Source organism: uncultured Gilliamella sp. (genome assembly GCA_945271295.1).
Taxonomy (GTDB): Bacteria; Pseudomonadota; Gammaproteobacteria; order Enterobacterales; family Orbaceae; genus Gilliamella.
On sequence record CALYPG010000001.1, the window covers coordinates 57672 to 115342 of the forward strand.

At 35.3% G+C, this 57671-nt stretch carries 51 protein-coding genes, 1 other RNA gene and 3 pseudogenes (2 of these 55 cut by a window edge); 29 read left to right on the plus strand and 26 right to left on the minus strand.

The window, feature by feature from the left end; all coding sequences use genetic code 11:
• The 4 genes from purD to Q0K76_RS00315 all read left to right on the plus strand — a co-directional run.
• Positions 1–484 carry the 3' end of a phosphoribosylamine--glycine ligase gene (gene purD / locus Q0K76_RS00300; RefSeq protein WP_294609488.1) on the plus strand. Its footprint begins 806 nt before the window's first position, so only the last 484 of its 1290 coding nucleotides appear in the window; its start codon lies off the left edge, out of view; the stop codon is at positions 482–484.
• Positions 485–760: 276 nt separating this feature from the next.
• Positions 761–3145 carry a ribonuclease R gene (gene rnr / locus Q0K76_RS00305; RefSeq protein ID WP_294609491.1) on the plus strand — a complete coding sequence of 795 codons (2385 nt, stop codon included), beginning with the start codon at positions 761–763 and terminating at the stop codon, positions 3143–3145.
• Entirely contained in the window at positions 3146–3895 is a 750-nt protein-coding gene (gene rlmB / locus Q0K76_RS00310) for a 23S rRNA (guanosine(2251)-2'-O)-methyltransferase RlmB (protein ID WP_294609494.1), read from the plus strand. It abuts the gene before it with no gap.
• A gap of 13 nt (positions 3896–3908) precedes the next feature.
• Positions 3909–4538 (plus strand): hypothetical protein, encoded by a 630-nt coding sequence (locus Q0K76_RS00315; RefSeq protein ID WP_294609497.1) that lies wholly within the window; start codon positions 3909–3911, stop codon positions 4536–4538.
• 70 nt (positions 4539–4608) lie between these two features.
• Here Q0K76_RS00315 and Q0K76_RS12950 read toward each other — a convergent pair.
• Positions 4609–5123 (minus strand): annotated as a pseudogene (locus tag Q0K76_RS12950) (catalase); the annotation flags it as partial.
• Positions 5124–5696: 573 nt separating this feature from the next.
• Here Q0K76_RS12950 and Q0K76_RS00330 point away from each other — a divergent pair.
• From Q0K76_RS00330 to Q0K76_RS00340, 3 genes and pseudogenes are all read left to right on the plus strand, one after another.
• Positions 5697–7034, plus strand: coding sequence for a hypothetical protein (locus Q0K76_RS00330; protein WP_294609505.1), 1338 nt, complete (start codon positions 5697–5699; stop codon positions 7032–7034).
• A gap of 250 nt (positions 7035–7284) precedes the next feature.
• Positions 7285–7559: pseudogene (locus Q0K76_RS12955) on the plus strand (DUF1778 domain-containing protein).
• A 70-nt stretch (positions 7560–7629) separates the two neighbouring features.
• On the plus strand, positions 7630–8028 hold the full coding sequence (locus Q0K76_RS00340; protein WP_294609511.1) for a GNAT family N-acetyltransferase: 399 nt from the start codon (positions 7630–7632) through the stop codon (positions 8026–8028).
• 121 nt (positions 8029–8149) lie between these two features.
• Here Q0K76_RS00340 and Q0K76_RS00345 read toward each other — a convergent pair.
• The 14 genes and pseudogenes from Q0K76_RS00345 to Q0K76_RS00410 form a co-directional block, all read right to left on the minus strand.
• A pseudogene (locus Q0K76_RS00345) lies at positions 8150–8293 on the minus strand (catalase); the annotation flags it as partial.
• Between the two features lie 238 nt (positions 8294–8531).
• Positions 8532–9077, minus strand: coding sequence for a 5-formyltetrahydrofolate cyclo-ligase (locus tag Q0K76_RS00350; RefSeq protein WP_294609514.1), 546 nt, complete (start codon positions 9075–9077; stop codon positions 8532–8534).
• Between the two features lie 26 nt (positions 9078–9103).
• Positions 9104–9285: non-coding RNA, 6S RNA (gene ssrS / locus Q0K76_RS00355), on the minus strand.
• A gap of 65 nt (positions 9286–9350) precedes the next feature.
• Entirely contained in the window at positions 9351–9635 is a 285-nt protein-coding gene (gene zapA / locus Q0K76_RS00360; protein ID WP_294609518.1) for a cell division protein ZapA, read from the minus strand.
• 7 nt (positions 9636–9642) lie between these two features.
• Entirely contained in the window at positions 9643–11499 is a 1857-nt protein-coding gene (gene dxs / locus Q0K76_RS00365; RefSeq protein WP_294609521.1) for a 1-deoxy-D-xylulose-5-phosphate synthase, read from the minus strand.
• 27 nt (positions 11500–11526) lie between these two features.
• A complete protein-coding gene (gene ispA, locus Q0K76_RS00370) occupies positions 11527–12399 on the minus strand; it encodes a (2E,6E)-farnesyl diphosphate synthase (protein WP_363322350.1) in 873 nt (290 codons plus the stop codon).
• Positions 12389–12634: an exodeoxyribonuclease VII small subunit gene (gene xseB / locus Q0K76_RS00375; protein ID WP_294609527.1), complete on the minus strand. Its 246-nt coding sequence runs from the start codon at positions 12632–12634 to the stop codon at positions 12389–12391. The genes ispA and xseB overlap by 11 nt, the downstream gene beginning before the upstream one ends.
• A gap of 153 nt (positions 12635–12787) precedes the next feature.
• Positions 12788–14131, minus strand: coding sequence for a DNA recombination protein RmuC (rmuC, locus tag Q0K76_RS00380; protein ID WP_294609530.1), 1344 nt, complete (start codon positions 14129–14131; stop codon positions 12788–12790).
• A 2-nt stretch (positions 14132–14133) separates the two neighbouring features.
• A complete protein-coding gene (gene epmA, locus Q0K76_RS00385; protein WP_294609533.1) occupies positions 14134–15108 on the minus strand; it encodes an elongation factor P--(R)-beta-lysine ligase in 975 nt (324 codons plus the stop codon).
• 64 nt (positions 15109–15172) lie between these two features.
• A complete protein-coding gene (mdoH, locus tag Q0K76_RS00390; RefSeq protein WP_294609535.1) occupies positions 15173–17530 on the minus strand; it encodes a glucans biosynthesis glucosyltransferase MdoH in 2358 nt (785 codons plus the stop codon).
• A gap of 21 nt (positions 17531–17551) precedes the next feature.
• Positions 17552–19096, minus strand: coding sequence for a glucan biosynthesis protein G (locus Q0K76_RS00395; protein WP_363322355.1), 1545 nt, complete (start codon positions 19094–19096; stop codon positions 17552–17554).
• 36 nt (positions 19097–19132) lie between these two features.
• Complete coding sequence (locus tag Q0K76_RS00400; RefSeq protein WP_294609540.1) at positions 19133–19798, minus strand: hypothetical protein; 666 nt, start codon at positions 19796–19798, stop codon at positions 19133–19135.
• Positions 19799–19964: 166 nt separating this feature from the next.
• The gene (locus tag Q0K76_RS00405) at positions 19965–20207 is read right to left on the minus strand and encodes a YecH family metal-binding protein (protein ID WP_294609543.1); all 243 of its coding nucleotides are present in this window, start codon (positions 20205–20207) and stop codon (positions 19965–19967) included.
• 184 nt (positions 20208–20391) lie between these two features.
• On the minus strand, positions 20392–22338 hold the full coding sequence (locus Q0K76_RS00410) for an exoribonuclease II (protein WP_294609546.1): 1947 nt from the start codon (positions 22336–22338) through the stop codon (positions 20392–20394).
• A gap of 138 nt (positions 22339–22476) precedes the next feature.
• Between Q0K76_RS00410 and Q0K76_RS00415 the strand changes: the two genes are divergently transcribed.
• Entirely contained in the window at positions 22477–23232 is a 756-nt protein-coding gene (locus tag Q0K76_RS00415) for an alpha/beta fold hydrolase (protein WP_294609549.1), read from the plus strand.
• 86 nt (positions 23233–23318) lie between these two features.
• Here Q0K76_RS00415 and Q0K76_RS00420 read toward each other — a convergent pair whose 3' ends face one another.
• Genes Q0K76_RS00420 through Q0K76_RS00435 form a run of 4 tightly spaced genes read right to left on the minus strand, consistent with a single transcriptional unit; the run spans position 23319 to position 25089 of the window.
• Complete coding sequence (locus Q0K76_RS00420) at positions 23319–23642, minus strand: prepilin-type N-terminal cleavage/methylation domain-containing protein (protein WP_294609552.1); 324 nt, start codon at positions 23640–23642, stop codon at positions 23319–23321.
• A complete protein-coding gene (locus tag Q0K76_RS00425) occupies positions 23635–24072 on the minus strand; it encodes a DUF2509 family protein (protein WP_294609555.1) in 438 nt (145 codons plus the stop codon). The genes Q0K76_RS00420 and Q0K76_RS00425 overlap by 8 nt, the downstream gene beginning before the upstream one ends.
• Positions 24056–24619, minus strand: a complete 564-nt coding sequence (locus Q0K76_RS00430) for a prepilin peptidase-dependent protein (protein ID WP_294609557.1) — start codon at positions 24617–24619, stop codon at positions 24056–24058. The genes Q0K76_RS00425 and Q0K76_RS00430 overlap by 17 nt, the downstream gene beginning before the upstream one ends.
• Positions 24613–25089, minus strand: coding sequence for a hypothetical protein (locus Q0K76_RS00435; protein WP_294609560.1), 477 nt, complete (start codon positions 25087–25089; stop codon positions 24613–24615). The genes Q0K76_RS00430 and Q0K76_RS00435 overlap by 7 nt, the downstream gene beginning before the upstream one ends.
• A 223-nt stretch (positions 25090–25312) precedes the next feature.
• Here Q0K76_RS00435 and dapD point away from each other — a divergent pair, with 223 nt between their 5' ends.
• The 3 genes from dapD to gmk all read left to right on the plus strand — a co-directional run bounded on the left by dapD (position 25313) and on the right by gmk (position 27750).
• Complete coding sequence (gene dapD, locus Q0K76_RS00440; RefSeq protein WP_294609563.1) at positions 25313–26137, plus strand: 2,3,4,5-tetrahydropyridine-2,6-dicarboxylate N-succinyltransferase; 825 nt, start codon at positions 25313–25315, stop codon at positions 26135–26137.
• Between the two features lie 106 nt (positions 26138–26243).
• Positions 26244–26735, plus strand: a complete 492-nt coding sequence (locus tag Q0K76_RS00445; protein ID WP_294609566.1) for a YajQ family cyclic di-GMP-binding protein — start codon at positions 26244–26246, stop codon at positions 26733–26735.
• 388 nt (positions 26736–27123) lie between these two features.
• Positions 27124–27750: a guanylate kinase gene (gene gmk, locus Q0K76_RS00450; RefSeq protein WP_294609569.1), complete on the plus strand. Its 627-nt coding sequence runs from the start codon at positions 27124–27126 to the stop codon at positions 27748–27750.
• 93 nt (positions 27751–27843) lie between these two features.
• On the opposite strand, the gene gloA is transcribed toward gmk, so the two are convergent.
• The gene (gloA, locus tag Q0K76_RS00455) at positions 27844–28251 is read right to left on the minus strand and encodes a lactoylglutathione lyase (RefSeq protein WP_294609572.1); all 408 of its coding nucleotides are present in this window, start codon (positions 28249–28251) and stop codon (positions 27844–27846) included.
• Between the two features lie 242 nt (positions 28252–28493).
• Positions 28494–28991 (minus strand): glycine zipper 2TM domain-containing protein, encoded by a 498-nt coding sequence (locus tag Q0K76_RS00460; RefSeq protein WP_294609575.1) that lies wholly within the window; start codon positions 28989–28991, stop codon positions 28494–28496.
• 173 nt (positions 28992–29164) lie between these two features.
• Here Q0K76_RS00460 and Q0K76_RS00465 point away from each other — a divergent pair, with 173 nt between their 5' ends.
• From Q0K76_RS00465 to pgm, 3 genes are all read left to right on the plus strand, one after another.
• Positions 29165–29362 (plus strand): hypothetical protein, encoded by a 198-nt coding sequence (locus Q0K76_RS00465; RefSeq protein ID WP_294609578.1) that lies wholly within the window; start codon positions 29165–29167, stop codon positions 29360–29362.
• A 21-nt stretch (positions 29363–29383) separates the two neighbouring features.
• Positions 29384–29908, plus strand: coding sequence for a hypothetical protein (locus tag Q0K76_RS00470; protein WP_294609581.1), 525 nt, complete (start codon positions 29384–29386; stop codon positions 29906–29908).
• Between the two features lie 64 nt (positions 29909–29972).
• Entirely contained in the window at positions 29973–31610 is a 1638-nt protein-coding gene (gene pgm, locus Q0K76_RS00475) for a phosphoglucomutase (alpha-D-glucose-1,6-bisphosphate-dependent) (RefSeq protein ID WP_294609584.1), read from the plus strand.
• Positions 31611–31761: 151 nt separating this feature from the next.
• Here pgm and proP read toward each other — a convergent pair whose 3' ends face one another.
• Positions 31762–33267: a glycine betaine/L-proline transporter ProP gene (gene proP / locus Q0K76_RS00480; protein ID WP_294609588.1), complete on the minus strand. Its 1506-nt coding sequence runs from the start codon at positions 33265–33267 to the stop codon at positions 31762–31764.
• A 532-nt stretch (positions 33268–33799) separates the two neighbouring features.
• Between proP and Q0K76_RS00485 the strand changes: the two genes are divergently transcribed.
• Complete coding sequence (locus tag Q0K76_RS00485; protein ID WP_294609590.1) at positions 33800–34651, plus strand: neutral zinc metallopeptidase; 852 nt, start codon at positions 33800–33802, stop codon at positions 34649–34651.
• Between the two features lie 9 nt (positions 34652–34660).
• Positions 34661–35443 carry a 5'/3'-nucleotidase SurE gene (surE, locus tag Q0K76_RS00490; protein WP_294609593.1) on the plus strand — a complete coding sequence of 261 codons (783 nt, stop codon included), beginning with the start codon at positions 34661–34663 and terminating at the stop codon, positions 35441–35443.
• Positions 35444–35505: 62 nt separating this feature from the next.
• Here the strand turns inward: surE and Q0K76_RS00495 are convergent, their stop codons facing one another.
• Positions 35506–36705, minus strand: a complete 1200-nt coding sequence (locus Q0K76_RS00495; RefSeq protein WP_294609596.1) for an MFS transporter — start codon at positions 36703–36705, stop codon at positions 35506–35508.
• Between the two features lie 198 nt (positions 36706–36903).
• On the opposite strand from Q0K76_RS00495, the gene Q0K76_RS00500 reads away from it, so the two are divergent.
• Positions 36904–39216, plus strand: coding sequence for a zinc/cadmium/mercury/lead-transporting ATPase (locus Q0K76_RS00500; RefSeq protein ID WP_294609599.1), 2313 nt, complete (start codon positions 36904–36906; stop codon positions 39214–39216).
• A 51-nt stretch (positions 39217–39267) separates the two neighbouring features.
• Here Q0K76_RS00500 and birA read toward each other — a convergent pair whose 3' ends face one another.
• From birA to murB, 3 genes are read right to left on the minus strand one after another with little or no spacing between them, the layout of a single operon-like run.
• Positions 39268–40221, minus strand: coding sequence for a bifunctional biotin--[acetyl-CoA-carboxylase] ligase/biotin operon repressor BirA (gene birA / locus Q0K76_RS00505; RefSeq protein ID WP_294609602.1), 954 nt, complete (start codon positions 40219–40221; stop codon positions 39268–39270).
• A complete protein-coding gene (locus tag Q0K76_RS00510; protein WP_294609605.1) occupies positions 40187–41338 on the minus strand; it encodes an MFS transporter in 1152 nt (383 codons plus the stop codon). Before Q0K76_RS00510 ends, birA begins: the two co-directional genes overlap by 35 nt.
• 11 nt (positions 41339–41349) lie before the next feature.
• A complete protein-coding gene (gene murB, locus Q0K76_RS00515) occupies positions 41350–42360 on the minus strand; it encodes a UDP-N-acetylmuramate dehydrogenase (protein WP_294609607.1) in 1011 nt (336 codons plus the stop codon).
• Between the two features lie 256 nt (positions 42361–42616).
• Here murB and Q0K76_RS00520 point away from each other — a divergent pair, with 256 nt between their 5' ends.
• The 12 genes from Q0K76_RS00520 to Q0K76_RS00575 form a co-directional block, all read left to right on the plus strand.
• Complete coding sequence (locus Q0K76_RS00520) at positions 42617–43120, plus strand: hypothetical protein (RefSeq protein ID WP_294609610.1); 504 nt, start codon at positions 42617–42619, stop codon at positions 43118–43120.
• A 394-nt stretch (positions 43121–43514) separates the two neighbouring features.
• Positions 43515–44744 carry a phosphopentomutase gene (locus Q0K76_RS00525; protein ID WP_294609613.1) on the plus strand — a complete coding sequence of 410 codons (1230 nt, stop codon included), beginning with the start codon at positions 43515–43517 and terminating at the stop codon, positions 44742–44744.
• A gap of 55 nt (positions 44745–44799) precedes the next feature.
• Entirely contained in the window at positions 44800–45513 is a 714-nt protein-coding gene (gene deoD, locus Q0K76_RS00530; protein ID WP_294609616.1) for a purine-nucleoside phosphorylase, read from the plus strand.
• A gap of 235 nt (positions 45514–45748) precedes the next feature.
• Entirely contained in the window at positions 45749–46975 is a 1227-nt protein-coding gene (locus Q0K76_RS00535; RefSeq protein WP_294609619.1) for a nucleoside permease, read from the plus strand.
• A gap of 315 nt (positions 46976–47290) precedes the next feature.
• Entirely contained in the window at positions 47291–48454 is a 1164-nt protein-coding gene (add, locus tag Q0K76_RS00540; protein ID WP_294609622.1) for an adenosine deaminase, read from the plus strand.
• Positions 48455–48490: 36 nt separating this feature from the next.
• Positions 48491–50449 (plus strand): bifunctional 2',3'-cyclic-nucleotide 2'-phosphodiesterase/3'-nucleotidase, encoded by a 1959-nt coding sequence (locus Q0K76_RS00545; RefSeq protein ID WP_294609624.1) that lies wholly within the window; start codon positions 48491–48493, stop codon positions 50447–50449.
• A gap of 29 nt (positions 50450–50478) precedes the next feature.
• Positions 50479–50874 (plus strand): cytidine deaminase, encoded by a 396-nt coding sequence (locus Q0K76_RS00550; RefSeq protein ID WP_294609627.1) that lies wholly within the window; start codon positions 50479–50481, stop codon positions 50872–50874.
• 106 nt (positions 50875–50980) lie between these two features.
• Positions 50981–52282 (plus strand): pyrimidine-nucleoside phosphorylase, encoded by a 1302-nt coding sequence (locus Q0K76_RS00555; protein WP_294609630.1) that lies wholly within the window; start codon positions 50981–50983, stop codon positions 52280–52282.
• Between the two features lie 24 nt (positions 52283–52306).
• The gene (ushA, locus tag Q0K76_RS00560; protein ID WP_294609633.1) at positions 52307–53992 is read left to right on the plus strand and encodes a bifunctional UDP-sugar hydrolase/5'-nucleotidase UshA; all 1686 of its coding nucleotides are present in this window, start codon (positions 52307–52309) and stop codon (positions 53990–53992) included.
• Between the two features lie 168 nt (positions 53993–54160).
• Entirely contained in the window at positions 54161–55708 is a 1548-nt protein-coding gene (locus Q0K76_RS00565) for a YjjI family glycine radical enzyme (RefSeq protein WP_363322351.1), read from the plus strand.
• A complete protein-coding gene (locus Q0K76_RS00570; RefSeq protein WP_294609638.1) occupies positions 55683–56549 on the plus strand; it encodes a YjjW family glycine radical enzyme activase in 867 nt (288 codons plus the stop codon). Before Q0K76_RS00565 ends, Q0K76_RS00570 begins: the two co-directional genes overlap by 26 nt.
• Before the next feature lie 182 nt (positions 56550–56731).
• On the plus strand, positions 56732–57671 hold the start of the coding sequence (locus Q0K76_RS00575) for a TonB-dependent siderophore receptor (RefSeq protein WP_294609640.1). The gene runs 1253 nt beyond the window's last position; 940 of the gene's 2193 nt are visible here — the first part of the coding sequence; it begins with the start codon at positions 56732–56734; its stop codon lies off the right edge, out of view.

Below are 57671 nucleotides of genomic sequence, written 5' to 3' on the forward strand. Positions count from 1 at the left end.
TTTATATGCAGGATTAATGATTGACAAAGAGGGCAATCCCAAAGTTATTGAATTTAATTGTCGTTTTGGTGATCCGGAAACTCAACCAATCATTATGCGATTACAGTCTGATCTTGCCAAACTTTGTATGGCAGCGATTGATGGCAAATTAGATACCATTAAATCACAATGGGATCCAAGACCTGCATTAGGTGTTGTCATGGCGGCTGGTGGTTATCCAGGTCATTATAAAACTCAAGATGTTATTATTGGATTACCAGACAAATCGGACGTAGATTGCAAAATCTTTCATGCCGGAACCCGGTTAGAAAAAGATCGAGTATATACCAATGGCGGTAGAGTACTTTGTGTGACAGCATTGGGTAATACTGTTTATGAAGCCCAACAGCGAGTCTATGAACAAATTAAACCAATTTATTGGCATGATTGTTTTTACCGTCATGATATTGGCTATCGTGCGATTGAAAGGGAAAAACAAAATTAACTACTTAATTGAACATAACTAATTTAATAACATATAGTGTTATTTGGCGCTATGATTTTTTCAATGCCCAAATAGACTATAAAAATAATAAATCACTTCATGAAGTAATGTAGATTTCTTTTAGTTGTTGTAAAGAAGTTTCAGGAGTGGTATACGTTTCAGTATGATTTTTGCCTATTTAAATAAATTGTCGACAGTTGATCAATTGAATGTTCATTTTAAGTTAGCCTACTCTATGTTATGCTTAATCTAATATTTGTACAAAGGACATTCCTCATGATTAAAGATCCCTTTTATGACCGTGAAGCAGAAAAATACGAGTCACCAATTGCTAGCCGAGAACTTATTTTAGATTATCTCACTAAAGAAGCAAAACCCGCCAATTTAGAAAAAATCGCTCAAGCGATGTCAATCAACAGTGACGAACAAAAAGAGGCATTACATCGTCGCTTACGTGCAATGGAGCGAGATGGTCAAGTGGTATTTACTCGGCGTAAGTGTTATGCCTTACCTGAAAAATTTGATATGGTGAAAGGCAGTGTCATTGCCCACCGTGACGGTTTTGGCTTTTTACGAGTTGAAGGTAAGCCAGAGGATTACTATTTATCGCCTGAACAGATGAAAAAGGTATTACAAGGTGATGTTATTTTAGCGCAGCCGATAGGCAGCCAATATCGCGGTAAAACAGAAGCGCGAGTGGTGCGCATTTTAGAACCGCGTAGCAATCAGATTGTAGGACGATATTTTATTGAACAAGGTGTTGGCTTTGTTGTACCGGATGATAGTCGCTTAAATTTTGACATTTTAGTGGCAGGTAAACCAAAACGCACTGTGCGCATGGGCTCGGTGGTGGTCATTGAATTACAACAACGGCCAGAGCACCGTCAAAAAGCAGTAGGCATAATTAAAGAAGTACTTGGCGAAATAATGGGAACCAATTTAGCCATTGATATCGCGTTGCGTAATCATGAGATCCCTTATGAATTTCCTAAACTTGTAGAAAAAGAAGCCAGTAAATTCACCGAACAAGTACCAGAAAGTGCCAAAAAAGGGCGTAAGGATCTACGAGATATACCACTAGTTACTATTGATGGCGAAGACGCGCGTGATTTTGATGACGCTGTGTTTTGCCAAAAAAATCGTGGTGGCGGTTACCGCCTCTGGGTCGCTATTGCTGATGTAAGTTATTATGTCAGACCGGGTAAAGCGATAGATAAAGAAGCTTGTGCACGAGGGACATCAGTTTATTTCCCATCTCGAGTTATTCCAATGTTGCCAGAAGTATTATCTAACGGCCTTTGTTCTTTAAATCCACAAGTTGATCGCTTATGTTTAGTTTGTGAGATGACCGTGTCTAATAAAGGTCGTTTGACTGGTTATCAATTTTATGAAGCGGTAATGAACTCGCATGCGCGTTTAACTTACACTAAAGTGGCCAAAATCTTACAAGGGGACGAGGAATTACGTCAACATTACCATGATTTAGTCCCACATCTTGAAAACCTATATGGATTATATAAAGTACTCGATAAAGCGCGTGTGGTGCGTGGTGCTATTGCTTTTGAATCGCAAGAGCCGAAATTTATATTTAATGCTGATAAACGTATCGAAAGTATAGAAATGGCTGAGCGTAATGATGCGCATAAAATTATTGAAGAATGCATGATTTTAGCCAATGTTGCTGCAGCTAAGTTAGTCATCAATGCCGAGATACCTTCTCTATTCCGCGTCCATGATAGGCCGGATGAAGAACGTATGAACAATTTACGTAATATACTAAGTGAATTAGGGTTAACACTTAATGGTAGGGCTAAACCTCAACCTAAAGATGTCGCGCAATTAATGCAAACTGTAGAAACTCGCCCAGATTGCGATATGCTACAAACCGTTATTTTACGATCAATGAGGCAAGCGATATATGATCCTGAAAATCGCGGGCATTTTGGTTTGGCGTTAGATGAATATGCGCATTTCACCTCCCCAATTCGTCGTTATCCGGATTTATTATTACATCGAGCGATTAAATGGGTGTTGGCTAATGAAAAACATAAGACCAGTAAAACCGGTGGCCACCGTTATAATACCAGCGAGATGCTGTATTTTGGTGAACATTGTTCAATGACTGAACGTCGTGCTGACGAGGCGGTTCGGGATGTTGTTGATTGGCTCAAATGTGATTATATGCAAGATCATGTTGGCGAAGTTTTTAACGGCACCATCTCTAGTGTGGTTAATTTTGGCTTTTTTGTGCGCCTTGATGACCTGTTTATAGATGGACTGGTACATGTGTCATCGTTGGAAAATGACTATTATAGTTTTGATGCTTCACGCAACCGTTTACTAGGTGAAAATACGCATTTTAGTTACCGTTTAGGTGATAAAGTGAAAGTGAAAGTAGATAATGTCAATCCAGAAGAGCGCAAAATTGATTTCTCATTAATTGATAGTAATAACAAACCACAACGTCAAGGTAAAACGGAAAAAGATAAAAACAAACAAAATGTCAATAAGAATAATGTTGATGCTGTTATGAAACGTAAAAGTAATTCAACCACTAAACTAAAAAATATAAAAGCAGGCAGTAAAACTAACAGCAAAAGCAAAAATAAAAAACGCGTAAAAACCAAATTAAGTAAAAAAAAGTCAAAGAGTAAAAAATAGATGAGCGAAACAGTTTATGGGATCCACGCGGTTGAGGCATTACTTGCGCGTGCACCAGAAAGAATTATTGAAGTATTTATCGCTAAAGGCCGGGAAGACAAACGTCTTGTAGCGGTTGTACAGGAACTTGAACAACTCGGTTTACCCGTTAAAGTGACCAATCGCCAATGGTTAGATGAAAAAACGCGCAATGGTGTGCATCAAGGTATTTTAGCATTAGTAAAAGAGAATCGCGGCTATCAAGAAAACGATATTCCATTGCTTATGCAACAAAGCAAACAGCCAGTTATTTTAATTTTAGATGGTGTGACTGATCCGCATAACTTAGGAGCTTGTATTCGTACCGCCGATGCCGCTGGGGTTGATTTTATCATTGTCCCTAAAGATCGTTCGGCACCACTCAATTCGACTGCCCAAAAGGTGGCCTGTGGCGCGACTGAAAGTGTGCCAGTAGTTCGAGTGACCAATTTGGCACGCGCTATGCGCATGTTACAAGATGAGTTTCAAGTTTGGATTGTGGGTACTGCCGGTGAAGCGGATAAAACACTTTATCAAACCGATTTTTATAAAACACAATCAATACCGCTGGCCTTAGTTATGGGGGCGGAAGGTGAAGGTATGCGCCGCTTAACTAAGGAACATTGTGATGAATTAGTGAGTATCCCTATGGCGGGCATGGTGTCATCCCTTAATGTATCAGTAGCAACGGGAATTTGCTTATTTGAAATAGTACGGCAAAAAAACAGATAATAAGGAAGATGAAATGCTAGGATTGCTGAAAAAAATTTTACCTAAAAAATCAGATGATGAACAATTATCTGAACGCGATCTGAATGGACGTAATCATGTGGGGTATCCGACTATGCAATTATCGCGGGAAATTGATAATTTGGTAAAAGTTCAATACAAATCAATCCAACCCATTGTAAAAATGTATAAAGAAACACTATTGTTTAAATGGGGACCAAGTGTTATCAATAATGCACTTTCTGATGAACAGCTAGCCAAGTTATCAGGGCGAAATGTACAAATGGTTTATTTGTTACTTTTTCGCGATATGTTACGGCATACTTCTGATGTAATTACGCCTAAATATGTAATCGAAAAAAATTGGCCTGACATTTTTGCCCAAGAGGTTTTAGATAGTTGTAACATGCTTGGTGATGCAGATGATAATGATATAGCTAAAAAGCAACAACTTTTCGCTAATACCGAGTTATTCACAATTGATACACCAATAGATGATAAACATCCACAAAATACCGAAATTCCAATATGGACTGTACCAATAGCCGAGCTAGTTATGCTCCCACCCTATATGATTTATAAATGTCATCGTCCATTAATGACAGTGATTTTGAAAAAATTAGGCAAGAATAAAAAAAAGCAATAATAGGTTTGCTGCATGCTGATTATTTAATTAACATGCCGACTATAATTAATCGGCAGAATTATTTTAGTCATTAGCTTTTGATTAACTCAATATCGATGCCAAATCCTTGAGCTATGCCTTGTCCATAATCAGGATGAACGTTATAAAAGTGTTTTAGCTGCCTAATTTGAATATCATGATCAACATTTTTCATTGAACCAATAATATTATCAATCAATAATTGTTTTTGTTCTGCATTCATTAGATTGAACAGGGCACGCGGCTGTGAATAATAATCCTCATCCACACGATGATCATGGCGATCGATGGTGCCTGTCGGAACCGTTAGCGGCGGTTCGGCAAATTGAGGTTGTTGTTTGGGGCATTGTCCACGCTATTAGGTTCATAGTTAGGGGCATTATCAGGACTATAAAAACGCATCGCCCCATCGCGTTGATAATTATGTACCAGACATTTTGGGGCATTAATCGGTAATTGTTGGTAATTTGTGCCAATACGGTAACGATGGTAACGATGGGCATCGGCATAAGCAAAAATACGACCCTGTAACATTTTATCAGGTGAAAGTCCGGTGCCGGGCACCAATCACCAAATTCTAAGACCTGTTTCAAGCAGGTTTTTTTATGCCTAAAGCCTTTGCAGATAAGCCTTGCAATGATTTTTCTTTGTCAACTGACATCAACCAAAATCAACCCAAATCAAGTTAAAAAGTGGATACATTTGGTTCGATAATGGCGTGTATCCATAAATTGGCTTTAAAGCCTTTATTGGCAAGGATTAAGAGAAATTACTTATTTATATTTATTCACTTTACTTGAATAGTCTTTTATTCTTTATAAATTTTTAAATTAAAACAGTAGTCAAATTTTTTAAGTTTGTTATACTTTTAACGGTTAGAAATAGATTTAGTTTAGTATGTAAGCAGACAAGCATAAAAATGTGTTATAAAACAATAAAATAATTGACAGAGCAAGGGAAAATGCAGTATAATTTTAGACACCAGACACCAGACACCAGCACTGGCAAACCTACGTTTTAAAATTTCCTAATTACTACTTATCAAGATTAAGTTGGGCTTCAAAACATTTATCTAAATTATCTTTAATCTTAGTACCCTTATTATCTTACTCGGTAAATACCCAAGCGTTGTCGTCTACTATGGCAGGGCAAATTCATGGTAGTGCGCCTTATTTAACCTTTGATAATGGAGTAACTAAAGTCACGACTACAGAAGGTCTATTGGGCATTACGCTATCCGATGATACTCGTATTACTCCGGCAACCAATACCTCAACGGCAGGCAATCCAATACGGCTCCCTGAGGACAATCAGAGTTTCGCCGATATTGGTATGCTGGTACCTACTACCACTAACTCCATAAACTTAAAGGACTTGATTGGTGCACCATATAATTATTGGGGTGATGATGATGGAGATGGTCAGGGTGCCAATGGTATTACTGTTTCGGGTAGATTAAGCGTGAGTATTACCAATAAGATAAATCAGGCAGTTAGTCGTAGTGCCACCTTAGATTTATGTAATGCACCTTATAAAATGGTACTAACCAGTACAGCTGGTAGTTTAACCACCCAGTATGGGTTGCCCAATAGTAGTAGTTTCAGTGGTAGTACTGCCACCTATTATATCAGTCCTAAAGCCGTACCTAAAATCTGTTCAGTTAGGCCGAGTCTGAACGATGGCGTTGGTGACAACGCCGGCCCTGCCGATATCTGGAGCCCAACTAAAGGCTTCCTGGTGCAATCAACTGAGTCATCAAGTTACAGTCGTAACTTCCCGACTACCGGGGCTAATAATCTGCATTTTGATTTACTGGCAGGGGGTATTGATGCTGCAACATTAACTTGGCCAGCCGTCACTCAGGGAGGTATTACTGCCACTATGACGTTCAATCCACCTGAAGATAATTCTTTTAACCCTGATGGCGCTTCTTCGGTGCGCGTCACCCTCACTGGTCCGGCGGCAACATCAGCCCAAATTAATTCAGCATCACCGGGTAGTGTTGCTACTCCCACCTTACCACAAACCTTCGAGTTAGTGGGTTATGATAGTAATAATAAAGCGGTAATAAAATATGGCTTTGTCTTAAAGCAGTGGTTCGTCAACCGCGGAAGTAAATATGATACCTATTATAACCACTCATCTTGGTGTTCAAATATAGGCGGCGGATATCGTATGCCACAGGTCAAAGATTTAACTAACGCCAAGTGTGGTGTGGATAGCTCCTTTCCATGTGTTAATGGTATAGATGGCGCGACGCCGTTATCAACGGTTAATACTTACCAGCGTAATATCGGAGCTGGTTTGTTCACCGAATGGGGCAACATGGGCCGTTATACCGCTGCTGGCTTCGCCAACTCTAGCTACTGGACAAGCGACCGCAACGATTTGGACCAGTTCGCTGTCTACTCGTACAACGGCCACGTTAGCAGCAACTACCCCGGCCACAGCTACGACGGGGTTTGCACCTATCCTTAGTTCTTAGTCCTTAAGTCGTGGGCGTTTAATAAGGGGTAATAAAAGTTAAGCAACAAGAGTGTAAATACCCTCAAACTTAGTACACAACTAACGTAGAAAACCGTGCTGCTTGTTTTAGTGTTTTATACACACTGGCGTTTATGCTATTTAATTATTTCTTTGATTTTTAATACTATTTCACTTGTATATCAATTTAATATACAATATATACTACAGTACTTTCATACTTAATTAAAAAACAGTAATTAAAATGAGAACTGAAACCAAAAAATCGTCTATTAATATTAGAGCTAAGGCATCCCAAAAAGAATTGATTGATATTGCAGCGCATTTACTATCTAAATCACGCACTGATTTTATTTTAGAAACAGTTTGCTCAAAGGCTGAAGATGTTTTGCTTGATCAGCGTCTTTTTTAATCGACGATGAACAGATAAATGCCTTCAATCATGCAATAGAAGCCTCTTTTGATAGTAATGAAAAAATTCAAGCTTTATTGTCGCGAAAGTCACCATGGGAAAAATAGAAGCGCCGCACTTATTGAATGAACATCATGATTTTGCGTCATTTGATTGTGAAGAGTTGTCTTTGAATGAATGGTTGAAGAAAAAATCCTTAAAAAAAATCAAAAAAGTGGAGCTTGCCGTACATTTGTGATTTGTGACAATAACAAAGTAATCGGCTTTTATTGTTTATCAACTGGTAGTATCCAACATCGACAACTAACATTGGGTAGATTTAAGCGCAATATGCCCAATCCTATTCCGGTTATTATCTTAGGCCGTTTAGCTATTGATAAAAATTACAAAGCAAAAGGATTAGGTGCGGCATTATTAAAAGATGTTATATTACGCTCGAAAGAAGTCTCTAAACAAGTTGGTTCTAGAGCACTATTGGTACATAGCTTAACAGATGAAGCCAATGCGTTTTATATTAAATTTGGATTTGTTGATTCTGGGATTCAGGAAAGAACAATGCTAATCTCTTTATGGTAATAAAATTGAGCTTAATTGTACATTTTTAAAGTGGCTCAATTTATGGGTACAAATATGGGTATATTTTTCATCTAAATATTTAAAATCCAGTAACCACAAGGTTTCCACTCACATCTTCGATTCCGCGTCCGGGCACCACGTTACTAGGTTCAAATGCTGATTGTTCTACTTCAGCAAAATAGTTTTGCACATTGCGGTTTAACTCCATCACACCCACTTCTATTAGTGGGTATTGTTTTTTTGACCAAACCTTAGTGACATCAAATACCCGAATAATTAGTCCCTAAGACAAAGATATAGGACTGTAGAGCGTGGAAAAAAGAAACGACGGTAATAACAAATATAATGTATGAAATTATATGTTAATTTACAAGAATAATATCAATAATATTCGATTTTCACATTTAAAAATTAATATTATCGAAAAAACTTGGTTATTTGTTATTTATTCGCATAAATACGCGCATTAATAACAAAATCCATTTTTTTATTTGATATCAAATTTAAGCATAAATAATTTCTGGCAAACAAATATCCCAAGGATTATTTGCTATCTTTTCCACTTGTTGACAAGCAAAGGCCAGTCCAATTGGTAAGATTTGCTGAACTTGATAATTTGCTAACATACGATCGTAAAATCCGCCTCCCATTCCCATTCTATAACCTCTTGCATCAAAGGCAACTAATGGTGTAAAGATAATATCTAAATGATGAACGGGAATAACATTTAGTACATTTAAAGCTGGTTCTGGTATACCGAATTGATTGTTAACTAATGGCGTTTGAGGGGTGTAATTTAGAAACAGTAGATGGTTTGGTACAAAAGGATGAATGACGGGTAAGTAGACTGATTTATGTTGTTGCCAGAGAAATTCAATAATAGGTTTGGTATTCACTTCGCCATCAAATGATAAAAAAATCGCTATGTTATTAGCTGATTGAACGGCTGGATGATTTGCAATTTGTTGATAGATAATTTGCTGTGCAATTTGACGTTCAGCTAAAGATAGTTCTCGTCTTTTTTGGCGAATGATGTTTCGAATATTCATCTCTCATCACTGTTAGCAGTAAGATAAAACACTCCAAGATGTCGTTGGGGTCGTAACCCTTGAACCCAAGGTTCAAGGTGAACATCGTGTTTCAATTTTTAGGTTTCCTTATCAATAAGGCATACACACCAATTGAAAATCACACCGTTCTGAAGTTTAGAATATCGGCTCAGGGGACTAACCCGCATCGCGAACATCTCAGAGGTTGTTATAATAATACAAAATTTAGAAAATGATACAATACCGTTTTTCGTAATTTTACAAATTAAAGTGTTAGTTGCTGGTATTTAAAGCAGAATCAAGTAACTGTTGAAGCATTTTTAATCGATTGCTGAACTCTTCACTTTTTTCTTTTTCTTTGGCAAGTTCATAGGAAATATTTAGTGCAGCAGTCATGATGAGTTGTTCACTACTTATTTGAGGTAATTTTTGGCGTAAGTTAGTTAAGCGGGCATCTAAATCTTTTGCGACATTATTTAATGCGTCTACTTCATCAACAGGACAATTGAACTTTAAAGTTCGTCCAAAAATTTGAATAGTGACAGCTTGAGTTTCCATATATAACCTATTGATTTATAAATTCGTTAATTTTATTAATAATATGTTCACAGTTCAATCCCATCTCTTCTCTCATTTCCTTTTGAGACCCTTGTGAAATAAACTTGTCAGGTAATCCTATATTTAAAATATCACATTTTATTTTTTTCGATAATAAAAATTCACATACCGCGCTACCTGCGCCACCTTGGATACTATTTTCTTCAATAGTGACAAGTATAGTATGTGTTTGGCTAATCTGCAAAAGCAGTTTTGTATCTAACGGTTTAACAAATCGCATATCAATTACTGTAGCATTAAGTTGTTCAGCAGCTTGTAAAACTTCTGAAAGCAATGCGCCAAAATTTAGTAAAGCAATCGTGTTACCTTCTCGACAAATTTTAGCTTGCCCTATTGGAATAGTAGTTAACGGCATTAATGTTACACCCATTCCATCACCACGAGGATAACGCACCGCAGCAGGGCCATTATGTAAATAACCAGTATAGAGCATTTGTCGACATTCGTTTTCATCACTTGGTGTCATAATGATAAAGTTAGGTATACAGCGTAAAAAGCTAAGATCAAAAGCACCTTGATGCGTTTCACCATCAGCACCAACAATCCCAGCCCTGTCGATAGCTAATAATATGGGTAAATTTTGAATAGCTATATCATGGATCACTTGGTCGTACGCCCGTTGTAAAAATGTCGAATAAATAGCGACAATCGGTTTTAAGCCACTAATAGCAAAACCCGTTGCCAGTGTCACTGCATGTTGCTCAGCAATAGCAACATCAAAAAAGCGATCTGGAAAACGGCTGGCAAACTTGGTCATGCCAGAACCTTCACCCATGGCTGGTGTAATAGCAACTAAACGCTTATCCTGTTCAGCCATTTCACAAAGCCAATCCCCAAAAACTTGGGAATAAGTCGGTACCACTTTCTTTACCGAAGGAATTATACCATCAACTGGATTAAATTTAGGTACACCATGCCATAATGTAGGATTTTTTTCAGCAGGGGCATACCCTTTCCCTTTTTGAGTAATGACATGTAATAATTGCGGGCCTTTTAATTGACGAATTTTTTGTAAAGTGATAACCAGATTTTCAATATCATGACCATCAATAGGCCCTATATAGTTAAATCCGAGTTCTTCAAATAAAATTGCTGGTGTAACTAAACCTTTTAAATGCTCTTCAGTCTTTTTTAATAACTCTTTTAAAGGAGGAATATTCGATAGTACTCGTTTGCTACTTTCGCGTAACGAAGCATAGGTTCTACTCGATAAAATCTGGGTTAAATGTTGATTCAGTGCCCCAGTATTTTCAGAAATGGACATATCATTATCATTCACAATGACTAACATATCGGGTTTTATATGTCCAGCATGGTTCATGGCCTCAAATGCCATACCTGCGGTTAAAGCGCCATCGCCAATTACCGCGGCGACTTTATGCCCAGAGCGTTTTTGTTGTTCGCTAATTGCGATCCCCAAGGCAGCACTGATAGAGGTAGAGGAATGACCAGTAGTTAATACATCATATTCACTTTCACTTCGGTGTGGAAAGGGGTGTAATCCCCCTTTTTGCCGAATGGTAAGCATTTGATCACGACGACCTGTTAATATTTTATGTGGGTAAGCCTGATGACCAACATCCCAAATAATTTTATCTAATGGGGTTTGATAGACATAATGTAGTGCAGTAGTTAATTCAACCACACCAAGTCCTGATGCCAAATGACCGCTTGATTGACTTACACATGTCAATAAAAATTGCCTAAGTTCACGACAAATGGTCGACAACTGCGATAGAGGATAACGCCTTAAATCCTCTGGTGAGTTTATTTGTTTTAACAAAGGGTAATTATCTAAATTCATTATGTAAATTTGTCTGTTAGTTATTTGTTAACTATTTCGATTTATGATGTAACTTGCAAGATCGCGTAATGACCTACTATTATAGGGTATTTGTTCAAGACTAGCGATAGCTTGTTGATAAAGTTGTTGCGTCATTTTGATGGCATTATCTAGTCCAATTAATGCCGGATAAGTACTTTTTTCATGCATAATATCAGACCCTTGCGGTTTGCCCATTATTGCTTGTTCCCCAGTGATATCTAAAATATCATCCTGAATTTGGAAAGCCAGTCCAATTGCCTGAGCATAGTTATCTAGCGCATGATAATAAGGTTTGGCAATATCACCACTAGTTATTGCGCCTAAGCGTATGGCTGATTTGATTAAAGCTCCTGTTTTATGACAATGAATTTGCTGTAATTGTTCAAGGCTAATTGTTTGGTGTTCGGCTTGTAAATCAAGTGATTGTCCTAAGCACATTCCTGCAAGCCCACTAGCTTTAGCTAGTTCGATAATCAAATTAATTTTAGATTGATTATCAATTAATTGGCTTTCTGATAATAATGTAAAAGCTAAACTTTGTAATGCATCTCCGGCTAAAATAGCTTCAGCTTCGCCAAATTGAATATGACAAGTTGGTTTCCCGCGTCGTAAATCATCATTATCCATAGCAGGTAAATCATCATGAATTAGCGAATAAGTATGAATTGCTTCAATCGCAGCTGCTGGTTCATCAAGTTTGGATAATGGACAATTAAATATTTGGCCGGTTAAATAGACCAAAATAGGTCGAATGCGCTTACCTCCTGCAAGTAAGCTATAACTTACCGCTTGCTGTAGTTTGCATTCAGGATATTGCGAAATAAATGTCGCTAAAAAAGTGTCAATCCGCTGTTGTAACGGTTTTAAGCTATTCATCATTATCAATTAAAAATTCAGATAATTCGGCATCGCTATTTTCGGATAATAAAATTTGAATACGCTGTTCTGCCTGTTGTAATTGTTTTTGACCTGAACGAGCTAATTTGACCCCTTTTTCAAATTCATTTAATGCTTCATCAAGCGGTAAGTCTCCCCCCTCTAATTGAGCAACAATAGTTTCGAGTTGCTTAAGTGTCTCTTCAAAACTTGGTTCTTTATCTTGTTTTTTGGCCATATGGTATTCCTCTTGGTACTGGATAAGTATACACGCATTTTGTTTAACGGTGAATCAACATGTTTTATATTGAAACATACTCCAGACCTGAAACATCTTTACAAAAAGCGTTAAATTGCTATTAAATTATAATTGAAGTTAAATTAGCTAATTTTAGCTATTATCCTCTAATTCATCTAGAGATAACAATGCCATATCAGGATTAATTGGTTTTTTTACCTCTATACCCAGTTCACGAAAGCGTTCAATTTGCCCAATTACATTACCTCGACCTTTTGATAGCTTATTAAGAGAACTTTGATAAGTTTGTTGCGCTTTGTCCAAACAATTACCTAAATTTTCCATATCTTCCACAAAACCACGTACTTTATCATATAATTTACTCGCCTTGTCAGCAATCAATTCAGCATTACGATTTTGGTATTCATAGCGCCATAAATTATGGATGGTACGTAACGCAACTAGCAGCGTAGTTGGGCTGACTAACATAATATTATTTTTAAGTGCATCATTAATCAAAGCCGGATCTTGATCAATAGCACATAAAAAAGCGGGCTCTATAGGAATAAACATTAAGATGTAATCTAAAGAATTGACGCCGATCAGTTTATGATAATCTTTTTGACTAAGCTGTTTTAAATGATTTCGCACAGCAGATAAATGTTCAGCCATCGCTTTAGCTTTGACGGTTTCGTCATTGCTATTAAAATGCCGCTCATAAGCAACTAATGTAACCTTTGAGTCTATTACTACATCTCCACCTTGTGGTAAATGAACAATGACATCAGGTTGCAAGCGTTGATTATTTTCATTAGTTAAACTAACTTGAGTTTCATATTCGTAACCGACTCGTAATCCCGAATTATCTAGAATTTGGCTGAGGATAAACTCGCCCCAATTCCCTTGTGTTTTGTTATTACCTTTAAGGGCATTGGTAAGATTAGTAGCCTCTTTGGTCATTTGCTCATTAAGTTGTTGCAAATTACGGATTTCGTGAGTAAGGGTATGACGCTCTTTTGCCTCTTGTCCAAAGCTATCTTGAACTTGCTTTTTAAAACCTTCCAACTGAATTTTAAGTGGTGAGAGTAAATAATCAAGGCTCTGTTTATTTTGTTGCTCAATTTTTTTACCACTTTGTTCAAAAATTCGGTTAGCTAGGTTTTCAAACTGCGTTGTTAATCTTTGTTCACTTTGTTCAAGTATGGTTTGCCGTTCATGCGTGGCAGATAATGTTTCTTCCAAACGGGTTTTGAGTTCACTGATTTTAATATTCTGGGTGATATTTTGATGCCTATATTCATTCAATTCATTTTCTAATTGTTGCACCTTATTAGCTAATATAAGATTTTCTTGTTTTTTTTGGTCAAGTTGCACATCACATAATTGTTTCATGTTATTAATAGTTAACTGGGATTTGACTAGCAAAATGACTAAAATTAGAGATACTAAACCAATAGCAATTACAATCCATTGAGTTGAATCTAACCAACCAAACATGACTACGCCCTATCAAAAGTGAATGAAATTACATCTTCTAAAGACATTGCCTCAAGTGCTAACATGATTAACCGGTCTAAGCCAACTGCAACACCAGCACAATCAGGTAATCCGGCTTCCATCGCAGCTAATAACTCAATATCAATATGTTGCGTAGGTAGGTTTTGAGCGGCACGCGCTTGATTATTTTGTTCAAAACGTAATTTTTGTTCTTGAGGATTAGTTAACTCTTTGAAACCATTAGCTAATTCAACGCCCTTGTAATAAAACTCAAAACGGCTGGCAACACGGTGATCTTCAGAACTAATGGCGGCTAATGCTGCTTGTGAAGCGGGAAAGTTAAAAACAGCGATGGGTTTATCTTGCCCAATATGCGGTTCTACGCCAAAAGTAAATAAACACTGTAATAGGGTATCTTTATCATAATCTTGGGCATTTAATCCAATATTGAGTTGATTGATAGCATTGACTAAAGTTGCTTGATCTGCTTCAAGTGGATCAATATTAAGATGACGCTGAAATGCTTTTTGATAGGAAATTCGTTCAGCGGGTTCACAATCTAAAATATTTTGTAAAAGATCATCAACTTCGTTAATCATTTGCATCATATCAAATTGAATTCGGTACCATTCAAGCATGGTAAATTCAGGGTTGTGGTAACGACTAACTTCTTCGTGATTACGGAAACACTTACAAATTTGATAAATAGGACCGCTACCCGCTGCTAGTAAGCGTTTCATATGGTATTCAGGGCTAGTTACTAGTGACATTCTTTGCCCTTGTTGCTCATCGATTTGACCTGGTTTAAAAAAAGCGGTATGAAATGAGCTTAAATGTAAGTCAGTAACAGCATATTGACTTAAGGTCGGCGTTTCGACTTCTAATATACAGCGGTCAGCAAAAAATTGTCTTACTTGAGATACAATTTTTGCGCGCTTAAGTAAATTATTGATAGGTGCAGAAGGTTGCCAAGTCATAAAAATATCCATGGATTTTGATTATTAACGAAGAAGAGAAATAGGGCTTTTACCCTATTTCTAATTATTGATGTTCATTTTGCCATAATGTGAACAAATTGTCGTATTTTTCTTGTTCCTGCCAAATATGGTGATGTAATGCAGAAAGAACAATTGGATCTTCTAAAATGGCTAATTGTTGTTCTTTGCTGATTTTAGTTAAATCAACTTGTTGATATTGCTTAATAAGATTAGCGCGCTGTTGCTGATTTTTATCATTGGGTAAATGCCTTGAAGTAGATAAGGCACATGCTAGCGCATTATAAACCGGATCAACTAATGCCATAATAAAACCATGTTCAATAATATCAGCTTCAGTGCTGACTAATAATTCACCTGTTAAGGTAACAGCTTTAGCTGGATGAGTCTCATCAGGCGTTAAAAATAAACCTGCTTGTTGCGCTTTCATACCAATACTTGAAAGGCCGGATACTCTTATAACTAATGGAGAAATGGTTAACGGTACGAGTATCGCAATATACCAAAAGGTGAACTGCGGATTTAACCAAATAATGACCCATAACCACACAATACCTAATAAAGATAATGGCCAACAAAAATAGAAAGATTCGCCCCAAGTTAATACGTCATCATTTCTTGATGGCGATTTCCATTGGATTTTGCTTCCAAACCAAGCTTTTAAGACAAACTTACTATGAAAAATCATTCGGATCGGTGCTAAAATCATGGACCAGATTATTTCGATCAAAATTGATAACGTTAATTTAAAAATACCACCAACGTACTTAGCTCTGGTTTTGGCAATAATAATGCCGTAGCTAAACAATTTTGGCGCAAATAACAATACCATTGTGGTAGATAGCAATTGGATGGCCAAATTTTCATCCCATCTAGGCCAAGTGGGATAAAATTGATTGGGCTGGAAAAAATATTGTTGATCAGATAGATTAAAAACTAATAACAAAAGGGTAGAAAAAATCAAAAAAACTAGCCATAGTAATGATGAAATATAGGCCATGCCGCTGGTAGCAAACATAACACGGTGAGTGAAGGTAATGCCACTTTTGAATATGAGTTTAAGATTAATTAAATTACCCATACACCAGCGGTTATCACGCTTAAGATCCTCAATCATGTTACCTGGCAACTCTTCATAACTACCATTCATATTATAAGCAATCCAAACACCATAACCAGCGCGTCGCATTAAGGAGGCCTCAACTAGGTCATGGGACAAAATATGCAATGGCCCTTTACGTTGTTGTAGTGGCGATAAAATACAATGTTCAATAAAAGGTTTTAAGCGAATCATTGCATTATGCCCCCAATATTGAGCCTCATTTAATTGCCAAAAATGGGTGCCGGCACAAAAAATATCACTGTATATTTGGTTAGCAAATTGTTGAATACGACCATAAAGCGTTTTCATTCTCACGGATTTTGGTGGCGATTGTAAAATTCCTGCTTTAGGCGTCATTTCCATCATAGCAATCATATTTACAATACAATCACCTGTCATGATACTATCGGCATCTAGAATCATCATATATTCATATTGATGACCCCAGCGACGACAAAAATCATCAATATTACCACTTTTACGTTTTACACGACGCTTACGGTGTCGGTAAAAAATATTACAACCATTGTCCGTTTTATGTGCGTTAAAATCTGCCCAAGCTTTAAGTTCATTAATATAAAGATCAGGATCGTTGGTGTCGCTCAAAATATAAAAATCACAATAGGTACCATGTCCTGTAGCGATTAAAGATTGATAAGTTGCTTGTATGCCAGCAAAAACCCGAGCGACATCTTCGTTACAAATTGGCATCACTAGGGCTGTTCTATGGTTGGGATTAATATGGTCAGCAGGATTTTTAGGAATGGGAATGGTAAAACGATCTTTGCCCATAATTGCTAAGACTAAGCCCATGATGCTAGTCCAAAAACCGATTGAAATCCAGAAAAATAAAATAGCAAACAATCCAATGATAATCCATTGAATAATATAAGGAATAATACTATAAATGGCTAATTCAGGATTTAACTGCCAATTACTCATAAAATTGATTTTTTGCCAACTTTGATAAGGTAACAGAGAGGATAAATAAAATGTTGCAAAGTATGTTTGTATTACAATGAAAGTCAACATAATCAAACGACGAATGATGGCAATCAAATTAATATTAACTTTTGATTTTGCTCTGTAACGTTTATTCCATAGTTGTGGTTGAATCGCCACGCGATCAATTTTCGGGTAGCTAGGTAGTTGCTGCCGTTCATTATTAAATGCGGATGTATCACCAATTTGATTTAAGCGATATTTTAAGAACTCAATCTTATCAGATGTGTCTTCATTATTATTTGCTTTCTGACGCCAGTTATTAGCATCAGAAAGGTTTGCAAAATAATCTTTTTTCATATTGTTAACGTATTATTATGCTTATTGTGCAGGGTATTGCCCGCTCCATGTTTCAGATAAAACTTCATTAGTTTTTTCTGAGGCTAATTGGATGCGGATATCGGTGGCTTTTTTATTATCTTCAACATTGAAGCGAACAATAACTCGCCAGCCTTTTATAGCCGAATTGTATTGGGCATCGCAGCTAACAATAGAGCCATTATTTATGCTTGAGATCACTTTTACCGGTATTTGTTCAGAAAGTTGAGGACCAGCAAAATCAATTACATAAGCATTAGAACCATCAAGTTTACGTATTAAGTTGGCTTGTTTTATATCACCTAAAGATAAACGCGTACTTATAGCCCTAGCCACATTATCAGGATAACGTTGTTGCTCATTTAAGGTATAATGTAAACGATAATTAATATCAATCGAGTCCTTAGCTTTATATTGTTTTTTGGGTACCCAAAAAGCAACAATGTTATCATTAGTTTCATCCGCTGTAGGGATTTCAACTAATTCGACATGACCTTTTTGCCAATTACCTAAAATTTCGGTCCAAACACTTGGTCGTTGTTCATAGTGATCGTCCAGATCTTGATAATCATCAAAGCCTTTATCCCGTTGAATCAAGCCAAATGATTTAGGATTTTCAAGGCTATATGACGAAAATGATAAACGTTTAGGATTATTCAATGGCCGCCAGATCCATTCATTATTATTAGCCAAGATGGATAAACCATTTGAATCATGCATTGCTGGACGATAGTTTAATATTGGTGAAGGTTGGTTTGGACCAAATAAGAACATGCTGGTCAATGGCGCAATCCCTAGTTTTTTGACAGAATTACGGAAAAACACTTTAGCTTGGACAGTAATAGTTGTATCAACACTAGGTACTAAGGTCAGTTTGTAAGCTCCTGAGACACTTGGTGAATCAAGTAAAGCATAAATAACTAAGTGTTTTTGATTAGGCTCAGGCTTTTCGATCCAAAACTCTTTGAAACGTGGAAATTCTTCACCCGACATTTCACCGGTATCAATTGCTAATCCTCGTGCAGAAAGGCCATATCTTTGATCTTTACCAACAGCACGAAAGTAGCTGCCACCCAAAGCAGTAAAAATTTCGTCATCGGTTTTTGTTGGCGTATTAATAGGGTAATGCACTTTAAATCCAGCAAATCCGAGTTTTTTGGTGTCTAATTTATCTAAATTGATTTTGCTTAAATCAAAATAACTAGGATCATATTTAATTTCATGGACTTGATTGTCAACTATTTCATTGATTTTAACAGGGGTATCAAAGTACATACCTTCATGATAAAATTCAAGTTTAAAACGACTTTTTTGATCCCCCCAATAGGCTTTCGGGTGGTTGAATAATATCTTTTGATAATCAGCAAACTGTAAAGATGCTAATTCATTAGGAATGTTTTTAGAAGGTTGCACATAAGCTTGTTTAGATAAGTGTTCAGCTTGTGAAACCACGTCATTAAATGAAAAAGCCCATGAAGAGAAGCTAATGCATGCAATAGAGCATGCACTAAGCAATTTACAAGTAATATTTTTACTTAAGTGGCTCATAGGTAATATTTTATACATAAAAAACTCGCATTAGTATTATCTGAATATGTTTAAATAGTTGATAATATTATTTTTGGGTTCAATTAAACATTTTTCAACATAGTCTGCTTTTATCTCTTGGATAATGCTTGGATTTTCATCAATCAAAAAGTGTGAATAGTTATCCTTAGCAATCTTTGCATACAAGGTTGACATATTTTGTTCAGACATTCTAAATAAGGGTTGGTAATATTTGGAAATTTTAGTTGAATCTTTGGTGTAAATTGCCGCAATAAAATCAGCAGAAAGTCGGCAATAGTTGTTGAGGTTAGTTTCGCTAGCCTGCAATTTGCTTAATTCAATATTGCGTTCTATTTGATTTTCTTCAATGACTTTTTTTATTTGCACATTATATTTTAATTTATAATATTCTTGAAGATAGAAACTTAAAACACATGAGGTTTGGTTTTCGTTACCTTTACAAGCTAATATACCTTGCTTAGTAATATAGTTATCAAAATTATCACTACCAATAAATTGAAGCAGTTGATTTTTAGCCTCAATAACAAAAGGATTATTATGTTCAGTCTGTTGTTTTAAAATCATTAATTGATTTTTTGCTACAGTTTGTTCGTCTTTTGTTGCCGACGAAATAGATCTGTTAGCACAACCTGCGACAAGAATAGAAACAATGGCGCATGTTAAGATATTGCTAATTTTCATATATAAAATTCCATGAACATATTCTTGAGTTGTAATTTCTTGAAAAACAACGCTATTACTTAACATTGTTGCAACGCAAAATTATATACTCATATTCTTTTAAAAACACTAGGCGTTTAAATTAAATTTGTAAAAAGCGAGTTAATATACAGTAATATCTCAGAGATCAGTGATGACATATTGTGTTATTGTCAACTGTAAATTCCGTTGTATTAGCAATCGATGGTTTAAATTTCCCTTTTGCTTTTAAGAAGGCTATAAGTTGTTTGGCATTCATATCAGTCTGAGAACAAGTATGAAATTTAGCATCTTTACCAAATTTTTGTTCAATAGCTTTAAGTAATGAGGATTCGGTATAGTTATTCCCATTCATCATATGTAGTACTTCATGACCATGAATTGATACCATAACTCCTCCTTAAATAATACTTCATTGTTGCTGATAATAACTTTAAATTGTGAAGAAAGATAGCAGATATTAGTAAGAAAAAAAAGATATTAAACGTTAAAATATTGTTAATTAACAAGACTTACCGCTGATTCATATCAACGGTAAGTCAGGCTATCAAAAATCATGATCTATTAGATAGGTTTTACTCTTTTATGTTGGTTAGTAATTTGGCAATAATTGATTGATTTTCAGGTTTAACTTGTTGAATTAAAATTGGAATTGTATCAGCAAGTTTGTAGCAAATATCATCTTTAATTGTTATAACACCTTCATCCGGGATTGAACTAATCTCTTCTCTAACCTCATGTATCATGGAGAGGGGCATAAAAGCAAACGCGCCAATATCCGTTAAGCGTATGCGCGCTCCCCCTCGATTGATGTCAATAATTTCTGCAGTATAACTTTCCCCAATTTTATCAGCCAGATATTGCGCATAGAGATTATTGGCTATGTCACGTTCAGCATAACGCAATATCTTACGCCTTTCATTCATCATTTTAAGCTGCTCTTGATCTGGCGCTATTAACTGTTGTGAGCGAATGTAGGCCTTAATTAAGCGATGATTAACCATGTCACCATATTTACGAATTGGGGAAGTCCATGTTGCATAGGCCTCAAACCCAAGACCAAAATGTGGCTTTGGAACAGTCGAAAAATCAGCTGGACTTTGAAATTTACGTAAACGCGCAGCTAAAAAAGCATTATTATCAATTTGGCGTCGTAGTCTCATATACCCATCAAAAGATAACAATGCATCTTTATCAAAACCCGTTATGCCATTATCATTTAAGATTTTTAAAATTTGTTCAATATATTTAGGATCAAATCCGGAATGAATATTAAAAATACCAAAACCAATGTTATTTTTTAAGTGCCAAGTTAAGGCTTGATTGGCGATGACCATTACTTCTTCAACTATTCGATGAGCAATGCGGCGTGATTGTTTAATAATCGATTTTACTTGGCGATTTTCATCAAGAACAAAACGATAATCAGTGTTATCTTTAAACACTAAAGCATGTGTTAGCCGCCAGTTTGTTCTTATTTTTTCTAAATTTGATAAAAGACCAAGTTGTTCTGGTAAGGTAGCGTTGTCGGATAATAATTCACTACTATTTTCTAAAAAGTCAGACACATTGTGGTAAGAAAGCTTCGCTTTGGATTCAATCCATGCTGGAATAAAAGCGATGTCATCAAAAATAATATCACCGGTTGGCTCAAGTTTAATTTTACATACCATGGCTGGACGTTTTTGAAAAGCTTGTAACGAACACAACTTATTGGCTAACGCTTCAGGTAACATGGGAATATTAAAATCCGGTAAATAAGTGGTAAAATTGCGGACTTTAGCTATGTTATCAAGTTGACTATCTGGTAACACATAAGCAGTTGGATCGGCAATGGCTACCATTAGTTGATAGTGACCTTGCTCATCTTGGGATAATGCGATGGCATCATCCATATCATCGGTATCTTCACTATCTATGGTAAAGAAATTAACATGCGTTAAATCTTCCCGATTTTCCATTTCACTCTCATCTATCTCCAATGTTTCAGCCGGTGGTGCCTGTTGTTCTAAATCATATCGGGCTAGTGTTTTTAGCCATAATTGATAAGGTGAAGTACTATCTGTAATAAAATAACTAATTTCGGCAAAAAAACTATTTTTATCTTCTTCCAAAGGATGGGAAACAAGGGTTGCAACAACCCAATCACCTTCTTTCAATTTTTCAGACACTTGCTTATTAGCTTTACAGCGTATGCAAAAATTAGCAGGCATATTTTCAGGATAGATTACCATGGCACGCTCCAGGAAACCTATTTTACCGATGAATTTTTGTAGAGCACTTTCAATTAAAAGCTCAGGTTCGAATGACTCTTTGTCATTATTATTGATAATGGTGCCTGAGACTTTATCACCATTACAAACCGTTTTCATTTTGGCAATTGGAATAAAGTAGCTAGTTTTATTATCAACATCCAAAAAACCAAACCCTTTTTCGTGAGCGCGAATCACGCCTTCAACCCGAGGAGTTTGTTCATGAAGTTCTTGTTTTAATTGTGCCAGTAGGGGATTATTTTGAAACATGAAACCTAATATCATTTTATAAAATTTGTTGTGGATTTTACCACAGTTATCCACCATGTGGTTATTGAATTAAAGGCAGATAAGTTTACAAAATATGCATATAATGTATTGTAATTTTGAAACTAATGGTGTGATTTGATGAAGTTGAACTATAAATTACAAGGTAATGGGCCTGCTATCATTTTTATGCATGGTGTTTTTGGCAGTTTAGATAATTTGAACATGTTAGCCAAAAATCTGTTATCAAATTATCAAATTGTTCAAGTTGATATGCGTAATCATGGATTTTCTCCCTGGTCTGATGTAATGAATTATCAGGTAATGGCTGAAGATATAGCGCAACTTTGCCACAATTTAGGTTTACAGGATGTAATTTTGATAGGTCATTCAATGGGTGGGAAGGTTGCGTTACAATTAACACAAATAATTCCCGATATTATCCAGCAAATTGTCGCCATTGATATCGCACCTATTCAATATCCAATTGCGACTAATGCCTTGGTATTAAACGCTTTAACACAAGTTGTTTCACAAAGTATAACTGATAAAAAACAGATCATAAGTATCATGAAAAATAATGAGTTAACTGATGCAACGATTCAGTTTTTACTCAAATCTTTTAAAAATGGCCAGTGGTTATTTAATGTTGATGTTATTGTTAAACAATATCAGCATCTGTGTGATTGGCAGATGATTTCGCCCTGGTTAAAACCTACCTTATTTATAAAAGGTGGCAATTCTAATTATATAACGGCAAAAGACTATGATGAGATTTATTTGCAATTTCCTAATGCCAAAATAGAAACAGTTATCGGCGCAGGGCATAATGTTCATGCAGAAAAAACAGCACAAGTTTTACAAATTCTACAACATTGGTTATGTCATCAAAGTTGATTTTTTAGTTGCCAACATCATTAAATTGCTATGACTGAATAATATTGGTTGATGCACAATGGTGCTTGGAACAATGTTTTTAACAATTAGTCACAAAATAATCGTTGTTGTTGAATTTTCTTCTGCTGTTGTAGGGTAATACTAACAAATACCATTTTACAGTGGCTGTTGATTGATAGGCTGTTGATATTATATGACCACTCTGCTGGTAGGCGGTGCTCGGTAATTTGTGGATAGCTTTCAAGTAGTTGGAATGCTATTTGATTTGCCTGTCGGGTACTTAACCAGTAGCGGTGTTTATGCAATAGCCGTTGTTGATAGTTAATAAAACCGAGCAGAATTATTGAAAAAAGCAGTATTGCTATCATTACTTCAATCATACTAAATCCATTAATACTTGGTTTATTCACAATCACTACTCTTTTTTTCCGGACAATAATCAAGCCAATGGCCTTTTTCAACCACTAATTGATTATTTTCATAATGGGCTAAAGTGAACAGAAAAACATGATTTGCTTCGCCACGCACTAAAACATAATTATCAATGGTTAAAGCTGATTTTTTTATGCATGCCTTTAGTTGATAAGTTGATTGTGTTAAGCATTGCCAACTAGTAGTTGGTGTCGCCCATTTTTGGTAAATCCCCCAAGTTAATGAGGAACTAGCATGATTAAATCTCTTATAATAATCAATTTCCATAATTACCGTTTTTTGCCATGAATTAATTAATAAATTAAATCCTGTTAATAATATTAATCCCACCGTCATTAAGACGAAGACCATGACGATGGCACTAAATCCCGAAAATGCTAAATTGTTCGCATCAGAATAAATTTTCATTTTTGATTATTTTAGTCACCTGATAATTGATTTTTTTATTATTTAATAATTCTGCAGCTAATAATATTTCGATACTATTGGTTCTTTGCTTTATTACAAAGCGAGTGACTTTAAATTCGGTTGGATCGAATAGTTTTTCCCAGTTAGCTCCTTGACAATTAACTGCGCCTGTTTTGTATTCAAGATTGTTTTTCCGATAACGGTAGGTAAAGACATCAGAATTATTTTTATAAATAGGGTTGTAAACCCAATCATGACGAATTTCGCTATCATAACGAATAATAATACAATTTTGTTGGTGGTTTATTTCCAGAGCTTTCATTTTTATCTTGCTTGGGTCATTAGCGATAAAGCCAGCGCGTTTGATATCTTTGATAAGCCCAATCATGGCGCTATCAACATTTTTTTGTAAGTTGATCCTTTGATAATATTGCATGATATTGGTTTGTAATTGAGCATAAAAACTAGTGCAACCGATAATAACCACACTTGATAATGCAATACTCATTAACATTTCCAGTAGTGAAAAACCTGATACTTTTAGCATGGTGGTAACCCAGCTAAATAATTATTTTGGCTACAAGAGCGAATTCGCCCCCGGAATGATATAAAAACTTTACTGATGCCAATGTCATTTTGTAATTGAAAGGATGTTGTTTGAGCCATATTTCGTCGTCCCCAAAAAGAGATGGTTTTTTTGTCTGTTAAACCACTAATAACAACTGAATTATTAGGCTTATTAAATTGCAATATTCCTTGATTGCAATTGATAGGGCGTTCTGCTTGAGTAACCGTTAAACACCAAGGTGATAAGAATAAGTAGAGATTATAAGTATCATTTTGTGTATAAGCTTTAACTTGCACTTCATTTAAAAAATAAGCTAGCTGTTGAGTTGTGGTAATCAATTCATTACGAAGTTGTAATGACTTCCAATGTTGTATACCAATAGCCGCTAAAATTGTACAGATACATATAACGACCAATACCTCTAATATTGAGAATCCTTCATTTTGCACAACGCTATCCTTTTAATGGAATACCAGATTGTGAATATAATTAACCATCAGAAAAAAATATGGCTTTTTAGGTTATCTTGGAAACTGGATCTCAAATTTATTTTGTTTTTGCTATAGATATTGTTACTAATATGACAAACCGCTTAAAAAGCGTTACAGATTATATTATACTGTTGACTTATTTTTATTTGTTAACAGATATATAAGTTGAAGGAAACTTGAGATGCAACAATTACAAACTATTATTGAAGCAGCATTTGAACGTCGTGCTGAAATTACGCCATCAAATGTAGATGCAGTAACTCGTGATGCTATTAACCAAACTATTGGTTTATTAGACAGTGGTAAAATGCGTGTTGCTGAAAAAATTAATGGTGATTGGATCACTCATCAATGGCTAAAAAAAGCGGTATTGCTCTCATTCCGTATTAATGAAAACCAACTAATTGATGGCGGTGCCACTAATTATTATGACAAAGTTCCTTTGAAATTTGCTGACTATGATCAAGCACGATTCCAACAAGAAGGCTTCCGTGTAGTGCCTTCTGCTATTGCTCGTAAAGGTGCTTATATTGCGCGCAATACAGTATTAATGCCATCTTATGTTAATATTGGTGCTTATGTTGATGAAGGAACCATGGTTGATACTTGGGTAACCGTTGGTTCGTGTGCGCAAATAGGTAAAAATGTGCATTTATCTGGTGGTGTTGGTATTGGTGGGGTATTAGAACCGTTACAAGCAAATCCAACTATTATCGAAGATAACTGCTTCATTGGTGCGCGCAGTGAAATTGTTGAAGGGGTCATTGTTGAAGAAGGCTCAGTCATTTCTATGGGCGTATTTATCGGTCAAAGTACTAAAATTTATGACCGCGCAACGGGCGAAGTGCATTACGGTCGCGTTCCTGCTGGTTCTGTGGTGGTTTCGGGTAATTTACCAACTAAAGATGGTAAATATAGCCTTTATTGTGCAGTTATTGTTAAAAAAGTCGATGCCAAAACATTAGGTAAAGTCGGTATCAATGAATTATTACGCACTATTGATTAATAGGGTATTTTCTAGATAAATGCCGTCACAGTTATTATGTGGCGGAAATTTTTATTTATTCTGCAAAATTTAGTTATATTTTATAACTATTAGAAGAGGAAAAATTATGCCTTCTTTTGATATTGTGTCAGAAATTCAAATGCCAGAAGTGAAAAATGGTGTTGACAATGCTACGCGGGAATTAACTACTCGCTGGGATTTCAAAAATGTTGAAGCTTCATTTGAATTAAATGAGAAAAATGAAACCATTAAAGCAACCAGTCAATCCGATTTCCAAGTGCAGCAATTATTAGATATTCTCCGTGAAAAGTTAGCTAAGCGAGGCATTGACGGAGGAGCTTTAGACATTCCTGAAGAATTAGAACACAGTGGTAAACTCTATAGTATTACTGTTAAGCTTAAACAAGGGATTGATAAAGAACTATCTAAGAAAATTGTAAAATTGATAAAAGACAGTAAAATCAAAGTACAAGCTCAAGTTCAAGGTGAACAAGTGCGGGTTACTGGCAAATCTCGAGATGATTTACAAGCAACGATGGCCTTAGTTAAAAATGCCGAGTTAGGGCAGCCATTTCAGTTTACCAATTTTCGAGATTAGTTCCCTTTCATGCTTTTTACTTCGCTGGCAATGGCTGGCGAAGTAATGTTTCTAATAATTCCCAATAATATCTTTTTGTAAAAATGTTTCAGGTTAACTATACGTTTGAGTATAAAATAACAGCTGAATTCAACATCTAAGTGCGAATCGAGTTAATAAAGTCCTTATAATGTGTTTTATAGTTAAGCTGTTTTATTGTCACCATTATTTTAAGTTACGATTCGCAGTTGATTTTTGTAGTTAAGACAAAATTTAATGCTAAATAATGATCTGTTATAAAACATAATTTGGATAAGGCACAAATCTACTAGCAAATTTTGCTATACTAGTAAAAACAAACAGTTTGCTATATTAAACCAATTTATTAAATAAAGAGTAACAAACAATTATGTATACAGGAACCCTATTTATTATTTCTGCCCCTAGCGGAGCGGGAAAATCAAGCTTAATTAGAGCCTATTTACAGCAAAACAATTCTTATCCAGCCAAAGTCTCGATTTCTCATACTACACGAGAACCAAGACCCGGTGAACAACATGGAGAGCATTATTATTTTGTCAACAGCAAACAGTTTGAGTCGTTAATTGATAAGCAAGCTTTTGTTGAATATGCTCAAGTATTTGATCACTATTATGGTACTTCAATAGCAGAAATTGATCAGAGCTTGTTAAAGGGCGTTAATGTATTTTTAGATATTGACTGGCAAGGTGCACAACAAGTTAGAAAAAAAATGCCATTTGCCAAAAGTATTTTTATTTTACCGCCATCATTACCAGAACTTGAAAATCGTCTAATAAAACGTGGACAAGATAGCCAGTCAGTCATTCAAAAAAGAATGCAAAAAGCTAAAGCAGAAATTTCACATTATAATGAATATGACTACATCATTATCAATGATGATTTTGATATATCGTTAAAGGCTTTAAGTTCGATTATTACAGCGGCAAGTTTAGAACAACCTAAACAAGCAATGATTCATCAGCCATTATTTGCTGATCTTTTATCACCTAATTGATTAACAGTTATTAACTGTTTAATTTAGCATTCACCACATGTAACCATATCGCTGGTAATACCAGCGATAATCATATAAAAGCAAAAATCAAACTTAATGACCTAATGCTTGATGTGCTTGATCGTTTTGAATTAATTCCAACTTATAACCATCCGGATCTTCAACAAAAGCAATAATGGTTGTTCCACCTTTTACTGGTCCGGCATCACGAATCACTTTGCCACCAGCTTGTTTAATTTCATTACACATTTTAGCAACATTATCTACACCTATAGCAATATGACCAAATGCATTACCGTGGTCATATTTATCGGTTCCCCAATTGTAGGTTAATTCAATTACTGAACCGGTTTGTTCATCGCTATAACCAAGAAATACCAATGAGTATTCATATTCTGGATTTTCACTGGTTCTTAATACTCGCATTCCCATTATTTGCGTGTAGAAATCAATAGAACGTTGTAAATCACCAACGCGGATCATAGTATGTAATATACGCATCTAATAATTATTCCTTTTAATAATTAACACATTTACTAAGTTTATAATTTAACATTACTTTGAGCAATTTCATTTTAAATTTATACAGTAAAATGAACAAGGAATAGGAATAAGGAAGGCTATTTATAATAATTTAAGAAAGCAATTAATATGATGCAGTATTAATTAATAATACTTCCGCCTGCAAATATAACAAGCGAAAGTGAGCGAACATACTAATAGTTAAAGGCAGTTACAATAATTTAATTCGTTGTATCGTTGTTATAACGAGGCGATGCACTAATTTGTTTACCATCCGTGACTAAGCGTACATGTTGACCAGCATAAAACTGTTTAGCTGAACCTTTTTGTACAATTACAATATTACCGCCATTTTCTTGTTTGATTTCGAGTTCTACTGCGCTTGCTTGACTTGCTTTATCTTCAATTTCGCTACCTAGTATTGCGCCACCAATTGCGCCTGTAGCTACTGCTAAAATTCTACCTGTGCCATTACCAACGGTATTACCCAAAACACCGCCAATGGCAGCTCCACCAAGAGATCCTACTACATTTTCATTCTTACCATTAGCAGTATTAGCTTGAATTTTCACTGCTCGCACAGATACAACTGTGCCATAACTAACTTGCTGCACTTGTTTTGCTTGATCGGTAGTATAAACATCACCTGAGTATATATCACTATTGCTACATCCAGAAAGCAGCGCAACCAAAATAGCTAATGTGACAATTTTTTTCATAATTTTATTCCTCATATAAATTTGTGTATAAGCTACCTTATACTAACAGCTAGCATAATATTCTTTTATAATTACAACAATCTCTTTTTCATTATTTTATCAATAGATAATACAATTTATAATTAAGTTGAGTTATACTCAGTTCAATAGTTTATCTGGTATACAATAAATATATGAAACGGTTATTTTTTCAATTAATTTTATCAGTTATGATAACGGCGTGTCATGATGTAAAGCAAGAGCAACAACCTAAAGAAATAACACTTATTGAACAGCCCGCGGAACAGCCCGCTAATAATTGTTCAAAAAATGCAGCAACTAGCAAATTAAATCATCTTGACCAATTAGCACAAGGTTGTCCGGTAAAATAATTTAATAGGCATAATAATCTAATGAAAACTATCGAAATCGACGAAGAGTTATACCAATACATCGCAGGGCAAACAAGACATATCGGTGAAGATGCATCAAGTATTTTACGCCGCTTGTTAAATATTAACCTACATTTACTTTCCCAGCCTGGAAAAAAAAATCAACCAGAAAACCATTATTCTGTATTCACTGATTTATTAACCAGTGATACATTTACTAACGAAAAATCGATTATCAATCGCTTCATATTATTACTTGGTACACTTTATAATTATAACCCTACGCATTTTTCTATTGCAGCAACCTCTTTACATGGTAGTAAAAGACAATATTTAGCTAAAGATAAACAATCGTTAGAAATATCAGGCAAAAACACCAAACCGAGAGAAATTATTGGTACTCCTTATTGGGTGATTAGTAATACCAATACAGCTCGAAAAGTGTATATTCTTGAATCAATTATGAGTGATATGGGATTATCAGAAAGCCTTATTAACCAAGTCATTGATATTTTTTCACCACCAACCAATAAAGCTAATAGTTAATTCAAAATAATCAATGACAATTGCTTTAGCATAAAAACGACATACTATGAAAGAGGAGTAACAAATGGGGAACTATAGCCGGGCAGGATTACTCGCTGAACCTTTTGATCTTATCAATGTTGAAACTTTACAAAATAATTATTACCAAATTAAACCTGATACTGAAAATGCTAGCCAATTAGTCATTTTTGGTACTTCAGGTCACCGTGGTAGTTCCAATAAAGGGACTTTTAATGAATCACATATTTTAGCTGTAGCGCAAGCAATAGCTGAATATCGTATAATGAACAATATTACCGGACCTTGTTTTATTGGGCAAGACACTCATGCATTGTCTGAGTTAGCCCTTAAAACTGTGCTTGAAGTTTTTGTTGCCAATGAACAAACCGTCATTATGGCACGTGATTGGGGCTATACACCAACGCCTGTTATTTCACATGCAATTTTAACCTATAATGATGGTAAACAAACTCAACTTGCCGACGGCATTGTAATTACGCCATCACATAATCCGCCTGAAGATGGTGGAATTAAATATAACCCGACTAATGGTGGCCCTGCTGATACAGATATAACTAAGCAAATTGAAGCAAGAGCCAATGAATTATTAAAAAATCAGTTAAATGGAGTTAAACGAGTTACCTTAGAAAAAGCCATTAAATCTGATTATATTCATAGCCGAGAATTTGAAACTGATTATGTCAACGACCTTGTGAATATTATAGATCTTGCACTTATACAATCTTCTTCACTTAAAATTGGTGTCGATCCCTTAGGCGGTGCGGGGGTCACCTATTGGAATCGTATTGCCGAAAAATATGGAATTAAACTTGAGATTGTTAATAATAAGGTTGATCCAACTTTTAGCTTTATGCACTTAGATCACGACGAAGTAATTAGAATGGATTGTTCCAGCCACTGTGCAATGGCTGGATTATTAAAATTAAAAGATAAATTTGATTTAGCATTCGGCAACGACACCGATTTTGACCGTCACGGTATTGTTACGCCTAAAGGACTGATGAATCCAAATGCCTATCTTTCAACTTGTGTTAATTACCTATTTCAACATCGCCCTCAATGGCATAAAGATGTTGCTATAGGTAAAACCTTAGTTACCAGTTCAATGATAGATCGTGTTGCTAATAGTTTAAATAGAACCTTTTTAGAGTATCCGGTAGGTTTTAAATGGTATGCCGATGGACTGTATAACGGTAAATTAGGTTTTGCTGGGGAAGAAAGTGCAGGGGCTTCATTTTTAAGAATCGATGGTAAAGTTTGGGCGACAGACAAAGATGGGATTATTTCTTGTTTATTGGCAGCCGAAATGACTGCCAAATTAAACAAAAATCCACAAGAACAATATCAAAAGCTGGAACAACAATTTGGTGTTTCCTATTATGGAAGAATACAAGCCGCTGCATCTTTCGCCGAAAAACAAAAATTATCAAAACTTGACGCCAGCCAATTAACAACCGATAGACTAGCTGGTGAAAAAATCACTCAATGTCTTACCACTGCTCCTGCCAATAATGCGCCAATTGGTGGATTAAAAGTGATCACTGAAAATGGTTGGTTTGCCGCTCGCCCATCAGGAACAGAAGATGCATACAAAATTTATGCTGAAAGCTTCATTAGTAACCAGCATTTATCAACTTTGCAACAAGAAGCACAACAAATTGTAGCTAAGGCAATTAAATAAAACCAATAACAATGTAATCTGACAGACACTAATTACTCATCAACTTGCTTTCTAATAGAATGCAAGTTTGATGAGCATTTGGTACCAAAAAGCAATTTTTATACTAAAACATATAGTATACCTGAAACTTTTTTACATCATTGCTACCTATTTAATCTAATTTAGGATGTTGATCTACTAGTTCTTGGCGTTGTTCTTGTAATGTTTCGATCTGTTGTTCAATATCTTCTACTTTCTGTTCTATTGAATCAAAATGTTCAGATAGAATTTCTTTCGCTTCAGTGCGATCAGATGCTGCTGGTGTAGCGCCTTGTAGTGGTTTATTGGCGGTTTCATTCATTTTTAACCCTGTGACTAAGCCGATTAGAGCCACAACCATCAAATAATAAGCCGGCATATATAAATCGTTACTTGCTTCAACTAACCAAGCGGCAACTGTTGGTGTTGCGCCTGCAATTAATACTGAAATATTAAATGCAATAGCAAGCGCACTATAGCGGATACTAACAGGGAAGATCGCCGGTAAAATAGAAGCCATTACACCAGTTAAACAGTTAAGTAACACCGCAAGGATCAGTAACCCCAAGAAGATAAATGCAATAATATCACTATTTATCATTACAAACGCCGGATATGCAAGCATCAATAAGCCGACACTCCCACCAATGATAAAAGGCTTACGTCCAATTTTATCACTAATTAATCCAATCATTGGTTGTACAAATAGCATACCAATCATGATGGCAATAATAATTAATACACCATGGTCCGGGTTGTAATTTAAATTATGGGATAAATAACTTGGCAGGTAGGTGAGTAACATGTAATAAGTAACATTGGTGACAATAACTAATCCGACACAAACCAAAAAACTTCGCCAATATTGAGTTATAATCTGCTTGATGGTGATGGTTGATGAATTAGTTATATTTTCACTTTCATTTTTATCTTTTAAGTCACTTTGTTGTTGGAATGCTGGGGTTTCCTCTAATGCATGACGCAAATAAAGACCAATTAAACCTAATGGTAAAGCAAAAAAGAAAGGAATACGCCAACCCCAAGCATGAAAAGCTTGTTCACCAAGTAAGGTTGATAACAGTACCACCAAACCTGCGCCAATTAAGAAACCAGCAATAGAGCCAAAATCAAGCCAGCTTCCCATAAAGCCTCGTTTGCGGTCTGGAGAATATTCAGCTACAAAGATTGCTGCACCAGAATACTCCCCACCGATGGAGAAACCTTGAGCTAATTTAGCCAGTAATAATAAAATTGGCGCAATAATACCAATTGATGCATATGACGGAATTAAACCTATGCAGAAAGTACTTAACGACATGATGATAATAGTAATAGAAAGCACTTTTTGGCGACCAAATTTATCGCCCAAGATACCAAAAACCACGCCACCCAATGGACGAATAAGGAATGGTACAGAAAACGTTGCTAAAGCTTCAACCATTTGAACACTAGGCGCTGCCTCCGAGAAAAAAACTTGTCCTAATATATAAGCAAGAAAACCATAAACACCAAAATCAAACCACTCCATTGCATTGCCAAGCGCTGCCGCGGTAATAGCTTTTTTCAATTTACTATCATCAATTATCGTAATGTCGTTAATATTTAATGGTTTATTTCTAGATTGACGAATTTTTTTCATAAAATAGTACCTATTTTCCTATCAATAAAAGAAAGCAAAAATGCAACGAAATGATGTTATTACTATCACTAAAAGTTATTAGTTATCTGATACAAAAATATAACGGGTTACTTGTTTTATGGTGGATCTAAACTGGTAAAGATTAAAATTTGGAGGTATTAAAAACATTTATATTGTCACTGACGGTAAATGATAAGACAGCAACAAAACTATTTTTGAAAGATACTTGTTGATTTTAGCAATATAACCTTTGTTTGTAAAATTTAGCAAATGGATGAAGAAAGTAATTTAATAAAATTGTTACCCCTTAAAAAATAAGATTTCGATATTAATTAAAACAACACCAGCAATAAGACCAATTAACTATGCTAATTTTATTCATCTATAATTTAGCTAGCAATTTAATCTTTTTTTTAAGTATTTCTCTAATAATCATAATGTTAATTAAACTATTTGTTGGCTATAATTTAAACTAGAATCCTGATTTATTATACTTTAAAATACCTTAACTTAGACTGATGAGGTAATTCCCATGCGTTGGAGAGACCAAAGAGAGAGTGATAATATTGAAGATCGTCGTTCACAATCAGGAAGTGAGATAGGTACAAGAATTCCACTTGGTGGTAAGGGTAAAATTGCTTTATTTCTTGTTGTTTTAGTGGCTGGCTATTATGGTGTTGATTTAACTGGTTTACTGGATCCCAATTTAATAGGTAATGATAATATAGCGCAAACATCGTCGCAAGAAGATCCCGATGCTGCCAAATTTACTTCAGTCATGTTAGCTAGCACTGAAGATTATTGGCACCAAGAATTTTTACAACACTTAGGTAAACACTACCTAGCCCCTAAATTAGTACTTTATACCGGTTCAACCCAAACATCCTGTGGTACGGGTAAAACGTTTATGGGGCCATTTTATTGTAATATTGATCAAACAGTTTATCTTGATCTTTCATTTTATTATGAAATGAAACAACAACTTGGTGGTGGCGGTGATTTTGCACAAGGTTATGTCATTGCCCATGAAATTGGTCATCATGTCCAAAATCTGCTCGGTACCTTTAAAATGGTAGAACAATTAAAACAAAACCAATCTGAGCTAACCAATAATCAATTATCAGTTAAATTAGAATTACAAGCCGATTGTTATGCTGGTATGTGGGGCAATGCTGTGCAAAAACAAGGCATTCTTGATGTAGGTGATATTGAGCAAGCATTAAAAACAGCCGAAGCGATTGGTGATGATCGCTTACAATATCAAAATAATGGTTATGTAGTTCCTGATAGTTTTACCCATGGCACTTCAAAACAGCGTTATACTTGGTTTAAACGTGGATTTGATAGTGGCTCAATTAGTCAATGCAATACTTTTGCTGAATAAGGAAATTATATGTCTGAAAAATTAGTAAATCGCATTTTGTTAGTCAATGATGATGGCATTGATGCGCCTGGAATAATACTGTTAAAAAATATTGCTAGGAATATTGCCCATGAAGTTTGGGTTGTAGCCCCTGTGGTTGATCAAAGCGGTGTTTCTTGTTCGGTGAGTTTAAAATCTCCCTTTCGTGTAGCTAAACGTTCAGAACAAGAATATGCCGTTTATGGCACGCCAGCGGATTGTTCACTATTTGCACTTAAATATTTAATGTTAGATAAACTACCCGATTTAGTACTCTCTGGCATTAATAATGGTTCGAATGTTGGATTTGAAACAATTTTATCAGGTACCGTCGGGGGAGCAATTATGGCAATGACTTTAGGTGTACCTGCCATGGCACTGAGTCAACTATCTTCTGAAGATAATCTGCCAACTAATTGGGATTCGAGCATTCATCATGCTGAATCAATCATCCGAAAATTACTTTCATTATCGACCCCTAAAAATATCATCTATAATATTAATTTTCCTGCTTGTGATGCCAAACAAGTGAAAGGAACAAAAATCACTAAACAAGGTGACGCAGATGTGAGTAACTTTAAGATCACACCAACCAAAGATCCTGAAGGGAATGACTATTTCTGGTTTAGAGCTAAACGTAATCAACAAATATTTGATGAAAATAAAGAACTTGATGCGACTAATAGCAATTATATCGCTATCACGCCAATTGGCTATGAAAGAACTCATTATCCACTTTACCAAACATTACAACAAAAGTTTGATAGCAATTAAAATAATATTTCCGTCTTCCAATGAGTGTGGAGACGGTTTTGACTTATTATTTTATTGATTATTTAATTTTTCTTACTATCTTTAACTAACGCACAAAATAATAATGAGATTGAAACCATGGCTAACGCTATCCAATAAATAACCTCATGACCATATTTATCGGAAATAAAGCCTTGAAGCATACCTGCTAGTATAATACTGCAGGTTATACCATTATTAAATAATGTTGAAGCGACTCCCATTCTGGTTGGTAATAAATCCTGAAAATAGATAATACCAATATTAGCCACAATCCCTATAAATAGCGCATTAAATACCTGTAAAATATATAATATCAGTTTACTAGGGCATAAAATTATCCCTAAGTAAAAAAGTACACCACAAATAATGGCGATAAAAAATAGATTTCGTTTACCTAAATAAGGGACTAAATAACCAGCAACTAACATGACCGGAATTTCTATCCCTGCGGCTAAACCCATCAACTCACCAGGCAATGAACTAGAAAGATGTAATACGGAATCGACATAAAGTGGCATATCAATCAAATACATCATGTTTGCCGTCCACATAAATATGGTAGATAGAAATAAAAAAACAACATTTTTATTTTTGAAAATAGGTTGATTCGCCGCGGCTAAATTGGCTGAATCTAAAGATGATGTTGGATTTTTTTCAACCGATGGCAAAAAAATAGCAACAAAAATTATGGCGACCAAAAACATCGACATTGCCGTTAAATACATAGTAGTGAAGCCATAATTAATCGCTAGAGCAAAAGATAACGGCGGTCCAATCACCCAAGCAAGAGAAAGTTGAGCGCGAATTAACGAATTAAATGCAACGACATTCCGACCCGTTTTAACCGCATATTCACGGGCTAGTGCAAAAATTTGTGGCATGGCTGCCGATGAGAGCGCCGCAAATAACACACCAAGTGTAATTAAAACGACATAGTGGCGAGAAAAAGCAAATATAATACTATTGGCAATCCCCATTAAACAACAGAATATAACTATATTACGCCGATCACCTTGTTGGTCAGAATATTTAGCGAGCAAAAAACTACCAATAATACTAGCGACCGCATTAACTGAGTAAAAAACGCCGACTAATATGGGGTCGACTTTGACTTCAAAGGATAAAAAACGACTTAATGTTGGTGATTGCAAAGCTCCTGCTATGCCAATAATAAAAGTAGTAAACAGAAAGGCGATAAAAATAACGCTTTTCTGTTGGCGGAAAGAAGGAGTATTAGACATATAGTTCCTCAATCGTTTAGTGTCGACATGATTATATACTCAAAATCTATGTCGATCTAAAAAAATAACAACAATACCGAACCAATCTTATTGTGACGAGTGATCTAAATTAACAACCTTAAATAAATCTATAAAAAATGATTTCATATTATGCAATTAAGAGTACAATCAATATCATCAACAAAATGAGGTAACGTTATGTTATATAATAACAAATCAACACATCATCATCACAAAAATCATGATCACTGTCATGATGATTGTAACAATATTGCCCATAATCATTCTTCACATAATCATGGCAGTAAACCAGAAGCCATCCAATGTTGTAGTAGTGATAACCATTCAACGACACAAACAAGTGAATTTAACGATCCCCCCGAAGACCCCGAGCGGCAAAGCCAACACACAACATTAATCTGGAAAATTCAAGGCATGGATTGTGCCCACTGTGCACAAAAGATTGCAAACGGTATTAAGACTTTACCCAATATTACACAAACAAAAATCACTTTTGCTACCGAGAAGCTTGTTGTCAGCGTTTCGCAAAGCGATCAAAACATGATTCAATTAATTGAAAATAAAGTGGTAGAACTGGGTTATAAACCAATCTTTGAATCATCACCACAACATGCTCACCAACATGAACACTCTCATAGTTTTGATAAGAAAGCCTTTATACCATTAATAGTATCAGGAAGCTTGATTGTCATCAGTTATATCGTTTTATTAATTAATCAAAATATGGGGGAATATGCATTTATTGCCACCGCCATTGTTGGATTAATCCCTATTGTTAAAGAGGCCTTAGTTTTAACCCGCAGTGGAACACCTTTTGCCATTGAATCATTGATGAGTATTTCGGCTATTGGGGCGTTATTTATTGGTGCCGCCGAAGAAGCTACTATGGTCATCTTCCTATTTATGATTGGAGAGATGCTAGAAGGGATTGCCACAAGTAAAGCCAAAACAGGAATTTCTTCACTGGTCAAATTAATGCCAGAAGAAACCATAATGATTGTTGATGGCAAAAGACAACGTGTTGCAAGTCATGATTTAAAACCTGATGATATTATTGAAATTTCCTCTGGTGGTCGATTGCCAGCCGACGTAATTTTAATTAGTGAGCAAGCCAGTATTGATGAAAGTGCGTTAACTGGTGAGTCGATCCCTGTTACTTACCTGCGTGGTGATAAGATTATGGCAGGTTCATTGGTTGTCGATACCACTATTCAACTTAAAGTCATATCTGAATCAGGGCAAAATGCCGTTGATCGCATTCTACAACTTATTGAAGATGCGGAAGAGCGTAAAGCACCTATTGAACGATTTATCGATAAATTTAGCCGTTATTATACCCCTTCCATAGCCTTATTTGCTCTATTAGTTATGGTCATACCCCCGCTACTTATGCATGCGCAATGGTATACATGGATTTATCGCGGATTGACTTTACTGTTAATTGGTTGTCCATGTGCGCTGGTAATTTCGACGCCAGCTGTCATTACTTCGGCACTATCTTGTGCAGCGAAGCAAGGCGTATTAATCAAAGGGGGGGCAGCATTAGAACGTATTGGTGCGATCAAAATGATGGCGTTTGATAAAACCGGGACATTAACAGAAGGCAAACCTCAAGTTACTGATATTATTTATCATGATATCAACCAAGAACAATTATTAGCCATTGTGGCAGCAATTGAAAGTGGTTCGCATCATCCATTAGCTAAAGCAATGGTTGATTATGCCAAACAAAATCAGATTAGTTTTACTGAGGCGGACAATCGCAAAGCAATTGCCGGAATAGGTATCCAAGGTGATATTGCGCAACAGACGTTTTATATTGTTTCTCCAAATAAGGCGCAAACAGTTTCAAAAGCAATGAGTGATGCAGATCAACAAGTCATTCATCAACTGGAAAGTGCAGGTAAAACAGTAGTTGTGGTGGTAACAAAACATAAACTTCTAGGCGTTATTGCTTTGCAAGATGTATTACGAAATGATGCGGTCACGGCCATTAACGAGCTTCATCAGTTAGGCTTACAATCCATCATGCTTACTGGTGATAATCAACGGGTAGCACAAGCGATAGCGGGGCAACTTGGTATGGATTTTCGGGCGGAATTGTTACCTGCGGATAAACTGATCGAAATCGAAAAATTTAGCCAATCAACGTCAATTGCTATGGTAGGAGATGGCATTAATGACTCACCCGCAATGAAAGCTGCTACAGTAGGAATAGCCATGGGAAGCAGTAGCGATGTGGCACTTGAAACAGCGGATGTTGCATTGACTAAAAATAGCTTATTAAGCTTGCCTAAATTGATTCGTTTAACTCGCTTTGCTAACCGCAATATTAAACAAAATATTACTATTGCGTTAGGTATAAAAGTTATCTTTTTAGTCACAAGTTTATTGGGTGTTACCGGACTTTGGCTCGCGGTACTAGCAGATTCGGGCACCACTGCAATTGTGACAGCCAATGCCTTACGGTTGTTAAGAGTAAAAAAATAGTTTAATAAAATACTCAACCCTTTCACTATTGTGAGGGTTGGGTATCACATTTTATTCATCGCTTCTTAATGAAATTTCACCACCAATATAAGCATTAATTTTTCCATTTTGCTCGAGCATTAATGCCCCTTGTTCATTAATACCTTTAGCCACACCGCGAATAATATGATCACCTATTAATAATTTAACCGGACGATTAGCAAAATTGTCTAACCGATTCCAGTCATTAATAAAAGCTGTCAAACCTTTTTGTTCAAATTCGGTTAATGTTTGTTTTAAAGTTTGGGCGACTTTAGCCACGAGCAAATTACGATCAACTTCACCTAAATTCGCCCACTTTTGATTAACAATGCTGGGGTCAGGATGTGTCATCATTAAATTAACACCAATACCAATAATTACATGTGCACAGTCACCCGTTTTACCCGCTAATTCAACTAAAATCCCAGCTAATTTTTGGTCATCAAGATAAAGGTCATTTGGCCATTTAACTTTGATATTTTTTCCTGATAATTGTCGTAATATGTTAGCAACAACAATACCAACCACTAAGCTCAAGCCCATTGCTGCTGCTATCCCTTGATCTAATCGCCAATACATTGAAAAGTAGAGATTAGTACCAAATGGTGCAAACCATTGACGGCCTCGTCTGCCACGCGCTTTGGATTGAAATTCGGCAACACAACAATCGCCTGATGTTAATGAAGCTATTTTATCAAGTAAATATTGGTTGGTTGAGTCAATAATTGGTACGATTTCAATCTGATTATCAGATTGGTAATACTGTTCAATTTTAGTTTTGTTTAGCAGATCTAATCGGGAGGCTAAACAGTAACCTTTACCTTGTACTGAAGATAATACAATGCCCCATTCACGTAGCATTTTAATATACTTATTGATACCAGCACGAGTAATACCAAAGTTAGCGGCCAACTCTTCGCCTGAATGAAACTGACCATCAGCTAAAATTTCAATTAATTTGAGCGGATTTTGGTGGTTGCGCATCTGTCCCTCGCTTTTTGAACAATAAAACGACAAAATAAAGTGAGATTATAGCAAAACTTACAAATAAATAGGTATTGCCCAATTTATCCATGACAAAAGCGATAATTGCTGGTGCAATCAAACTACCTATGGTATTAGTCAATAGCATGGCTTGATTCATAGCGACAATATCTTGTTTCCTTACACTTGCACAGGCCCAAGCCATAGAAATAGGATAAATAGTATAAATGGTTGCTCCCAATAAAATAATCGCCAAAACATGGCATAAATCAAAGGTGAGCATTAAGCAGGCAATTACCACTAAGGTAGATTCTACTAATAATACCGTATTGCGACCATATTTATCTGAACACCAACTAGCTGGGATTTGTGCAATTACCCCCGATAAGATCAGTAAAATCATCCAATTGGCCACTTGGTTATCCGTGTATCCCAAATGTGAATAAAAAGCTGGTAATAAGGAATACAATGAACCAATTAACATGCCAGCAATTACACATCCCATCAACCCTAGTCGAGAGGGTTTATATAATATCATTGGTATAATGTTAAAACTGCTTTTCTTTCTTTTGGGTAATTTATAGTGGGTAAATAAAATAAATAAAATTGCCAGTCCCATCAGTACGACAACAACTAATCCAAAATATAGTACATCTTGAGGAAAATACTGTAATAACGCTTGGCCAAAAACAGTACCTAAATAGTAAGTTGTCATATATACCGCCAGCATTTTGCCACGCGTGCGTACGGTTCCTGTGACTAAAATACAACTTTCAATGACCACCCACGTCACTGCACAAGCAATACCAATAAAAAATCGCCAAATTGCCCAACTATAAAAGTCCATTGAAAAACTTAAGCCGATAGTGGCAATAGCAAAAATAATACAGCTATAGCTATAAGTATGTCTGGCATTGAATTTATTAATGAACCAGTTAGCCACAATTGTACCAACCAGATTACCAATAAAATAACTCGATCCAACTAAACCAATTTGCCACACTGGAAACTGGTTATGTACCAACCATAATGGCACTTGTGTATTCAATGCAGATAGTGAGATGGTTACAAATAACAAACTCGCCAATAAAATAGGAAATGAATAAGAGTGTTTCATGGTTTAATTAATTATAAATAATTGTTCACATTGATTTCACCAGTACTACCAATAAAACGTATTTCTGGCGACAGATTAACCGAAAATTGTTGTAATACCGTATTGCGAATATAACGTGCTAAAGCCACCACATCTTGGGCTGTTGCATTGTGCTTATTGATTAAAACTAAGGCTTGTTGTTGATGCACTGCGGCGCCACCGATTTGATAGCCTTTTAAACCACATTGATCAATTAACCAACCAGCCGCTAACTTAACTTGATTGTTCGCTTGAGGATATATAGGCATAGTTGGATACTTTTCAAGTAATTGTTCAGCAATTTTTTTATCAACTACCGGATTTTTAAAAAAGCTACCACCATTTCCAAGTACTTTAGGATCGGGTAATTTACTACGTCGGATTTCACAGACTTTATCAAAAACCATCTGTGCGGTAACCATTTGAGGATCAAAATTCTTTAACTCACCATAAGTTAGTACCGGTTGCCATTGTTTAGGTAGTTTTATACCAACATAAATAACCGCATATCCTTGTGAGTATTGTTGTTTGAAAATACTTTCACGGTAACCATAATGCCCATCAGTTATGGTGATAATTTTGCCACTTGCTAGTTCGAGTAATTCCACATAATCTGCAACTTTTTGAAACTCAACTCCATATGCGCCTATATTTTGAATTGGTGCTGAACCAACACAACCCGGTATTAAAGCTAAATTTTCAAGTCCCGGGATATTTTGGCTTATTGTTTGCGACACAACTTCATGCCAAATCTCTCCCGCTCCGACTCTTAAACACCATTCGTTTTGGGTCTCAGTGATAGTTATCCCTTTAATCCGATTTACAACAACCGTACCTGCAAAATCACAAGTGAATAGTGTATTACTACCTTCTCCTATAATCATCATTGGTTGCTTTAATTGATTATTTCTCCAAACTTCCTGTAATTGCTCCACACTAGTTACTGTAACGACATCCTTAGCAAAAACATCAAGGGCAAAAGTATTGGGGATTTTTTGTTTCATTAATAACAACCTTTATTTTTATAGAAAGAGTAAATTTGATTTGTTTGGTAGCATACCTTTATGACTGAGTATATTATCACACTGACGTATTATATTTTATCAATTCTTCCACTGTAAATGGTTTACTACATATACTAGCTTTTTGCGCAGCGGTAGATTACTTTGAATCACAAATACAAAGAGTGAACTAAGTTTGTTATAGCCTATAATGGAATTAAACAATATGGATATGATAAAAAAATGGAGGTAAATTACCATGCACTTACCCAAAAGTAGTTATTTATTCATAGGATTTTTTATATTTTTAACTAATAATGTATTGGGTGCCAATTCTCTATGTAATTTGTCTGAAGATATAATATTTTCTTGCGATATGAAGAATAATAAAAAACTTTCGATTTGTAGTAAGGTTGAAAATAAACAATTAACAATAAATTATAAATATGGAGAGATTAAAAATATTGAAATGATTTTTCCGAAACAAAATGCAGGTAATAATACGCTATTTAAATATAATCACTATATTAGATATCAAACAGATTATTTTCGATTAGCGTTTAAAAATAACGATTATTTATATGAAATATATCGAAATTATGATGGTAATAAAGTTAATGCAGGCGTAATAGTTTCAGAGCCTTTATCAACAAGGCCTTATGATAATATGTGTAAGACAGTAGAAATAGATAACATAAGCAATTTATCAAAATATATAAATTGTGATACAGATTATGCTCTAGGTTGTGCATCTGCTGAATAAAAATTATAACCTCTCTTAAACTAACATCGACACTGTCGCACTTTTCACTATGTAAAGCTGGAAATCCTAACAAATATGAGGTTGAAATATATTTGTTAGCCTCAGTAATGGCAAAATTCTCATAACGTTCATTGTTACCAACATTGGTATTAATCAAATAATCAGCTAAAGCAATGCTTAAATCTTTTTTGTTTTTATTTATCATGTATTATAGGTTTACCTCACAATTCATTTTGATAAGTTACATTTGAAATTGTTTTTACCAACATAAAATAGTAGTTTGTGATATTGTCATCATTATAAAAATGACTAATGAGTGTTAGATCACATTTTTAAGCGATGTTATTCCTTAAACTGCGGTAGAGCTTAGTTTTAATTTAGATTAGAGGAAATTATGAAAAGAGTTTTTATTATGATCCTAGATTCCTTTGGGATCGGTGGTGCAGAAGATGCAAAAAAATATGGTGATGAAGGTTCTAACACATTAGGTCATATTGCAGAGGCTTGTGCACTAGGCAAAGCTGACAAAGGACGTAAAGGCCCATTAAAGTTACCTAATTTAGCTAAATTAGGGTTAATTGAAGCAGCATATGAATCAACAGGACAATATCCAAAAGGTATGTCAACAGAAGGCAATATTATTGGTGCATATGGTTATGCTAGTGAAATATCTTCAGGAAAAGATACCCCATCAGGACATTGGGAAATTGCAGGCGTGCCAGTGCTATTTGATTGGGGATACTTTACTAATACCACTAACAGCTTTCCGCAGGAACTGTTAGATAAAATTGTTACACGAGCCAAATTACCAGGATACCTTGGAAATTGTCATTCATCAGGAACCGTTATTCTTGATGAGCTAGGAGAAGAACATATGGCAACGGGTAAACCTATTTTCTACACTTCGGCAGACTCTGTTTTTCAAATAGCTTGTCATGAAGAAACTTATGGCTTAGATAGACTCTATGAGCTTTGTGAAATTGCACGCGATGAATTAAATAAAGGTAATTATAATATTGGACGAGTTATAGCTAGACCTTTTGTTGGTAAAAAAGCAGGTGAATTTGTGCGTACCGGTAATCGTCATGATCTTGCTGTTGAACCACCAGCCCCAATAATGATGAAAAAGTTAGTAGAAGAAAAACATGGTAATGTTGTTTCAATTGGTAAAATTGCTGATATTTATGCTCATGTTGGTATTACTAAAAAAATTAAAGCGACCGGTATTGAAGCGCTTTTTGATGCATCACTTGAAGAAATTAAACAAGCTAAAGATAACACTATTGTGTTCACAAATTTTGTAGATTTTGACTCATCATATGGGCACAGACGTGACGTACCAGGATATGCTGCGGCTTTAGAGTATTTTGATAGCAGACTTCCTGAAATGTTAGCGCTGGTCTCACCGGGTGATTTACTTATTATCAGCGCCGATCATGGATGCGATCCAACTTGGACAGGGACTGATCATACGCGTGAACATATTCCAGTTTTAGTCTATGGCGATAGTGTTCCAGTTGGATCGCTAGGGCACCGCGAAACTTTTGCCGACATTGGGCAAAGTGTTGCCGATTATTTTGATTTATCACCAATGGATTATGGTAAGTCATTTATTCAAAAATAACTGACCGCAAGAAAGAAGTTATTAATTTTAAGAAACAAACTATTAGGAGAATGTGATGTCTACTCCACATATCAACGCTGTTGACAATGCTTTTGCCGAAACGGTTCTAATGCCAGGCGATCCTTTACGAGCTAAATTTATTGCTGAAACTTTTTTAGAAAAAGCACAAGAAGTAACCAATGTAAGAGCGATGTTAGGTTTTACCGGTTATTACAAAGGCAAAAAAGTTTCTATTATGGGGCATGGAATGGGCATTCCATCTTGTTCTATTTATGCAACTGAACTTATCAAGTTTTATGGTGTGAAAAATATTATTCGCATTGGTTCATGTGGTGCAATTAGTCCTAATGTTAACGTTGGCGATATAGTTATCGGTATGGGCGCTTGTACTGATTCAAAAGTTAATCGTGTACGTTTTAAAGATAATGATTTTGCAGCAATTGCCGATTTTAATTTAACCCGTAATGCTGTTGATACAGCCAACAAACTTGGAATACCAGTTAAAGTGGGTAATTTGTTTTCAGCAGATCTTTTTTATACCGTCGATCCTACTGTACTTGATGTAATGGAAAAATACAACATACTAGGTGTGGAAATGGAAGCAGCTGGTATTTATGGTGTTGCAGCTGAATATGGTGCCAAAGCCTTAGCGATTTGTACCGTATCTGATCATATACGTAAAGGTGAGGCAATGACGGCTGAACAGCGGCAACTTGGTTTCAAAGAGATGATTACTGTTGCTTTAGAATCTGTTTTATTAGATCAATAATTAACGATACCTAGCTTTATAAGCTATGATTAAATTGATTAACAGAATTTTTGTAAAAAAATATTGAGTACATTTGAATGGAATAGTGATTCAAATTATCTATTTTGTTTTACTATTCCAACTTTCAATGTCTTTATGTTTAATATTTAAGTGGCAGCATTTTATTTAGCTTATTGATTTATTTTATCTAATTTATAATAAGTTATAAAAAGATCTCATTTAATAAGGAATCGAAATGAATATCAAGTTACAACTCAAAATTATATTTTTTCTGCAATTTTTCATCTGGGGAAGTTGGCTTATCACCTTAGGTTCTTACATGATGGAAACGTTACATTTTAGCGGTACAACAGTGGGATCAGTTTATGGCACTATGGGGATAGCATCTTTATTTATGCCGGGCTTGCTTGGTGTTGTAGCAGACAGATGGATACCCGCTAATCGGTTATTTATGCTTTGTCATTTAGTTGGTGCCGTTACACTATTTATTGCAGCATCAGTCACCTCACCATTGATGATGGTCATTGTTATCCTAATTCATTGTCTTGCCTTTATGCCAACTATCGCTATTTCTAACTCAATTTCATACTCCTGTTTAGAATCACAAGGTTTGGATGTTATTACTCAATTCCCTGGTATTAGAATATTTGGAACTATTGGGTTTATTATTGCAATGTGGCTGGTAAGCTTCTTAAAATTTGGATTAAGCAATATGCAACTTTATATTGCTGCTGCGGGTTCAATTTTACTTAGTCTATACTCACTTACATTACCATTAATAGTCATAGCTAAAGACAGTTCAAAAAGAAAATCTCTTGCCAGTTCTTTAGGTTTAGATGCATTTGTGTTATTCAAAGATCCTAAAATTGCAATCTTTTTTATATTTGCTGTATTTCTAGGCGGTATCTTACAAATTACCAATACCTTTGGTAATCCTTTCCTACTTTCATTTAAAAATATTCCAGAATATGCTGATAGTTTAGTGGTTCAATATCCTTCGGTATTATTATCTATTTCACAAATGTCAGAAGTAGTATTTATCCTGTTTGTACCGTTTTTTATGAAACGTCTTGGTATTAAATATGTGATGTTAATCAGTATGCTAGCTTGGGTAGCCCGTTTTGGATTATTTGCTTATGGTGATCCATCACCAACTGGTTTTATATTACTGCTTTTATCAATGATAGTTTATGGTTGTGCTTTTGATTTCTATAATATTTCTGGCTCAATGTATGTTGAAAAATCAGTATCACCAAGTATTCGTAATAGCGCACAAGGTCTTTTTATGATCATGACCAACGGTTTCGGTGCTTATTTAGGTTCGACTATCAGTGGTATTGTTGTTGATCATTACACTTTAGATGGCATTATAGATTGGAGAACTGTTTGGCTTGTTTTTGCTAGCTATTCTTTGATTTTAGCCATCGTATTTATGTTAATTTTCAAAAATGATAAAAAATAATTAGCAGTATGAATTGTAACTAATATAAGCTTAAGATCGTTAAATGAAATTATTTGCAGAATTACATTTAACGATCTTAAGACTATTTCAAAACCTAGATATTTATTCAGTGATAGGTAAGTAGCTTATTATTTTGATTAAGATCAGGTAACAAGCTAAACCATCACATTTTTGATCTTTTTGATAAAAGTCTTCGATTTATAATAAACAAATGTGATATTAATCATAATAAAAATTACGTAAATCACACCAAAATACTTAAGAAGTGTTATCATTATAATGATAAGCATAAATATAATTAGCTAGAAACATAATATGAATAAACTAATTGTTCCCAAAGTAATATTACATGAGCATGTTGAAGGTAGTATTACTCCTTTCATGGCACAAAAGTTGGCTAAGAAAAACCATATTCCCTTCCCAAATTCGTTATGCTATCGAGCAGGAGAATATGATGCCAAAGAATATAAAAATGGTCGTTATCGGTATAATGAGTCCAATTTTATCGAATTTATTCAAACCTATGATACTGTTTCTAGTTTTTTAAAAACACCCGAAGATTATTATGCTATTACTTTTGATTTTTTGCATAGAAATGCTGAGCAAGGATTAATCTACTGTGAATTATTCCTATCTCCTTTCCATATCTGTACCACTGAAATTAATGGCGAAATCGTTTGGCATAAAGATAGGTTTTGTCAAACATTAGCGCAAATGGATGAAGCCATTATTGCTGTACAAAAAACTCATGATATAACTGTGAGATATCATATTATCGGTGTTCGTCATCTTGGCGCTAAAATTGTTCATGACACTTTACGTTTTATTCAAGACAATCCTCATCATTTTATTACCGGATTTAATATTGCTGGTAATGAAAAAGCTGGTCATTTTGATGATTTTCACGATTCACATCAATTAGCTACTCAATTACATTTACAAAAATCCTATCATGCTGGTGAAATTGAGTCAGCAGAAAGTATTATTCAGGCACTGAAACATGGTGCAGTAAGAATCGGTCATGGCATTCGCGCTATCGAAGATAAAAATCTTATTAACGAACTAGTTAATAGGAAAATCACCTTAGAAATTGCATTAACAAGTAATCGGATTTTAGTTAATGAGCTTCATGGTGATATTCATAACCACCCGATCAAAAAACTCTATGATCAAGGTGTAAGGATTACACTCAATACGGATGATGCTGGAATTTTTGGCACAGATATTGAAAAAGAATATCAAATAGCCCAATCAATATTTCACTTTTCAAGGCTTGAATTACTCGATATTTCGTTATGTGGTATTCATGCCGCATTTGTTGAAGATTCAGTCAAACAAGGTCTAACTAATAAAGTGCTATCCAGTTTTACTGCAAGTGATAGAACTACATTACAACAAGCAATCAGTTTAAATAATTATCACCCAGCAATAATTGAAAGGTTTAGTGAATATCAAAGATTGTTGGGTTCAATGCCATAAACTAATGGAAATAATAGAAATAAATAGGAGATTTGTATGAAAAGAAATAAATTAACTTTAACCTTCCTGGCTCTATTAATTTCTGGTTCACTCAATGCTGCAACCGTTGATTTAAGGATTATTGAAACAACAGATTTACATGGCAACATGATGAATTTTGATTATTTTCAAGATCAACATGTAGATACATTCGGATTAGTGAAAACAGCAACTTTAATCCATCAAGCTAGAAGTGAAGTTAAAAATAGTGTACTTGTTGATAACGGTGATATTATTCAAGGCAGCCCAATGGCCGATTATGCAGTAAATAAAGGATTAGCTGAGGGGGATATTCATCCAGTATACAAAGCCATGAATACCCTTAATTATGTGGTTGGCAATTTAGGTAATCATGAGTTTAATTTTGGTTTAGACTTTTTACAAAAAAGTATAGCTGGGGCAAAGTTCCCCTATATCAATGCTAATGTTTATGATGCTAACACAGGTAAACCCTACTTTAAACAATATATTATTGTCGATACCCCTGTTAGAGATAGAGAGGGAGTTGAGCAGGTTATCAAAATTGGCTATATAGGATTTGTGCCACCACAAATTATGTTATGGGATAAATTAAATCTTGATGGTAAGGTGGTTGTTAAAGATATTACTGAAACTGCAAAAAAATTAGTTCCTGAAATGAAAAAACAAGGTGCTAATATCATCATTGCTATCGCTCACTCAGGTGTTTCCGCTGATCCCTATAAAGCGTTAGCTGAAAATTCAGTCTACTATTTAAGTCAAGTAGAAGGTATTAATGCCATTATGTTTGGGCATTCTCATGGTGTATTCCCCAGTGATAACTTCAAATCTTTACCCAATACGGATTTGCAATTAGGTACAATTAATAATGTCCCTGCGGTTATGCCTGGTCAATGGGGTACTCATCTTGGTGTTGTTGATTTGGTACTTGATGGAGATAAAACCAATTGGCAAGTCACGTTGGGTAAATCAGAAGCTAGGCCAATATATAATGCACAAACTAAAACAGCTTTGGTTGATGCAGATCAAAATATTACAGGAATTTTGCAAGAAGATCATCAAGCTACTCGTGAATTTGTTGGTAAGCCAATCGGTAAAGTTTCGACAGATATTAATAGTTATCTCGCCCTAGTTGAAGATACTTCAGCCTTACAAATTATTAGTGATGCACAAATAGATTATGTTAAACACTATATTCAAGGCGATCCCGATCTTGATGGCTTACCAATTTTATCTGCTATTGCTCCCTTTAAAGCGGGAGGAAGAAAAAACGATCCGACAGCTTATGTTGATGTTAAAAAAGGCGATTTAACTTTCCGCAATGCAGCTGATATTTACCTCTATCCTAATATTTTATCGACGGTAAAACTTACCGGAAAAGAGGTGAAAGAATGGCTAGAATGTTCAGCTGGTGTTTATAATCAAATAGATATTCATTCATCACAACCACAATATTTGATCAATTGGGATAAATTTAGAACTTACAATTTTGATACCATCGATGGAGTAAATTATCAAATTGATATTACACAACCACCACGTTATGACGGAAATTGCCAATTAGTTAATCCGAACTCGGAAAGGATAAAAAAACTCACTTATCAACAAAAAGCAATTGATCCAAAGCAAGTATTTCTTATTGCCACCAATAATTACCGTGCTTACACTGGCATATTCCCAGGCACCGGTGAAAAAAATGTTATGTTTAATTCCCCCGATGATATGAGAGTCATTCTTTCTGCCTATATTAGCAATATGACTAAGAATAAAGGAGCGGTCAATGTTACGGTGGATAATAATTGGGAAATTGCACCAATAACAAGTGCGACAAAATTAGACATTCGCTTTGAATCTTCTCCTACTGAGGAAGCAAAAGCATCTATTGAGACAAATTCACACTATCCAATAAGCTATATAGATAAAGATAAAATAGGATTTGGTGTATATCGTCTTAACTTACAATCATCAGTTAAATAAAATATCTAATAACTTAAAGGATTATCAATATGAAAATTGAAAAACTTATTGAACTTGCCAAAACTGCACGTGCCAAAGCTTATGTTCCTTATTCTAAATTTCAAGTAGGTGCGGTTTTAGTTACCGAAGATGATGAAGTGATTTTAGGCTGTAATATTGAAAATGCCTCTTATGGATTAGCCAATTGCGCAGAAAGAACAGCTATATTTAAAGCAGTTTCAGAAGGCAAACGTAAATTTAAAAAACTGGTGGTAATTGGTGATACTGATGGACCTATTTCACCATGTGGCGCATGTCGCCAAGTAATAAGTGAGTTTTGTGCCAAAGATATGCCAGTAATCTTGACAAATTTAAATGGCAAAATACAAGAAACCACTGTTGGTGAGTTATTACCTTGGTCTTTTTCACCAAGCGATTTAGACTAGTTTACAAAATTAGTTAATTATAAACAGTAAACAATATTCAGGCGATTTGTAGACTATATTCATAGATATACATAAACCTAGTTATTTAATTTAAGAGAGAATAATAATGAGATTTGTAGATATTATTGAAAAAAAACGTGATGGCAAGGCATTATCAACTGAAGAAATTCAATTTTTTATTACCAATTATACTAACGGTACCATTCCTGATTATCAAGTTAGTGCTTTATTGATGGCTATATACTTCCAAGGGATGACATCAAAAGAGTGCGCTGATTTAACTAAAGCCATGATGTATTCAGGTGATACCGTCGATCTTTCATCTATCAAAGGTATAAAAGTTGATAAACATTCAACCGGTGGCGTTGGTGATACCACAACATTAGTGTTAGCACCTTTGGTTGCTGCATTAGATATCCCTGTTGCCAAAATGTCAGGTCGCGGTTTAGGTCATACCGGCGGAACAACCGATAAATTTGAAGCCATTCCCGGATTTAAGATTGAGTTAAATAAACAAGATTTTATTAATCAAGTAAATGAAAAGAGCGTTGCGGTTATTGGTCAATCAGGTAATTTAACGCCGGCAGATAAAAAGCTCTATTCTTTACGTGATGTAACTGGTTCAGTTAATTCTATTCCGCTCATTGCTAGCTCTATTATGAGTAAAAAATTAGCGGCAGGCGCTGACGCTATTGTGCTTGATGTTAAAACTGGTGATGGCGCCTTAATGAAAAATATGGCGGACTCTGAAAAACTAGCACATGAAATGGTGAACATTGGTAACCAAATTGGTCGAAGAACAATGGCGATCATCTCTGATATGTCACAACCACTTGGTTTTGCTATTGGTAATGCATTAGAAATCAAAGAGGCCATTGATACCTTAAAAGGTCAAGGCCCTGCTGATTTAACCGAGCTGGTGTTAACGTTAGGTAGCCAAATGGTGGTACTTGCTAATAAAGCAAAAACGCTTGATGAAGCCAGAGAGAAACTTCAAGCAGTAATCAAAAATGGACAAGCAATTGCGAAATTTAAAACACTGATTGAAGCTCAAGGTGGCGATAGTTCTGTGGTTGATCATCCAGAAAAACTTGCTAGCGCGCCATATCAAATCGAATTACCTGCACTACAATCTGGTTATGTGACAAAAATCGTTGCTGACCAAATTGGTATTGCTGCTATGCAATTAGGCGCCGGTCGCGCAACCAAAGAAGATATTATTGATCCTGCTGTCGGTATTGTTTTGCGTAAAAAAGTCGGAGATAAAGTCGCCAAAGGTGAGTCATTATTAACGATTCATGCTAATACTGACAAATTAGATGTAATCAAGCAAAAACTCTATGACAATATTATTATCGGTGACAGTGCTAAAGAGCCTCAACTTATTTATAAAGTGATCACTGAGTAGCTATTTAAGGATTTAGGAGACACCATGTATAATTTTAATCTTTGTAAAAAATTGCCATTAGTAGTTTGTTTTAGTTTATTTTCATTTAGCTCGATAGCTGATGTACCAAATCAGAATTCATCTGAGTCAACTTGGGAAAAAAATAAGCCTTACCAAATTACTATTTTACATACCAACGATCATCATGGTCGTTTTTGGCAAAATGATATTGGTGAATATGGACTTTCAGCACAAAAAACCGTAGTTGATCACATTCGCCAGGAAGTTACCGCTAAAGGTGGTAAATTATTGTTATTATCTGGTGGTGATATTAATACAGGTGTCCCTGAATCAGATGTATTACAAGCAAGACCCGATTTTATAGGTATGAGTGAAATTGGCTATGATGCAATGGCGGTCGGTAATCATGAATTCGATCATCCATTGCCAATTATTCGCGAACAACAAAAATGGGCTTCTTTTCCTTTTTTATCAGCTAATACTTATTTCAAAGATAGTGATAAACGCGTTTTTGATGCTTATAAAATATTTAATTTAAATGGAATTAAGGTGGCTGTATTTGGTTTAACTACTGATGATACTATCTTCCTAGCGTCACCTAAAAATACTGATGGTATTGAATTTCGTAAAACCTTACCAGAAGCACAAAAAGTGATAGCACAAATCAAAACCACTGAGCACCCAGATATGATTATTGCTGTCACACATATGGGGCATTATGAGAATGGTGAACATGGTTCAATGGCACCGGGGGATGTTGAATTAGCCAGAGGATTGCAATCTGGTGATTTAGATATGATTGTCGGTGGCCATTCCCAAAATCCAGTTTGTATGGCCAGCCCAAACAAACGAATTACTGAATATGTACCTGGTACACCTTGTGCACCAGATCAGCAAAATGGAACATGGATTGTTCAAGCGCATGAGTGGGGAAAATATGTTGGCAGAGCTGATTTTACTTTTTTAAATGGTAAATTAACATTACAAAATTATCAATTAATCCCAATAAATCTGAAAAAAGAAGTGGATAATGGTAATGGCACTAAGCGGTTAGAATATTACACCCAAGAAATACCACAAAATAAACAGTTATTAGAACGTTTGACGCCTTATCAAGAACAAGGAAAACAGCAATTACTTGTCAAAAGTGGGCAATTAATTGGTCGTCTTGAAGGTGATCGTAGTATTGTAAGATATCAACAAAGTAATATGGGACAATTATTATTAAGTGCTTTTGTTGAAAAAACTAATGCTGATATTGGTATTATGTCTGGCGGAATGATTCGTGATTCATTAATAGAGGGCAATATTACTTATCGTGATATTTTAAAAGTCGAACCATTTGGCAACAGTGTGGTTTATTTTGAATTAACAGGTGCCGAATTAATTGATTATTTGAAAGTAGCAATAAGCAAAAAACCAGGGGCAGGGGCCTATGCTCATTTTAAAAATCTGATTATTACTAAAGAAGGTGAAAATATAGTTGATGTGAAAATCAAAAATGAACCGCTTGATTTGCAAAAACGTTATCGTATAGCGACGTTAGACTTTTTAGCTGCGGGTGGAGATGGGTATCCGATAACGAATACTTTACCAACTTATGTTGATACCGGCTATCGTGATGCTGATGCAGTAAAACAGTATTTTGAAACGCATTCACCTATTAATGCAACTGATTATGAGCCAACACCATTTATTTTAGATAAATAAATTCAGTTTAAATATTACAATTTAAAATTTAATCATTTAAATGCGGTAATGAACTAGTTAAATTATAAAAAAGAGATAATTAAATTTGTTTTTTATCTCTTTCCTTTATGATCGAAAACTCAAGTTTAGAATGATTCACAGATATTTGCTTTTAGCACTGAGGTTAATATGAATATGACAGAATTTCAAAGCAGTTGTTATAACATTGTCACTGATCCTAATTTATCACCCAAACAAAAATCCCATTTACTTGCTTTAGCCGCCGAAAATAATCTACCTTATGTTACTCTTGATAGCGAAACAGAAAAAGCCTTAAATGAACGTGTAATTTGTGACATGTATGAGGGGCATGCACCTTATAAACCGCGATATGTATTACCTGATTATGCCAAATTCCTCAAACAAGGATCGCAATGGTTAGAACTTGCACCAGCAAAAACCTTTGATGATGCAATAAATATGTTAACCATTGCCTATCATCATGTTCCCTCTGTTACCGGAATGCCTGTTTATTTAGGTTGCTTGGATCAATTATTACTGCCATATATTGGTAATCTCAATGAAGATGAACTTTATGATCGTTTAAAACATTTTTGGATTATGCTTGATCGTAATTTACCAGATGCTTTTATGCATGCCAATATAGGACCTACCGATAATATACTCTGTCGGTTATTATTACGTATTGATAAAGAACTTAAGCAAGTCGCACCAAATTTAACCTTTATTTATGATGAACAAATAACACCTGAAGCATTATTATCTATAGCAATTGGCAATATTTGCGAAACAGCCAAACCACATATTGCCAATAATAATATGATTAAAAAAGATTTTGATGAAAAAGGATATGGCGTGGTCAGTTGCTATAATTCATTACCAGTGGCTGGTGGTGGCAGTACACTTGCACGAATCAATCTTAAAGAGGTTGCATTACGGAGTAAACATATTGATGATTTTTTGCAAAACACTCTTCCTTATTATTGCGAACTGCAATTAAATCTTATCAAGGCTAGATCTGAATTTCTTTATGAAAAATCGAACTTTTTTAGCGGTAGTTTTTTAGTAAAAGAAGGATTAATCGATGCCAATCGCTTTGCACCAATGTTCGGTATTTATGCAATGGCTGAAGCGGTAAATATTTTACAAGAAAAATCAAATCTTGCTGGACGCTATGGACAAGATGAAGATGCCAATGAACTTGCGTTAACCATTACCAAACAACTTGCCGAATTTGTTGACAATAATACACTCAAATACGCTTGGCAAGGTAAAGCCATGTTACATGCTCAATCAGGGATTAGCTCTGATCGTGGCACAACACCCGGACTAAGAATTCCTTATGGTCATGAGCCCGATCCAGTTAATCATATTATGGCTTTATTTAAACATCATCATTACTATAACTCAGGCATTAGTGATATTTTAACTGTTGATGAAACCATCAAAAATAATCAATCAGCCTTATTGCAAATTTGTAAAGCCGCTTTCCAAATTGGTTTTCGTGAATTTACTGCCAATATAAGTGGTAATGATCTTGTTCGTGTAACGGGTTATATGGTGAGATTATCGGATATTGCTAAATATAAACAAGAAGGTTCACGAATTAATACTACCTTTTTGGGCAGTGAAGCAGCAGATGATACTGAAGGTAATAGTTACTTATGCCGAACACCGAGAGTGATTAGTCATGAGCAAATCATGGGCAATCGTTAATAAACTTTTACCCTTTTCTTGTGTCGATGGGCCTGGAAATCGTTTTGTTATATTTTTACAAGGATGTAACTTTCGCTGTTTAAATTGCCACAATCCCTACACCATATCGTTATGTAAGGATTGTGGTGATTGTGTCGATACTTGTCCTCATCAAGCCTTATCATTAAAAAATAATAAAGTCATATGGCGTGCTGATGTTTGTCAGCAATGTGATACTTGTATTAATACCTGTAGTTATAACTCAACACCAATGACCTATCACTATAGTGTTGATGATATTTTAAAAACAATCCGCAAATATTTGCCTTTTTTAACGGGCATTACCATTAGTGGTGGAGAGGCAACATTACAGTTACCTTTTATTCAAAACCTATTTAACACCATAAAACAATCTGATGATTTAAAACATTTAACTTGTTTTATTGATAGTAATGGTTATTTAGCTGCAACAGGATGGCAAAAAGTAGCAAATGTCATGGATGGTGCAATGATTGATCTTAAAGCTTGGAATAATCAAATACATATAAATTTAACTGGTCGAGATAATAAACGAGTTAAACAAACTATTGAATATCTTTCAAAAATTAATAAATTATATGAAGTTAGATTTCTTCTCATCCCTAAGCAAACCGATTTACAAGATAATGCAAAAAATATTGCAAATTTTATAAAGAATTTAAATCCAGCGATCAAAATTCGTATCAATGCATTTCATAATCATGGCGTGCATGGTATAGCCAAAACTTGGGAACCGGCAACCAAACAACAAGTTGATATTTTTGCTACACAATTAAGACATTACGGTTTAGAACACATTACGGTACCAACCATTTATTTATAATAGTTATATTTTCCTTCAAATATTTAATAACGAATCAAATTGCATACCTAAGACAGATTTATTGTCCGCAGAGTAATAACTTACTAATTATTAACAATAAATAAAATTACTTAAAATATAATTGAAAATGATTATCATTTAGTTTAGACTGCGCAATATTTGATCACTAAGGAGAGGTTAAAATGTCAATTTGTCCACTAAAACTTAATAAGTTTTCAGTATTAATATTAGCAACTACGTTTGCTATGCCCGCTTTAGCAGAAACCGTCAGCGATAATGATAAAACTGATGATGTCATGTACGTCGAAGGAAAAACAGAATATGCAACAGGTCGAGTAAAAGGCATTGTAGCAACCCGCAGTATGTTAGCAACCAAAAGTGATATTCCATTAATTAAAACGCCACAGTCGGTTTCTGTTATTACTCGTGATCAAATGGATTTGCAAAATGCTGCATCTGTTTCACAAGCGTTGCGTTATACATCTGGTGTATTTACCGAATATCGCGGTGATTCAAATAGAGCTGATGAAGTGAGAGTTAGAGGTTTTGGTTATGCGTCACGTTATTTAGATGGCCTTAATTATTCTGGAACATTAAACTCCCGTAATGTAGCCCTTAATCCTTGGTTACTTGAACGTGTTGAATTAATCAAAGGACCATCATCAGCATTGTATGGTCAATCCTCTCCTGGAGGGTTAATTGGCATGACCAGTAAACGCCCAACAGCTGAAACGATTCGCCATGTACAAGTTCGTGCCGGTAATCAACGTTTGCGCGAAGCTGCGTTCGATTTTGGTGGTGCTATAACCGATAAGATATTGTTCCGCTTGAATGGTATTGGTACGGAACGCGATGCGCAACCTAAATTTGTGCGGGATGAAAGTATTGCTATTGCTCCGGCACTAACTTTGATGCCATCTGAAAACACCACTTTTACTTTACTAACTAACTATCAAAAAGATCCGGAAGCTAACGACCGTAACTTTTTACCAAAACGTGGTACCGTTGATAAAAGTCATGGTAAAGTACCTTATGACTTTGCCATTAGCGATCCAAATTTTTATAAATCCTGGCGAGAACAATATTCTACCGGTTATGCTTTAGATCATGATTTTAATGATA

Excerpts from the sequence above, each read along its gene's own strand:
- rnr (WP_294609491.1), top strand. The coding sequence starts at position 761 with ATGATTAAAGATCCCTTTTATGACCGTGAAGCAGAAAAATACGAGTCA.
- rlmB (WP_294609494.1), top strand. The coding sequence starts at position 3,146 with ATGAGCGAAACAGTTTATGGGATCCACGCGGTTGAGGCATTACTTGCG.
- Q0K76_RS00315 (WP_294609497.1), top strand. The coding sequence starts at position 3,909 with ATGCTAGGATTGCTGAAAAAAATTTTACCTAAAAAATCAGATGATGAA.
- Q0K76_RS00330 (WP_294609505.1), top strand. The coding sequence starts at position 5,697 with ATGGCAGGGCAAATTCATGGTAGTGCGCCTTATTTAACCTTTGATAAT.
- Q0K76_RS00340 (WP_294609511.1), top strand. The coding sequence starts at position 7,630 with ATGGTTGAAGAAAAAATCCTTAAAAAAAATCAAAAAAGTGGAGCTTGC.
- Q0K76_RS00350 (WP_294609514.1), bottom strand. The coding sequence starts at position 9,077 with ATGAATATTCGAAACATCATTCGCCAAAAAAGACGAGAACTATCTTTA.
- zapA (WP_294609518.1), bottom strand. The coding sequence starts at position 9,635 with ATGGAAACTCAAGCTGTCACTATTCAAATTTTTGGACGAACTTTAAAG.
- dxs (WP_294609521.1), bottom strand. The coding sequence starts at position 11,499 with ATGAATTTAGATAATTACCCTTTGTTAAAACAAATAAACTCACCAGAG.
- ispA (WP_363322350.1), bottom strand. The coding sequence starts at position 12,399 with ATGATGAATAGCTTAAAACCGTTACAACAGCGGATTGACACTTTTTTA.
- xseB (WP_294609527.1), bottom strand. The coding sequence starts at position 12,634 with ATGGCCAAAAAACAAGATAAAGAACCAAGTTTTGAAGAGACACTTAAG.
- rmuC (WP_294609530.1), bottom strand. The coding sequence starts at position 14,131 with ATGTTTGGTTGGTTAGATTCAACTCAATGGATTGTAATTGCTATTGGT.
- epmA (WP_294609533.1), bottom strand. The coding sequence starts at position 15,108 with ATGACTTGGCAACCTTCTGCACCTATCAATAATTTACTTAAGCGCGCA.
- mdoH (WP_294609535.1), bottom strand. The coding sequence starts at position 17,530 with ATGAAAAAAGATTATTTTGCAAACCTTTCTGATGCTAATAACTGGCGT.
- Q0K76_RS00395 (WP_363322355.1), bottom strand. The coding sequence starts at position 19,096 with ATGAGCCACTTAAGTAAAAATATTACTTGTAAATTGCTTAGTGCATGC.
- Q0K76_RS00400 (WP_294609540.1), bottom strand. The coding sequence starts at position 19,798 with ATGAAAATTAGCAATATCTTAACATGCGCCATTGTTTCTATTCTTGTC.
- Q0K76_RS00405 (WP_294609543.1), bottom strand. The coding sequence starts at position 20,207 with ATGGTATCAATTCATGGTCATGAAGTACTACATATGATGAATGGGAAT.
- Q0K76_RS00410 (WP_294609546.1), bottom strand. The coding sequence starts at position 22,338 with ATGTTTCAAAATAATCCCCTACTGGCACAATTAAAACAAGAACTTCAT.
- Q0K76_RS00415 (WP_294609549.1), top strand. The coding sequence starts at position 22,477 with ATGAAGTTGAACTATAAATTACAAGGTAATGGGCCTGCTATCATTTTT.
- Q0K76_RS00425 (WP_294609555.1), bottom strand. The coding sequence starts at position 24,072 with ATGAAAATTTATTCTGATGCGAACAATTTAGCATTTTCGGGATTTAGT.
- Q0K76_RS00430 (WP_294609557.1), bottom strand. The coding sequence starts at position 24,619 with ATGCTAAAAGTATCAGGTTTTTCACTACTGGAAATGTTAATGAGTATT.
- dapD (WP_294609563.1), top strand. The coding sequence starts at position 25,313 with ATGCAACAATTACAAACTATTATTGAAGCAGCATTTGAACGTCGTGCT.
- Q0K76_RS00445 (WP_294609566.1), top strand. The coding sequence starts at position 26,244 with ATGCCTTCTTTTGATATTGTGTCAGAAATTCAAATGCCAGAAGTGAAA.
- gmk (WP_294609569.1), top strand. The coding sequence starts at position 27,124 with ATGTATACAGGAACCCTATTTATTATTTCTGCCCCTAGCGGAGCGGGA.
- gloA (WP_294609572.1), bottom strand. The coding sequence starts at position 28,251 with ATGCGTATATTACATACTATGATCCGCGTTGGTGATTTACAACGTTCT.
- Q0K76_RS00460 (WP_294609575.1), bottom strand. The coding sequence starts at position 28,991 with ATGAAAAAAATTGTCACATTAGCTATTTTGGTTGCGCTGCTTTCTGGA.
- Q0K76_RS00465 (WP_294609578.1), top strand. The coding sequence starts at position 29,165 with ATGAAACGGTTATTTTTTCAATTAATTTTATCAGTTATGATAACGGCG.
- Q0K76_RS00470 (WP_294609581.1), top strand. The coding sequence starts at position 29,384 with ATGAAAACTATCGAAATCGACGAAGAGTTATACCAATACATCGCAGGG.
- pgm (WP_294609584.1), top strand. The coding sequence starts at position 29,973 with ATGGGGAACTATAGCCGGGCAGGATTACTCGCTGAACCTTTTGATCTT.
- proP (WP_294609588.1), bottom strand. The coding sequence starts at position 33,267 with ATGAAAAAAATTCGTCAATCTAGAAATAAACCATTAAATATTAACGAC.
- Q0K76_RS00485 (WP_294609590.1), top strand. The coding sequence starts at position 33,800 with ATGCGTTGGAGAGACCAAAGAGAGAGTGATAATATTGAAGATCGTCGT.
- surE (WP_294609593.1), top strand. The coding sequence starts at position 34,661 with ATGTCTGAAAAATTAGTAAATCGCATTTTGTTAGTCAATGATGATGGC.
- Q0K76_RS00495 (WP_294609596.1), bottom strand. The coding sequence starts at position 36,705 with ATGTCTAATACTCCTTCTTTCCGCCAACAGAAAAGCGTTATTTTTATC.
- Q0K76_RS00500 (WP_294609599.1), top strand. The coding sequence starts at position 36,904 with ATGTTATATAATAACAAATCAACACATCATCATCACAAAAATCATGAT.
- birA (WP_294609602.1), bottom strand. The coding sequence starts at position 40,221 with ATGCGCAACCACCAAAATCCGCTCAAATTAATTGAAATTTTAGCTGAT.
- Q0K76_RS00510 (WP_294609605.1), bottom strand. The coding sequence starts at position 41,338 with ATGAAACACTCTTATTCATTTCCTATTTTATTGGCGAGTTTGTTATTT.
- murB (WP_294609607.1), bottom strand. The coding sequence starts at position 42,360 with ATGAAACAAAAAATCCCCAATACTTTTGCCCTTGATGTTTTTGCTAAG.
- Q0K76_RS00520 (WP_294609610.1), top strand. The coding sequence starts at position 42,617 with ATGCACTTACCCAAAAGTAGTTATTTATTCATAGGATTTTTTATATTT.
- Q0K76_RS00525 (WP_294609613.1), top strand. The coding sequence starts at position 43,515 with ATGAAAAGAGTTTTTATTATGATCCTAGATTCCTTTGGGATCGGTGGT.
- deoD (WP_294609616.1), top strand. The coding sequence starts at position 44,800 with ATGTCTACTCCACATATCAACGCTGTTGACAATGCTTTTGCCGAAACG.
- Q0K76_RS00535 (WP_294609619.1), top strand. The coding sequence starts at position 45,749 with ATGAATATCAAGTTACAACTCAAAATTATATTTTTTCTGCAATTTTTC.
- add (WP_294609622.1), top strand. The coding sequence starts at position 47,291 with ATGAATAAACTAATTGTTCCCAAAGTAATATTACATGAGCATGTTGAA.
- Q0K76_RS00545 (WP_294609624.1), top strand. The coding sequence starts at position 48,491 with ATGAAAAGAAATAAATTAACTTTAACCTTCCTGGCTCTATTAATTTCT.
- Q0K76_RS00550 (WP_294609627.1), top strand. The coding sequence starts at position 50,479 with ATGAAAATTGAAAAACTTATTGAACTTGCCAAAACTGCACGTGCCAAA.
- Q0K76_RS00555 (WP_294609630.1), top strand. The coding sequence starts at position 50,981 with ATGAGATTTGTAGATATTATTGAAAAAAAACGTGATGGCAAGGCATTA.
- ushA (WP_294609633.1), top strand. The coding sequence starts at position 52,307 with ATGTATAATTTTAATCTTTGTAAAAAATTGCCATTAGTAGTTTGTTTT.
- Q0K76_RS00565 (WP_363322351.1), top strand. The coding sequence starts at position 54,161 with ATGAATATGACAGAATTTCAAAGCAGTTGTTATAACATTGTCACTGAT.
- Q0K76_RS00570 (WP_294609638.1), top strand. The coding sequence starts at position 55,683 with ATGAGCAAATCATGGGCAATCGTTAATAAACTTTTACCCTTTTCTTGT.